The following is a 57,105-nucleotide window of genomic DNA, read 5'->3' as shown; positions in this document are numbered from 1 at the left end:
TCAATATGAGTCGCAAACGCTCACGAATGGCGGCGATCTGCTGTGGATTATAGGGGATTGCCGAATGCTTCCCCCAGACAGGCGCGGGCCAGGCAACATCGTCACGCTTACGCACGATGACGTGCATGTGCAACTGACTGACCACATTTCCCAACGCCGCCACATTCAACTTGTCCGCATCGAACGCGTCCTTGAGCACCTGCGACAGTGTCGTGGTTTCCTGCCAGAGCAACTGCTGGTCGGCGACATCCAACTGAAATATCTCGCTGATAGCCTCGCGACGAGGTACCAGGATGAACCAGGGATAGTTCGAATCATTGGACAGCAGCAACCGGCAGAGCGGGAAGTCCCCGATCGGTAACGTGTCTTGTTGAAGTCGTGTATCTAAAGCGAACACTGCGCGCACTCCCGCCGGATCATCATTTTCAGCTTAGCGCCATCCCTGAAGGGCAGTGCACCAAGCGACCGGACGGCAGCATACCTGCGAACGGCGCATGCTTCACGACGAACCTTGCGCAGAGGTCTCGAGCACCAGCGACTGGCCGACGACGCGCCCCCGGATGAGACACTTTTCGCCACGCCGCACCATTACAGAACCGAGAATTCGGAAAAATACGCCGAAATGACTGATTCACAACGAGGAGTTCGTTTCAGGCAGACGGCCAAACTGTATGAATTCAGTCCACTGCAAAAAAATTTTTGCACCAAAACCGCACAGTGCGTCTACGCTGAACGCTTCGACATCCGCCAATTACCCACTGGCGGGGTGAACCGGTAACAAATCTGGGTGTCATGCAGTCGGTCAGAAGGGTGCAACATGATGCCAAGCAAGGCGTCAAGCCCAAACTAAACGCGCTTGAAACCCCCGGTTTTATGAGGTTTTTACAGCGAACAGCTATCAATTGGAAAAATTCTGCAACAAAACCTGCATTTGTGCACGCTTGTTGCATTGGTACCCAACATCGCCTGAGTGACACCCGCCGGAAGCGGCGTCCCCCAGGCAGAAAAATACAGTGGCAAGGTAGCCCAATGGAGATTCAAACGTTTCACCAGGACTCTTTTAACCGGCGCCAAAGCTCAGAAAACAGCATTTAAGTTGTCAGCCCGGTTGCGTCGGAGCTGGAAATTTGCGACATCTACCACGCTGTTTGCGACAGGGTCGTAAAGAAGGCGAAAGGTTAGATACGCAAGTATCGCCAACATTGTCGGCGTGATATAAGTTTGCGCCGACACAAAAAGAAAGAGCCGCCCAGATAATAAATCAGGTGGGACGGCAGTACTCTTCTAAAACCAAAGGAGCAAATCACGATGCGCGTGATGAAGTGGAGCATGATCGCACTGGCAGTTGCAGCAGCAGCCAGTACTCAGTTGGCAGTAGCCGCACCTTTCGTAAGCGACCAGGCAGAAGCCAAAGGTTTTGTTGATGACAGCAAGCTGGACTTGTTGGTTCGCAACTACTACTACAACCGCAACAAGGAAAACGGCGGCGTCGACGACAAAGACTGGACCCAGGGCATTCAGGGCGTATTCAGCTCTGGCTACACCCAAGGCCTGATCGGTGTTGGCGTTGAAGCTTGGGGCCAACTGGCCATTAAGCTGGACGGTTCCGACAAGTATTCCGGTTCGGGCAACATGACTGTCGGCAATGATGGCGAAGTCAACAACAGCCAAGGCAAAGCCGGCGCTGCTGCCAAGTTCCGCATCTCGAAAACCGAGCTGAAAATCGGCGACATGCAGCCAAGCACTGCTCCAGTGTTCGCTGTTGGCGGTTCCCGCATCCTGCACCAGACGGCTACCGGCATTCAGCTGCAGAGCAGCGAAGTCACCAACCTTGACCTCGAAGGCGGCCACTTCACTTCGGCGACCAGCCAGGACAGCAACGCCCGTGACGGCGACCTGTGGGCAACCTACGCTGGCGTGAAAGCCAACTCCATCGACTACTTCGGTGGCAAGTATGGCGTTAGCGACGACCTGAGCTTCTCGCTGTACGGCGCTAAACTGGAAGACGTCTGGAACCAGTACTACGCCAACGCCAACTACACCCTGGCACTGGGTGGCGACAACTCGATTAACTTCGACGGTAACATCTACAACACTCAGGATACCGGTAGCGCTAAAGCTGGCGACATCAGCAACACCGCTTACTCCCTGGCGGCTGCTTACTCGTTCCTGAAAGCTCACACCTTCACCCTGGCCTTCCAGAAAGTGAACGGCGATACCCCATTCGACTACATCGGTGTGGGTAAAAACAACCGCGGTGGCGACTCGATCTTCCTGGCCAACTCCATCCAGTACTCTGACTTCAACGCCCCTGGCGAGAAGTCGGTACAAGCCCGCTACGACCTGAAAATGGCCGAGTACGGCGTACCTGGCCTGAGCTTCATGGTTCGTTACGTTGACGGTTGGAACATCGACGGCACCCACACTCCATCGAACAGCACCTACACCGGTCTGTACGGTAAAGATGGTAGCCACCACGAAACCAACGTTGAAGCCAAATACGTGGTCCAGTCCGGCCCAGCCAAGGATCTGTCGTTCCGCATCCGTCAAGCATGGCACTCTGCCAACGCTGACGAAGGCGAAGGCGATATCTCTGAGTTCCGCCTGATCACCGACTACCCACTCAACATTCTGTAATCACAGAACGTTAGTTTGCGGTAATCAAAAAAAGGCCCATCTTCGGATGGGCCTTTTTCGTTACTTCTCGAACAGCGATGACCAATGAATCTTTTGTTGTTCGTGCTTGACTTTAAAGTCAGGCACTAAACCCGATCACTGCGCAGCAGATTCCTGAACCACACGAATAACCCGCTGCGGAAATGGAATATCGATGCCCGCCTCTCGCAGACGATCACGGGATTGTTCATTGAACATGAACATCACATCCCAATAATCCGCGGTCTTCACCCACACACGCAGGGAAACAGTGATAGAACTGTCGCCCAATGTCGAAATGACGGCCTGTGGCGCCGGGTCAGCCAATACGCGCGGATCCTTGGCCAGTTCCAGTAACACTTCACGGGCCTTCTGCAAGTCCGCCTCGTAATCAACGCCTACATCGAACACGACTTTGCGAGTCGGTTGACGGTTAGTGTTGGTGATAATGCCGTTCGACAGATTACCGTTGGGCACGATGATGGTTTTGTTATCGCCGGTGCGCAGTACGGTATGGAAAATCTGGATGCTGTCGACCGTACCGGCAACGCCCTGGGCTTCGATCCAGTCGCCAATGCGAAACGGGCGAAAGAGCAAGATCAGCACGCCTCCGGCGAAGTTCGCCAGGCTGCCCTGCAAGGCCAGGCCAATGGCCAGACCTGCCGCACCGATTGCCGCCACGAACGAGGTGGTCTCCACACCAATCATCGAGGCCACGCTGACGATCAGCAAGATCTTGAGGATGATGTTCGCCAGGCTACTAATGAAGCCTTGCAGCGCCAGGTCAGCGTTACGCAGGGCGATCAGGCCACCGAGTTTTTTCGTGACCTTGTTAATCAGCCACCATCCGATGGCCAGGGTGATGACCGCCAGCAGGACACGACTGCCGTATTCCATGATCATCGGGATCCAGGTTTGGGAAACCTTGACCAGGCTGTCTACCTCAGCATTTAAGTCCATCTGCTTGCTCCTGTATTTCGGCTGTGCGGCACACTTGAAAAAAAGCGGCAGAAAGATCGAACCGCGCCGGGCTCAATCGTTTCTGCCGTTGCTTGGGCCTCCGACGCCGAAAACGCCGAGAGGTTCCCGCTTACAAGATCAGTCGCGGAAGTTGTTGAACTGCAGCGGCATGCCAAATTCCTTGGCCCGCAACGCAGCAATGGCTTCTTGCAAGTCATCACGCTTCTTGCCGGTGATGCGCACTTGCTCGCCCTGGATGGCGGCCTGGACCTTCAGTTTCGCGTCTTTGACGTGAGCAACGATTTTCTTCGCCATCTCCTTGTCGATGCCTTCCTTGAGAACAGCTTCCTGCTTCATCAGCTTGCCCGAGGCGAACGCGTCCTTGACTTCAAGGCACTGCACATCGATTTTGCGCTTGACCAGGGCCAGCTTGAGGATCTCAATCATCGCTTCGAGCTGGAAGTCCGCTTCAGCGGTCAGGTTGACGGTCAGGTCTTTTTCCTTGAACTCGAAGCTGCCTTTGCCTTTCAGGTCATAACGGCGATCGAGTTCCTTGACGGCGTTTTCGACCGCGTTGGTGACTTCGTGTTTGTCCAGTTCGGATACCACGTCGAACGACGGCATGTAATCTCTCCAAATATAAAGGCGCACCGATGGAGCACGCCTGGCTTGCGGTTAAAATCCGCGCTGATTATAACGGGTCTTTCCCATCATTCACTGTGAGCCGCCGATGCACGCCTCAAACAGAGCAAAAAACTGATGTCCACCACCTGGCACGTTCTGGGTGCCGGCAGCCTCGGCACATTATGGGCGACCCGCCTGGCACGTGCGGGTGTGTCGGTCAGGCTAATCCTGCGGGACAGCGCCAGGCTACAGGCCTATGAATCGGCCGGTGGCTTGACCCTGGTGGAACACGGCGAGGCGCAGTGCTATCCCGTGCTGGCAGAGACAGCCGACAGTGCATCACCGATCCACCGCCTGCTGGTGGCCTGCAAAGCCTACGATGCACAAACCGCGGTAGCCCGAGTGGCTCCACGCCTGGCTCCCGGCGCCGAAGTGATCCTGCTGCAAAATGGCCTGGGCAGCCAGGACGCCGTGGCGACGCAGGTTCCACAGGCACGCTGCATTTATGCGTCCAGCACCGAAGGCGCCTTCCGCGATGGCGATTGGCGCGTGGTGTTTGCCGGACATGGTTTCACCTGGCTGGGCGATGCCAGCCACCCGGTGGCACCGATCTGGCTCGACGACTTGAACGCGGCCGGCATCCCCCACGAATGGAGCACAGAGATTCTGACCAGGCTGTGGCGCAAACTGGCGCTCAACTGCGCCATCAATCCATTGACCGTGCTCCACGATTGCCGCAACGGCGGCTTGCAACAGCATCACTGCGAGGTCGCCACCCTGTGCGGCGAACTCGTGGAGTTACTGGAACGCTGCGGCCAACCGGCAGCGGCCGAGAACCTGCAACAGGAAGTCGAACGGGTGATTCACGCCACCGCGGCCAACTATTCGTCGATGCATCAGGACGTCACCAGCCAGCGGCGCACCGAAATCAGTTACCTGCTCGGCTACGCCTGCAAAGTCGCCACGCGCCATCAACTGAACCTACCGCATCTCAATCAGCTCGAGGCGCGGTTGATCGCTCGCCTGCAAAGCCTTGGATTGCCCAGCGACTGAGCAGCGGCTACGCTGCCCACTTGTTCCTTTTCAGCGATGAACCTGATGCCATTGCGCCAGCGTCTTGAAAACCTGCCGGTCGGCCAGAAACTGTTGGCCGCCCTGCTCGTCCTGTTGATCACCGTCATGCTGGTCGCCAACCTGACCTTCATCAGTGCCGCCTACTACATCTCCCAGGAAAGCATGGCGCCCCAGGCCTTGCAGACCATCGGACGTCTGGTGTCAAACCCGGCCCTGGCCTCCGAAGCGCTGGAGTCCCCGCAAAGCGCCGAGCGCCTGCTCAACGAACTCAACAGCTACTCGCCGCTGCGCGCAGCCGTGCTATACGACGGAAAAGGCGAGCAACTGGCCCAGTTGCAACGTGGCGACAAAATGGAGCTGCCCAAGCGCTTTCGGCATATCGAAGATTGGCAAGCCACCGAGTTTCGCAGCAATCAGGTCATTGCCCTGCCCCGCCCAGGCGCGGCCCCAGGGCACCTATTGCTGGTAGCAACCAGTGAGTTGCCGGTCGCGTTCTACACCGGCACCCTGACGGCCAGCCTGGGAATCCTGATTTTCAGCGTGCTGCTGTGGCTGGTCATTGCTCGCCAGATCAAGCGCCTGATTACCCGGCCAATCCATGAACTCGAAGAGCTGTCGCGGCAGGTAACCCGCGAAGAAAACTACGCCCTGCGCGCATCGCGCGGCAATCACGATGAAATCGGCAGCCTCGCCGAGGCCTTCAACACCATGCTCTCGCGGATCGAGGCCCGGGAGCAGCAGCTCAAACGCGCTCGCGACGACTCCCAGGCAGCCTACGATCAGGCCCAGGGTTTGGCCGAAGAAACCCGGCACACCAACCGCAAGTTGGAGCTCGAAGTCCAGGTGCGCAGCAAGATCGAGAAAAAACTCACCGGGTTCCAGAACTACCTCAACAGCATCATCGACTCGATGCCTTCGGCGCTGATCGCCCTCGACGAACAGCTCTACGTGACGCAATGGAATCAGGAGGCCAGCGCCTTGTCCGGCACGCGCCTCGATGAAGCGCTGAACCAGCCGATCTTCCTTGCTTTCGAGCCGCTCAAGCCGTTTTTGCCGCAACTCAAGCAAACGGTCGAGCAGCATACGGTGGCCAAGATCGAACGCGTCACCTGGTTCAAGGACGACGACCCGCGCCACTACGCCCTGACGTTCTATCCGTTGATGGGCGGTGCCGGGCGCGGCGTGGTGATCCGGATCGACGACATCACCCAACGCCTGTCCCTGGAAGAGATGATGGTGCAATCGGAGAAGATGCTCTCCGTCGGTGGCCTCGCCGCCGGCATGGCTCACGAGATCAACAACCCGCTGGGTGCGATCCTGCACAACGTGCAAAACATTCGCCGGCGCCTTTCGGCGGAGTTGCCAAAGAACCTGGAAGTGGCCGAACAAGCCGGTATCGAACTGGCGACGGTCAACCACTACCTGCAATCTCGCGAAGTGCCGCAGCTGCTCGACGGCATCCAGCAAGCCGGTGCACGAGCGGCGAAAATCGTCACCCACATGCTCAGTTTCAGTCGTCGCAGTACCCGCCAGATGGCTCCGTGCGATTTGCCCGCGCTGATCGATCAGGCCGTGGAAATCGCTAGCAACGATTTCGACCTCGCCATCGGCTTCGACTTCAAGGGCCAGGCTATCATTCGCCAGTTCGACCCGGCGCTCGGGCCCGTCCCCGGCACCGCTAACGAACTCGAACAGGTGTTGCTCAACCTGTTGAAAAACGCCGCGCAAGCCATCCACCAGCGCGAAGACGACAGCGAGCCGGGGCGAATCATCCTGCGCACCAAACTCAATTCGCCTTGGGCAGAAATCCAGGTCGAGGACAACGGCATCGGCATGAGCGAAAGCGTGCGCAAACGCACCTTCGAGCCGTTCTTCACCACCAAGGAAATCGGCCAGGGCACGGGCCTTGGGCTGTCTGTGTCGTACTTCATCATCACCAATAACCACAAAGGCCAGATGGAAGTGCAATCGACCTTGGGCCAAGGCACATGCTTCACCCTGCGCCTGCCGCTGGCGAGCACGCCACCGGTCGCGCAAGAACTCAATCTGCTATCGAGGTAATCATGGGTTTTCGTTTGTCGAAGATTTACACCCGCACTGGCGACAAAGGCGAAACCGGGCTGGGCGATGGCCGTCGCGTGCCCAAGGATCACCCGCGAATCGAAGCCATCGGCGAAGTCGATACGCTCAATAGCCAAGTAGGCGTATTGCTGGCCGGGCTGGCAGCAGAAACGACCACTTTTGCGAGCTTGCAGGAAGTGATCGCGGTCTTGGCGCCGTGCCAGCATCGATTGTTCGACCTCGGCGGTGAACTGGCGATGCCGGTGTATCAGGCGTTAAACGAAGCGGAAATCGAACGCCTGGAGGCGGCAATCGATCAATGGAATGAAGAGCTGGGACCGTTGGAAAACTTCATCTTGCCCGGCGGCTCAATGCTGATTGCCCAAGTCCACGTTTGCCGTAGTCTAGCGCGCAGCGCCGAGCGGCGGTGTCAGCAATTGAATGCGATTGAGCCGTTGGCCGGGGTTGGCCTGGCGTACATCAATCGGTTGTCGGACTTGTTGTTTGTGGCGGCGCGGTTGATTGCCAAGCGCCAGGGCGTGGCGGAAATTCTTTGGCAGCCAGCGGCGAAACCTGAGGTTTAGTCGGCGTCTGTCAGGCCGCCTTCGCTGGCAAGCCAGCTCCTACAGTTCTGTGAACACCGCACATCCTCTGTAGGAGCAGGCTTGCCAGCGAAGAGGCCATCCACCTCAACACACAATCAAGCCTCAGGCCAAAACGCCCGAATCCCCGCCACGCCCTGCGCCCCGGCGGCCCAGGCTTTCTCGACCTCAGCCGGGCCAACCCCACCGAGCAGGAACACCGGCTTGCTGAACCCGTCGATCAAACCCGACGCCTGCTCCCAACCCAACGGCTCGGCGCCCGGGTGGGTCAGGGTCGGTTGTACCGGCGACAGGGTCACGAAGTCCACGCCCATCTGTTCAGCCAGCGCCAGCTCTTCAGCGTTATGGCACGAGGCCGCCAGCCAGCGCGAGGCAGGCAACGGTCGCCCCGCCGCTGCGTATTTGCGCAGCTGGGCCGACGTGATGTGCCAGCCGGCGGACGGGAAGTCGCCCAGCCACTCGAACGGCCCCTTGATCATCAACTGGGCCTTGCCGGCGCACAGCCCCACCGCGTCCACGGCCAGGTCGCGATATTTCGGATCGTAACCATTCGGTGCACGCAGCTGGATCAACTTGATGCCGCCGGCAATGGCCTTCTGGATACCGCGCAGCAATGCCGGGGTTTCCAGGTCTTCCGGGGTGATCAGGTACTGAGAGGGCAATCGAGCCGCCGCGACAATCGGCTGGTTGGCCGCCGGGAACTCATAGCTCACCAGGTCTCGCGGTGTCACCCAAGCAAGCGGTTGCCCTTCGGCACCATGGGGCTCGCCGGTAAAGGCCGAGACTTCCCAGACATCCAGCAGCACTTCTTTATCCGGGTAATCGTGGCGAACCTTAATCAGCGGGCGCGCCGCGCCCACCCCGATGCCTAGCTCTTCATGGAGTTCACGGGCCAGTGCGGCTTCGACCGACTCGTCGTCCTCGACCTTGCCCCCGGGAAATTCCCACAGGCCGCCCTGGTGCTGGGAATCGGCACGGCGGGCGATCAGTATCTGGCCACTGTCATTGCGAATGACGGCGGCGGCGACATGCACGCGTTTCACTTTTCCATCTCCTGCAGTCCGGCCTTCTGCCAGGCCTTGAACGCCGGCCATTGGTAGAGAGTCTCGACGTAGGCTTCATCGGTGGCCGACAACTTCACCTGATAGGTGCGCAAGCGCACGGCAATCGGTGCAAAAAACACGTCAGCCAGGGTTAGCCGGCCAAACAGGTAAGGCCCGCTTTCAGTCGCGACGGCACGGCATTCGGCCCACAGCGCCGACATGCGCTCGATGTCGGCTTGCACGTCAGACGGAACAGGCGACAACGGCGCGTCATGGCTCAAGTTGAACGGCATGTTGCCGCGCATGGCGAAGAACCCGCTGTGCATCTGCGCACAGGCCGAGCGCGCCTGGGCGCGGGCACCGATGTCTTTCGGCCAGAGGCCGGCGTCCGGGAACTGTTCTGCCAGGTATTCGGCAATCGCCAGGGAATCGGCGATGGTGCCGTGTGCGGTTTTCAGCAGCGGAACCTTGCCAGTTGGCGAATGCTTGAGCAGACGCTCGCGGGTGTCCGGCTGGTTCAGTTTGATCAGTTCTTCGGTGTAGGCCGCGCCGGTAAGATCCAACGCCAGGGCGCCGCGCAGGGACCAGGAAGAAAGCAGTTTGTCGCCGATGATCAGGTGCAGGCTCATGTTCAAGCATCCTCAAGCAAGAAAGATCACAACCTGTAGGAGCTGGCTTGCCAGCGAAAGCGTCATCTGCCGCGATCAATCCATCACGGCTAATGACGCCTTCGCCCGCAAGCTGGCTCCTACAGGTCTTGCGCTGTTACGTGCGGTATTCGGCGTTGATCTTCACGTATTCGTGGGACAGGTCGGTGGTCCAGATGGTTTCGCTGCAATCACCGCGACCCAATTCGATACGAATGGTGATTTCTTCCTGCTGCATCACCGCCGCGCCCTGGGCTTCGGAGTAGGTTGCGGCGCGCGCGCCACGGCTGGCAATGCAGACGTCGCCGAGGAACACGTCGATCTTGCTTACATCCAGGTCCGGTACGCCAGCACGGCCGACAGCGGCCAGGATACGACCCCAGTTGGGGTCGGACGCAAACAACGCGGTCTTGATCAGTGGCGAGTGAGCCACGGTGTAGCCGACGTCCAGGCACTCCTGATGATTGCCGCCGCCGTTGACTTCAACGGTCACGAACTTGGTGGCGCCTTCGCCGTCACGCACGATGGCCTGGGCCACGTCCATGCACACTTCGAACACCGCTTGCTTCAACTTGGCGAACAGCTCGCCCTCGGCGCGGGTGATTTCCGGCAGTGCTGCCTGGCCGGTGGCGATCAGCATGCAACAGTCGTTGGTCGACGTATCGCCATCGATGGTGATGCGGTTGAACGACTTGTTGGCGCCATCGAGCATCAGGTTTTGCAACACATCACGGGAGACTTTGGCGTCCGTGGCGATGTAGCCGAGCATGGTCGCCATGTTCGGGCGAATCATGCCGGCGCCTTTGCTGATGCCGGTCACGGTGACGGTCACGCCGTCGTGCTGGAACTGACGGCTGGCGCCCTTTGGCAGGGTGTCGGTGGTCATGATGCCGGTGGCGGCCGCTTCCCAGTTGTGGATCGACAGGTCGTCAAGGGCTGCTTGCAGTGCGCCTTCGATTTTCTCAACAGGCAACGGCTCACCGATCACACCGGTGGAGTACGGCAGCACCTGGCTGGCGTGGACGCCGGTCAGCTCCGCCAGCTTGGCGCAGGTGCGCTCGGCAGCGGCCTGGCCAGGTTCGCCGGTGCCGGCGTTGGCATTGCCGGTGTTGGTCAGCAGGTAACGCACAGGGCCTTGCACGCGTTGCTTGGCCAGAATCACTGGCGCGGCACAAAAGGCGTTCAGGGTGAACACGCCAGCAACCGTGGAGCCTTCGACACAGCGCATGACCACGACGTCCTTGCGCCCAGGGCGCTTGATGCCGGCCGAGGCAATACCGAGCTCAAAACCGGCAACCGGGTGCAACGTTGGCAAAGGACCAAGACCAACAGCCATGAATGCGCTCCTTTAATAAGATGTCAGCACCGTTTCAGGACAACGGTGGTTCGAATGGTAAAACGCCGCGACGGCAGGAGCCGGTCGCGGCGCGGGTATTTCAGCGATTGAAACGGGTATTACTGGATCTGCCCGTGGCAATGCTTGAATTTCTTGCCCGAACCGCAGTAGCACAGTTCGTTGCGACCCAGCTTCTGCTCGTTGCGAACCGGCGCAGCGGCGAGGGCCACATCGACCTCTTCACCCAGCACTTCCGGCTGCTCAAGACCCGGAGCCTCTTCATGCAGGAACTGCATGCGGGCGGCCAGCGCCTCGGCTTCCTGACGCAGACGCTGCTCTTCCTCGATTGGATCTTCGCGGCGAACCTGAACGTGGGACAGCACACGGATCGAATCGCGCTTGATCGAATCCAGCAACTCGGAGAACAGCGTGAACGACTCGCGCTTGTACTCCTGCTTCGGGTTCTTCTGGGCATAACCACGCAAGTGGATACCGTGACGCAGGTGATCCATGGTCGACAGGTGGTCTTTCCACAGGTCGTCCAGTACACGCAGAACGATTTGCTTCTCGAAGGTGCGCAACGCTTCGGCGCCCGCCTGGTCTTCTTTCTCGTTGTACGCGGCGATGAGTTCCTGCATCAGCTTCTCGCGCAGGGTCTCTTCGTACAGGTGATCGTCTTCGTCGAGCCATTGCTGGATCGGCAGTGCTACGCCGAAATCGCTCTGCAGTGCGGCTTCCAGACCGGCCACGTCCCACTGCTCAGGCAGCGATTGTGGTGGAATGTGTGCGCTGACGGTGGCGTTGAGCACGTCCTGACGGAAGTCAGCGATGGTCTCACCGATGTTGTCGGCGGCCAGCAACGTGTTACGCATGTGATAGATCACTTTACGCTGTTCGTTGTTGACGTCGTCGAACTCAAGCAGTTGCTTACGAATGTCGAAGTTGCGGCCTTCAACCTTGCGCTGGGCCTTTTCGATGGCGTTGGTCACCATGCGATGCTCGATCGCTTCGCCAGGCTGCATGCCCAGGGCCTTCATGAAGTTCTTCACCCGGTCAGAGGCGAAGATGCGCATCAGGCTGTCTTCCAGCGACAGGTAGAAGCGACTGGAACCGGCGTCGCCCTGACGGCCGGCACGGCCACGCAGCTGGTTGTCGATACGGCGCGATTCGTGACGCTCGGAGGCAATCACCTGCAAACCGCCCGACTCGAGCACTTGCTGGTGACGCTTCTGCCAGTCGGCCTTGATCTGGGCAATCTGCTCAGGGGTCGGGTTTTCCAGCGAAGCCACTTCCACTTCCCAGTTACCGCCCAACAGGATGTCGGTACCACGACCGGCCATGTTGGTGGCGATGGTCAGTGCGCCTGGGCGACCGGCCTGGGCGATGATCTCGGCTTCCTTTTCGTGGAACTTGGCGTTCAGGACCTTGTGTTCGATGCCTTCCTTCACGAGCAGGCTGGACATGTGCTCGGAGGTTTCGATGGTGGCGGTACCGACCAGGACCGGACGGCCGGCGGCCATGCTTTCCTTGATATCGGCCACGATGGCCGCGTATTTCTCGTCGGCGGTCAGGAACACCAGGTCGTTGTAGTCTTTACGCGCCAAAGGCTTGTTCGGTGGAATCACCATGACCTGCAGGCCATAGATCTGGTGGAATTCGAACGCTTCGGTGTCGGCCGTACCGGTCATGCCGGACAGCTTGTTGTACAAACGGAAGTAGTTCTGGAACGTGGTCGATGCCAGGGTCTGGCTTTCGGCCTGGATGTTGAGGTTTTCCTTGGCTTCGATGGCCTGGTGCAGGCCTTCGGACAAACGGCGACCCGGCATGGTACGGCCGGTGTGTTCGTCGACCAGTACGACCTGACCGTCCTGCACGATGTATTCGACGTTGCGATGGAACAGCTTGTGCGCACGCAGGCCGGCGTAAACGTGAGTCAGCAGGCTCAGGTTGTGCGCCGAGTACAGGCTCTCGCCTTCAGCCAGCAGGCCGAGGGAGGTCAGCGACTCTTCAACGAACTGGTGACCGGCTTCGTTGAGCTCGACCTGGCGGGTCTTCTCGTCGACGGTGTAATGGCCGGCCTTGGTGACTTCGCCTTCAACCTCTTCGATATGCAATTCAAGCCGCGGGATCAGTTTGTTGATCTCGATGTACAGCTTGGAGCTGTCCTCGGCCTGACCGGAGATGATCAGCGGGGTACGGGCTTCGTCGATGAGGATCGAGTCGACTTCGTCGATCACGGCAAAATTGAGTTCGCGCTGGAATTTTTCTTCCATGCTGAACGCCATGTTGTCGCGCAGGTAATCGAAACCGAATTCGTTGTTGGTGCCGTAGGTGATGTCGGCGGCGTAGGCGGCGCGCTTTTCTTCCGGCGGCTGGAACGGCGTGACTACGCCGACCGTCAGGCCGAGGAATTCATACAGCGGGCGCATCCAGTTGGCGTCACGGCGGGCCAGGTAGTCGTTCACCGTCACAACGTGCACGCCATTGCCGGACAGCGCGTTGAGGTAAACGCCCAGTGTTGCCACCAGGGTCTTGCCTTCACCGGTACGCATTTCCGCGATCATGCCTTCATGCAAGGTCATGCCGCCGATCAGCTGGACATCGAAGTGACGCATGCCCATGACACGCTTGCCGGCTTCGCGGGCGACCGCAAAGGCTTCTGGCAGCAGTTTGTCGAGGGTTTCCCCTTTGGCGATGCGGGCCTTGAACTCGCTTGTCTTGGCACGCAATTGATCGTCCGAAAGGGCCACCATTTGCTCTTCGAAGGCATTGACGAGTTGCACCGTCTTGAGCATGCGTTTGACTTCACGCTCGTTCTTGCTTCCAAAAAGTTTCTTTAACAAAGGCGCAAACATATCGGCAGGATCTTCCACACTAAAGGGATGGAGGGCGGCCCCGTGAGTCGCCCGTGCAGCCCTCATGGCCGCATGCGAACGAGCATTCTACCCGGAAACGATGGTGAGGAAAGTGGCGATATTCCACGATGCTGGCACAGCGCTTTGACGGGGCTCACTTAAAATAGGGGCGTTTTGCTCAACTTCAAGTCATACACGGCAGAAGTTAGTTGTTGATTTAATGGGTAAAGCGTCCCCAAAAGCAATGGGCGGGTGCATTCAGTGCTTTCTGCTACCATGGCGCCTCTGTTACTTCAGGTGTCTGATCATGGCATTTCGCCCACTTACGGCCAAGGTTCCTGCCGTTCTACTACGCGAAGCCAAGCCGCTGAAGGCCATTCTTGGCCACGCTCAACGCCTGGGTCATCTGCAACGTCTGCTCGAAAGCCAATTGCAACCCGCCGCTCGCGAACATTGCCACGTGGCTTCATGGCGTGAAGGCAGTTTGTTGCTGATTGTCACTGACGGTCATTGGGCCACCCGCCTGCGCTACCAGCAAAAGCGCTTGCAGCGACAACTGCAAATGTTCGACGAGTTTACCAACCTCACGCGAATCCTGTTCAAGGTGCAGCCGCCGACCGTCCAGCGGGGAGCGACCGGGCATACCATGGATCTGTCGGAGGATGCGGCCGCGACCATCCAGGCCACGGCCGACGGGATCAGCGATCCGAATTTGCGGGCGGCGCTTGAACGACTGGCGGCGCACGCCAAGTCCAAAACCTGACACTGATCTCGTGTGGGAGCGAGCCTGCTCGCGAAGATGGCGGGACGTTCAACATTGATGTTGTCTGGCACACCGATTCGCGGGCAAGCCCGCTCCTACAGTTTGAATGTGTTATCGGCGTTTGTTGCCACCCAACAACGACCCCATCAAGCCGCGCACCAACTGTCGGCCAATCTGGTTTGCCGCCTGTTGCATCGCTGATTTCAGTGCTTTCCCCGCCGCTGTGCCGAGGAACTCTCCCGCTTGTTCGGTGAAAGTGGGTTCCTGCTTGCCCTGTTGCGCTTCGGGCTCCGGTGCCAGTCCCTTGCGCCCCATCAGCACTTCATAGGCTGATTCGCGATCGATTGGCTGGTCATATCGCCCTTTAAGCGGTGAGCCAGCAATCAACGCTGCGCGCTCAGCATCGGTCAACGGACCGATCCGCGATTGCGGCGGTGCCACCAGCACCCGCTGGACGATTTCCGGCGTGCCTTTTTCCTGCAAGGTGCCGACGAGGGCTTCGCCGATACCCAACTCGGTCAGCACCGACAAGGTATCGAACGCCGGATTCGGCCGAAAACCTTCGGCCACCGCGCGCAAGGACTTCTGTTCCTTCGACGTGAACGCACGCAACCCATGCTGGATGCGCAAACCCAGCTGTGCCAACACGTCGTCCGGCAAGTCACCCGGCGACTGGGTGACGAAATACACACCCACGCCTTTCGACCGAATCAGCCTCACCACTTGTTCCAAGCGATCGCGCAAGGCCTGGGGCGTGCCGTTGAACAACAAATGCGCCTCGTCGAAGAACAGCGCCAGCAACGGTTTGTCGGCATCGCCGCGCTCCGGCAGTTGCTCGAACAGTTCGGCCAGTAACCACAACAGGAACGTCGCATAGACCTTCGGCGCCTCATGCACCAGGCGACTGGCGTCGAGCAAATGGATGCGTCCGCGTCCATCCGCCGCGGGCTGGAGGATGTCTTCGAGTTGCAGCGCCGGCTCACCGAACAGGGCTTCGGCCCCCTGTTGTTCCAGGGTCGCCAGACGTCGCAGCAATGCCTGGCTGGACCCGGTGGTCATCAATGCCGCATCGTCGCCCAGCAACTGGGGGTTGTCCCGCAGGTGATTGAGCAACGCCTTCAGGTCCTTGAGATCGAGCAACAACAGGCCTTCGCGGTCCGCCACCTTGAACGCGGCGTACAACGCCGACTGCTGGCTGTCGGTCAGTTCCAGCAGGCTGCCCAACAGCAACGGCCCCATTTCACTCAAGGTTGTCCGTAAAGGATGACCCGACTGGCCATGTACGTCCCACAACGTTACCGGATAAGCCTGAGGCTTGTGGTTCAGCCAAGGCATCCCGGCAATTCGCTCGGCGATCTTGCCTTGAGGATTGCCCGCAGCGCCTAGGCCGCACAGGTCACCCTTGATGTCGGCGGCGAACACCCCCACGCCAGCATCGCTGAAGGCTTCTGCCAGGCGTTGCAACGTCACGGTCTTGCCGGTACCGGTCGCGCCCGCGATCAAACCGTGGCGGTTCGCCAGGCGCATGGCCTGGGCAATCGGCTGACCTTCGAGATCGGCACCGATAACGAGTTGCATTGAGTCAGGCATTTGATCACCCATGATTAATCTTTGGTCCTACACGGCCGATAGAGAAAGCGACAAAGCAACAGACACGATCTGGTCGGAATTTTCCCTAAGGAGAGTCGGAAACTTCATTTGCTTTCAACCTTGCCCGTTGTGCGTCCCTTTATAAAAGCACGCGCTGGACATTAAGACCTTAGCGGAACCCCAAGCCATGAACAAAAATCTGCGTTTCAGCCATAAGATCCTGCTTGCCGCCGCCCTCATTGTTATTGCCGCCTTCGCCTCATTCACGCTGTACAACGATTATTTGCAGCGCAATGCCCTCCGCGAAGACCTCGATAACTATCTCAACGAGATGGGTGACGTCACCGCCAACAACATCCAGACCTGGCTGGCCGGGCGCATTCTGCTGATCGAGAACCTCTCGCAGAACATCGCCATCAACCCGGAACAAGCCAACGTCGCCAACCTGCTTGAACAGAAAGCCCTGACATCGACCTTCATGGCTTCCTACCTGGGTGACGCCACCGGGCACTTCACCATTCGTCCGGACGCGAAGATGCCCGACGGCTTCGACCCTCGTGTTCGCCCTTGGTACAAGGGCGCCGAAAGCAGCAGCACCGCGACCCTGACTGAACCCTACATCGATGCGGCGACCGGTCAACTGATCATTTCCATGGCGATCGCCTCGAAGAAAGCCGGCCAGAGCGTTGGCGTAGTGGGCGGCGACTTGAGCCTGCAAACCCTGATCGAGACCCTCAGCGCCCGTGACTTCGATGGTATGGGCTACGCGTTCCTGGTCAGTGCCGACGGCAAGATCCTGGTGCATCCGGACAAGGCGCTGGTGATGAAATCCCTGAGCGAGGCGTATCCGAAAGATACCCCGCGCATTGGCAGCGGTTTCAGCGAAATCGATGTCGACGGCAAAACCCGCATCGTCAGCTTTACCCCAATCAAGGGCCTGCCTTCAGTCAACTGGTACATCGGTCTGTCGGTCGACAAGGAAAAAGCCTTCTCGATGCTCAGCGAATTCCGCACCTCGGCGGTGGTCGCGACCATCATTGCCGTGGTCATCATCATTGCCCTGCTGGGCATGTTGATCCGCATCCTGATTCAGCCGCTGCACGTCATGACCCGCGCCATGGCCGACATTGCCGACGGCGAAGGCGACCTGACTAAGCGCCTGAGCATCCAGAACAATGACGAATTCGGCACCCTTGGCACCGCCTTCAACCGCTTCGTTGAGCGCATCCACGGCTCGATCCGCGAAGTGTCGTCGGCCACCGGCCAGGTCAACGAAGTCGCGCTGCGTGTCGTCGCCGCGTCAAACTCGTCGATGTTCAACTCCGACCAGCAAGCCTCGCGCACCAGCAGCGTGGCCGCCGCGATCAATCAACTCGGCGCCGCCGCCCAGGAAATCGCCCGTAATGCCGCCCAGGCCTCAAGCCAGGCCAGCGATGCCCGCAGCCTGGCCGAAGATGGCCAGCAAGTGGTGGATCGCAGCATCGTGGCGATGAATCAACTGTCGAGCATGCTCAGCGCGTCGAGCAGCAACATCGAATCGCTGAACAGCAAAACGGTGAACATCGGGCAGATTCTCGAAGTGATCACCAGCATTTCCCAGCAAACCAACTTGCTGGCGCTCAACGCTGCGATTGAAGCGGCTCGCGCCGGTGAGGCCGGTCGCGGTTTTGCCGTGGTGGCGGACGAAGTACGCAACCTGGCTCACCGCACGCAGGAATCGGCGCAACAGGTGCAGAGCATGATCGAGGAGCTGCAGGTCGGCGCCCGCGAATCGGTCAGCACCATGAGCGACAGCCAGCGCCACAGCCAGGACAGCGTGGAAATCGCCAACCTGGCGGGTGAACGCCTGAACAGCGTGACGCTGCGGATCGGCGAAATCGACGGCATGAACCAGTCGGTGGCCACCGCGACCGAAGAGCAGACTGCCGTGGTGGAATCGATCAACGTCGACATCACCGAGATCAACACGCTGAACCAGGAAGGTGTGGAAAACCTGCAATCGACCTTGCGTGCGTGCTCGGACCTTGAGCAGCAGGCAGCGCGGTTGAAGCAGCTGGTAGGCAGTTTCCGTATCTAGCGTCTGAACGAGCCTTTTCGCGGGCAAGCCAGCTCCTACACATATGCATTCCTGTAGGAGCTGGCTTACCAGAAAAAGCCCCACCTTTCCCCTTCCAAAAAACCCGACCGAACATCTATTCGCCCTAACGGTCAACCAAGTGAGGACCGGGACCGGAGGATCGTTCATCGTGCATATCGCTGACATCACCATGTTCTACGCCCCCGCCAGCGGTGGCGTGCGCACTTACCTGGATGCGAAGCATCGTCGCCTGGGTATCAAGACCGGCATTCGCCACAGTTTGCTGATCCCCGGATCGTCCTTGAGTGAACGGGACGGCATCTTCACGGTGCCGGCACCGGCGCTGCCGTTCGGCAAGGGGTATCGCTTCCCCTTGCGTCTGGCGCCGTGGCGCAATGTCTTGCACGATTTGCAGCCCGACCTGATTGAAGTCGGTGATCCTTACCTCACCGCCTGGGCGGCGCTGGACGCGCGACGGCAACTCGATGTGCCGGTAATCGGTTTCTATCACTCGGACTTGCCGCTGCTGGTCAGCAACCGCATGGGTCCCTGGCTGACCAACAATGTCGAGGCCTATGTCAGCAAGCTCTACGGCAACTTCGACCGGGTCCTGGCGCCCAGCCAGGTGATGGCCGACAAACTGATCGGGCTGGGGGTCAGGAACGTCTTCGTGCAACCGCTGGGCGTCGACCTGAAAACCTTCAACCCTGACGCCCGCGACCCGGGGCTGCGGGCTGAAATGGGCCTGGATGAACACACCCATCTCTTGATCTTCGCCGGACGCGGCTCCAAGGAAAAAAACCTGCCGGTGCTGCTCGACTGCATGAAACGCCTGGGCCGGCGTTATCACTTGCTGCTGGTGGGTTCGTCGATGCCGACGGCCGTGCCGTCCAACGTCACCGTGATCGACGAGTTCTGCCCGCCCCCCCAGGTGGCACGCCTGATGGCCAGCGCCGATGCCCTGCTACATGCCGGTGACCAGGAAACCTTCGGCCTGGTGATACTCGAAGCAATGGCCAGTGGTATTCCGGTGGTGGCCGTTGCGGCCGGAGCCTTCGAGGAAATCGTCACCGCAGAAGGCGGCCTGCTCTGTGCGCCGGACAATCCTGCCGCGATGGCCACAGCGGTACGTGAACTGTTTTCCTCGGGCAGTACAACACTGGGCCGACAAGCACGATTGCATGTCGAACGCCATTACGCTTGGGACACCGTTGTCGACAGCCTGTTGGGCCACTACCACGCGGTGCTCGGCAGCCAATGGCCGCTGACATCCAATGGTTGAAGCCATGGACAAGCCCGCTCTAATACTCGCCCTGCACGATGTGGCCCCATGCACCTGGGCCGATTACCAGCCGTTCGTGCGCGCCGTCGACGCCATGGGCGACGTGCCGATCACTTGGCTGGTAGTACCGAACTTCCATAAACACAACGATCTGGACAAGCATCCGCAACTGCGCCATCAACTCGATGCGCGACTCGCCCATGGCGATGAACTGACGCTGCATGGGTATTTCCATTGCGATGACAGCCCGATACCAACCACGCCACGGGAATGGTTCATGCGTCGGATCTACACCCACGAAGGAGAGTTTTATGATTTGTCACAAGAGGCCGCCCTCGTCCGCCTGCGTCAGGGCATCGAGCTGTTCCAGCGCCATGACTGGCCATTGGCGGGGTTCGTCGCCCCGGCCTGGCTGATGAGCGAAGGCACACGCCAGGCATTGCGCCAATTGCCGTTGAGTTACACCAGCGACTCGCAACATCTATATCGTTTGCCGGATTTCACCGCGATAGAGGCGCCGGGACTGGTCTGGAGTGCGCGCAGCGCCTGGCGCCGGGGCCTGTCGAAACTTGTCAGCGACCGCCGCGAACACCGCTGGCAGCATGCCCCGGTCATTCGCCTGGGCCTGCACCCGGTGGACATGCGTCATGAATTCTCGCGCCGATACTGGCTGCAAACCCTCGAACGTTTGCTCGACAGTGGGCGCGAGCCAATGACCAAGTCGCGATGGCTGGTGCTGCAAAGCGAACGTCTGGAGCACGCCGCATGAATCGCGCGCTGCTGTTGTTCGTCGTCCTGCTCGCGGCGGTTTCGATCCCGCTGGTGTTGGGCGGCAACGAGATCTGGTCGCGACTGGACGGTTTTTCGCTGCCGTGGCTGCTGATCATGTTCGGCATGATCCTGATCTGCTGGGTCGTGAACACCGTGCGTTTGCGCCTGTTGTTGGGGGATCAGTGCGACAGGGTCGGCCGGCTCAAGAGCCTGGGCGTGGTGATGGCCGCCGAATTTGCCTATTGCGCCACGCCTGGGGGTAGCGGTGGACCGCTGACGGTCATGGCGTTGCTGGCGCGTCACGGTGTGCGCCCGGCCAGGGGCAGCGCCGTGTTTGCGATGGACCAACTGAGCGACTTGCTGTTTTTCCTCTGCGCCCTGAGCGGGATCCTGATTTACGCCCTGTTCCAGCACCTCAGCCAACGCATCGAATGGATGCTGATGGTCAGCGCCACCTCATTGTTCGGCGGGCTGCTCACCTGCGTCATGGTCGCCCGCTATCACCGCTCATTGATTCGCCTGAGCGGCCGCTGGCTCGCCCGACTCAACGTCAAACCCGCCACGCGAATGCGCTGGACGCGCAAGCTCCTGCATTTTCTGGCGGCGTTTACCGACACATTGAAATTGCCCCTGCAGACCCTGATCAAGGTGTTCGCCCTGACTTGTGTGCATTGGTTGCTGCGTTACAGCGTGTTGTACCTGGCATTGCGCGGGCTCGGCGCAGAGTTGCAGTGGGCCTGGAGTTTTCTGATTCAGATGCTGGCATTGAGCGCCGGGCAATTGAGCCTGTTGCCGGGCGGCGCGGGGGCGGCTGAGCTGACGTCCGCAGCGCTGCTGGCGCCCATGGTCGGCAAGTCCACGGCCGCTGCGGCAATTTTGATCTGGCGGGCGGTGACCTATTACTTCTACTTACTGGTGGGTGGGCTGGTGTTTCTGCTGATGCTGGGCCGGCCGCTGTTGATGAAGTTGTTCAGCCTCAAGCACGCCTGAACCAAACCCTCGTAGGAACCGGCTTGCCAGCGAGGGCGTCTGCGCGGGCGATATCGCCGCTGAATGTTTTGCCCTCGTCGCGAGCAGGCTCGCTCCTACAAGAGAACTACCGTTTGGTGAAACAAGGTATTAAGGGCGCGTCATCGGCAAGTCGGGCTCTGCAGGGGCTTGAGCTTCGGCGGTAATTTCTTCCCATAGTTCGGCCGCACCGGGAAACTCAGTGCCATCTTCAGGCCCCATGTCCTCGGGGTCGTAGCGGCTCAGGCAGCCCTCGCCCAGCGTGGCGGGCGCCCTGGAGGTGGCTTTGTCGAGTGAATCGGCCATGGTCTTGTCCTCGGTGCAGAAACGGCGAAGGGCCTGAAGCGATTGAACGCCCAGGCCCTTCGAATTTCAACTGCAACGATCGTCGATCAGAAAACGACCGTCTTGTTGCCGTGCACCAGCACGCGATCTTCCAGGTGATAGCGCAGGCCACGAGCCAGCACCATCTTCTCGACGTCACGGCCAAAACGCACCATGTCCTCGATGCTGTCGCTGTGGCTGACGCGGACCACGTCCTGCTCGATGATCGGGCCGGCGTCCAGCTCTTCGGTCACGTAGTGGCAGGTCGCGCCAATCAACTTCACGCCACGCAGGGACGCCTGGTGATACGGCTTGGCGCCGACGAACGACGGCAGGAAGCTGTGGTGAATGTTGATGACCTTGTGCGCGTACGCGGTGCACAGTTCCGGCGGCAGGATTTGCATGTAGCGGGCCAGCACCACCACTTCGGCATCGTGATGCTTGACCAGGCGCGACACTTCGGCGAAGGCCGGTTGTTTATCCTGCGGATTGACCGGGACGTGGTAGTACGGGATACCGTGCCATTCCACCATGCTGCGCAAGTCGTCATGGTTGGAAATCACGCAGGAAATTTCGCAGTCCAGTTCATCGCTGTGCCAGCGGTGCAGCAAGTCGGCCAGGCAATGCGATTCGCGGCTGGCCATCAACACCACGCGTTTCTTCTGTGCGGTATCGGTGATGCGCCAGTCCATCGAGAACTCTTCGGCGATCGGGGCAAAGGCTTCGCGAAACGCTTCGATACCAAAGGGCAGCGAATCGGCACGAATTTCGTGCCGCATGAAGAACCAGCCACTGAGATTGTCCGAGTGATGGCTCGCTTCAGTGATCCAGCCGTTGTGGGATGCCAGAAAGTTACTGACTTTGGCAACGATGCCAACACGGTCCGGGCAAGAAATCACCAGACGAAAAGTGCGCATGAGGGGGAAACTCCAGAACTTCGCAAAGGCCGCCATTCTAGCGATTGCGCAGCAAAACTGCAGTATTGTTGACGCGGGCCCCTGCCGGAAGGTCGCCGGGCCATGCCGGGCAGCGCCGATACCCGTTCGCACGGTGGCGTTAGCCCGGCGCCATTCATTTGTTAATTTATGTATATCTGTCAGACCGGGACGACACTAATAACTGCATAACCAATGTGCGCCAATTTATCGAAGCTAAATAAAATAAAACCCGGCTTAAATGTTTACTTGATGAAACACCGTGACTATTATTGCGGCACTGTCACCTGCCATCCAGCGCACAACATAAGGTAGTCCCCATGTCACTGATCAACGAATATCGCGCCACCGAAGAAGCTATCAAAGAGCTGCAAGCCCGTTTGAAGAACCTGTCCCAAGACGACAAACTGCAAACCGAGCTGGAATTCGAAGGCAAACTGCGCACCCTGATGGGCGAATACTCCAAGTCCCTGCGTGACATCATCGCGCTGTTGGACCCTGAGTCCAAGACCAAAGCACCTCGCGGCGCGGCAGTAAAAACTACCGGCACCAAGCGTGCTCGCAAAGTTAAACAATACAAAAACCCGCACAACGGCGAAGTCATCGAAACCAAAGGTGGCAACCACAAGACTCTGAAAGAGTGGAAAGCCAAGTGGGGCGGCGACGTGGTGGAAGGCTGGGCTACCCTGTTGGGCTAAGCCTCAGCGCTTGTCGCAGACGGATCCGTGACAAAAAAATAACGCCAGCAAATGCTGGCGTTTTTTTATGCCCGCAGATTAAGCACGGGCATGTTCGATTTCAAAGACTCAATCGCTGGCGCAATCCCTGGACATAAACCTGCCATTCGTTGAGCACCCCTTGCTGAAACGCAGTAGCACTAACGCTCAACTGGGCCGCGGCCTCTAGAAAACTTTCCAGGGTATTGGGCGCACCCCATTCGGGATCTGACAAACGTTTCTGACAGAATATTCGCCAGCGTTCTTGCTCTTGCACATTCAACGTTTCGGGAAAGTTGCGTGCGCGATATCGAAACAACAGTTCGGGCAAACGTTCGTCATCGAACGGCCATTGCTCTTGGGCCAATTGCATCGGATCAACGCTTCTGACTTGTTCACACAATCGCCGATCACGGTCACCGATAAACCCGTCGTATAACTGTTGCTCCGGATCCTCGCTCGGAGAAAAATCTTCGCGGGCATACATCGCCAGGATTTTATCCTGCCAAACTTGCTGCGCGTCATTTAGTCGCGAAACCCGCTGCTGATACAGCGCCATATCCAGCCCCAGGCGTTGCTGGTCCTCTTTGCGAAGTACCGACAACGGCGCCACCACCGGGCACTTGTTGATGTGAATCAGCTTCAACGGCACCGGCAATTCACCCTCGGCCAGTTCTTCACGACGGGTGTACAAGCGTTGGCGCAAGGTCTCGGCGTCCAGGTCGAGCAGCCCCTGAGGGTCGAGGTGCAGGTCACAGACAATCAACGCGTTCTTGTTGCGCGGGTGCCAGGCCAGCGGCAATACCACCCCGACAAAGTTTCGCGCCGCAGAAAAGCGCCCGGAGACATGCACCAGGGGTTGCATCAGGCGTATCTGGTCCATGACTTTTTGCTTGCTGCGCAGTTGAAACAACCAGTCATAGAGCTTTGGCTGTTTCTCCCGGATGAGGCGCGCCAGGGCAATCGTCGCGCGAACGTCCGAGAGTGCTTCGTGGGCATTGCCATGATCGATGCCATTGGCCGCGGTCAGGCGTTCCAGCTTGAGCGTGACCCGCCCCTCGTCATCGGTCGGCCAGGACAGGCCATCGGGACGCAGGGCATAGGCGGCGCGCACCACATCGATCAGGTCCCAGCGGCTATTGCCGCCCTGCCACTCTCGCGCATAAGGGTCGAAAAAGTTTCGGTAAAGGCTGTAACGGGTCATCTCGTCGTCGAAGCGCAAGGTGTTGTACCCCGCGCCGCAAGTGCCCGGTGCGGCGAGTTGCGCATGCACCCGGGTCATGAAATCGGCTTCGCTCAAGCCGTGCGTTTGCAATTGTCCAGGGGTGATGCCGGTGATCGCGCAGGCGACCGGATGCGGCAGGATGTCCTCACTGGGCTGGCAAAACAGATTGACCGGCTCGTCGATTTCATTGAGATCGAAGTCGGTGCGCAGGCCGGCCATTTGCAACGGACGGTCGCAACGGGGATTGATGCCAGTGGTTTCGTAGTCGTACCAGAAGATGGAGGTCACGGGCGATTCCTGAACTGAAGATCGGCGAAGTCTAGGCGTTCAACGTACGCGGCGGCCAGTGGTCTTGTCATTCAAGCACCTTGCGCGACTCAACCTGCAATACATAGTTATGTCGTTTCCTTGGGCATTGGCTGCTAGCATCGGATGGACACAGAATCCCGACTCCGGCCACATCATCAGGTTGCCCATGCTCGAGACCACAGCACTGCCAGGGAATGCACCGCTGTCACCGCCACTGGATACGCGGTATCACGTCGAAACGCCGGAAGGCGTCGACCTGCCACTGCGCCCGGCCGGGTTGATGATCCGTGCGCTGGCGTTCACCGTCGACCTGGGTGTGCGCGGCCTGATCCTGGGCGTGCTGTTCATAGGCCTGGCGATGTTCGGCAAACTGGGTGCCGGGCTTGGCTCGCTCCTGCTGTTCGTTATCAGCTGGTGGTACATGGTGCTGTTCGAGGTGCTGAACCAGGGTCGTTCGCCGGGCAAGCAATGGCTGGGACTGCGCGTGGTGCACGACGATGGCACTCCGGTCGGCTGGTCTGCTTCGTTGCTGCGCAACCTGTTGCGCGTTGTCGATATCCTGCCATTCGGTTATTTCCTCGGGGCCGTCAGTTGCCTGCAACATCCTCATTTCAAGCGTCTTGGTGACCTCGCCGCCGGGACGCTGGTGATCTACCGCGAACACCCGCGCAGCCGCCCCGAACTTCCCGAAGCCCTGCCCCGCCGCCCGGCCTTTGTCCTCGCACTCGCGGAACAGCGCGCCATCCTCGGCTTTGCCGAACGCCAGTGCGAACTCTCGCCGGCACGGGTTGATGAACTGGCTGCAATTCTCGCCCAACCGTTGCAAGTCCCAGCCTCGCAGGCCGTGACCGAGCTCAACGGCATCGCCCGCGGCTTGCTGGGGCCGACATGAAGCAACGTCTTTTTGAAAGTCGGCACCAGGCCGAATGGGAGCGTTTCTCCCAACAGCTCGATCAGTTGGAACGAAACAGCAAAGCCCTCGACGCCGGCAGTTTCCCGAAAGACTACCGACGCCTCTGCCAGCACCTGGCACTGGCACGGGAGCGTGGCTACAGCAGTTTCCTGATCGACGCCTTGCAGCAACAAGTGCTGCGCGGACACCAACAGCTTTACCGCCACCGCAGCCGTTTAGGCGCCAGTGTGCTGGCCTTTATCCTGGCCGATTTCCCGCGACTGGTGCGTGAACAATGGCGCTTCGTGCTCGCCGCCAGCCTGATGTTCTTTGGCAGCCTGGCCGGTTTCGCGCTGCTGGTCTACCTGTTCCCGGACCTGGTCTACAACCTGCTCCCCGCCGAACAGGTCAGCGAGATGCAAAGTATGTACGATCCCGTCGCCGGTCACCTGGGGCGCACGGCGCAACGGGCGGCCAGCGAAAACTGGGTGATGTTCGGCTACTACATCATGCACAACATCGGCATTGCGTTTCAGACCTTCGCCAGCGGTTTGCTGTTTGGCCTGGGCAGTGTGTTTTTCCTGATTTTCAACGGCCTGATGATTGGCGCGGTGGCCGGGCACCTGACCTACGTCGGCTACGGGCAAACCTTCTGGTCGTTCGTGATCGGACATGGCGCTTTCGAACTCAGCGCCATCGCCCTGGCCGGTGCCGCCGGCCTGAAGCTGGGCTGGGCGTTGATCGCGCCGGGGCGCCTGCCGCGTGCCGAAGCCTTGCGCCTGGCGGCGCGCAAGAGCGTGTTGCTGATTTGCGGGGTCATGCTGTTTTTGTTGATCGCTGCGTTTATCGAAGCCTACTGGTCGTCCATGACTGGCCCTACGCACCAGACCAAATACCTGGTCGGCGCGACGCTCTGGGTGCTGGTGGCGGTTTACCTGTTTTTTGCCGGACGACAGCGCCATGCGCCTGAGTGACGCCACGGTGGTGATTCGGCCACGCTCGACCTGGGAAGCCATGGACCTCGGCGTGCTGCTGAGCCAGCGGCACCGACGGCTGCTGATGACCAGTTGGGCGCTGGTGACCCTGCCGGTGTTCGTACTGCTCAGTTGGATATTCTGGGATTCACCGTCCCTCGCGGTGTTCATTTTCTGGTGGCTGAAACCGGCGTTCGAACGCCTGCCGCTGTACATCCTGTCCAAAGCCATGTTCGGCGAAACGCCCACGCTCAAGCAGGCCCTGCAGCAATGGCCGCGCCTGCTCAAACCGCAACTGTTGGCCAGCCTGACCTGGCGACGCCTGAGCCTGCACCGCAGTTTCGTGATGCCGGTGATGCAGCTCGAAGGGCTCGACGGCGCACCACGCCAGCAACGTTTGCAAGTGCTGTTGCAGCGAGACGCCGGTGCCGCCAGTTGGCTGACGATCATTGGCGCGCACCTGGAAGGCGCGTTGTGGATCGGTTTGATGGTGCTGTTCTATCTGCTGCTGCCCCAGCAGGTCGCAATCGACTGGAGCTGGCAAACGCTGATTTCTGCGGCGTCCCAGGACTGGCGTTGGCTGGAACACCTGACCAATGCCTTTTACGCGTTGGTGCTGGTGATCTGGGAACCGATCTATGTCGCCTGCGGTTTCAGCCTTTACCTGAACCGGCGCACCGTACTGGAGGCCTGGGATATCGAACTGGTGTTCCGCCGCCTGCGCCAGCGAATCGTCAGTGCAAGTGCTGTCCTGTTGCTGGCGGTGATCGTGCTGCTGCCGCCCCCGAACAGCGCGTGGGCCGCGCAACCGGCAATGTCACCCGACAGCCCGCGTCTGCTCGACCAACCCCTGACCAGCCAGGCGGCAAGGGACAGCATCAAGGCGATTGTCGAACAAGCGCCGTTCAAGAACCGGGAGACAGTGACGCGCTACCGCTTTGGCGACGACACGCCGAACACGGAAACCGCAGGCGATGGCCAGACACCGTCGTGGTTGAAGGCCCTGCTTAAACTGTTTGAAGGGCATCACTTCGGGGCCTTGGCGACGCTGATTGAAATTCTGTTGTGGGGTACCGTGATTGGCGCTGTCGGCCTGTTGATCTGGCGCTATCGCGACTGGTTGCAGGCGTTCGTCAGCCGCCGACCGTCGCTCAAGCCCAAAGCGATACGACCGTTGCCGCAGCAGGCATTCGGCCTGGACCTCAAGCCCGAATCCCTGCCCGCCGACATCGCCAGCCACGCCGAACGCCTCTGGCAAACCCAACCACGCGAAGCCCTTGGCTTGCTCTATCGCGCCCTGCTCAGCCGCCTGCTGCACGATTTCAACATCGCACTCAAGGCCGCCGACACCGAAGGGCAAGTGCTGCATCGTGTCGAGTTGCTGCAACAGCCAGCCCTGCTGGCGTACAGCCAAAACCTGACCGGGCACTGGCAAGACATGGCCTATGGTCATCGCCTGCCGCCGGCTCAAGTGCAGCAGCAACTGTGTAACGGCTGGCGTGCTCTGTTCGGCCCGGAGACCATCCTTTGAGTCGGCGCTGGGGTTCGGTGGTCGGTGCATTGCTCGCCGCGTTGGTGATTGCGCTGAGTGTTTATCTGTATCTGAAGGCATCGCCTTACCAGACCGACATCGACCACGGCCCGTCCCCCGAAGCCAATGCCAACCCGTATCTGGCGGCGGAGCTCTTTTTGCGCAAGCAGGGCCTGAACGTCGGTCATGCCAATGGCCTGGACATCCTGCCCAGCCTCGACCCGCATCAACACAGCCTGTTGTTGCTCGGCGACCGCTACAACATGACCCCTCGGCAGATCGACCAGGTGATGAACTGGACCCGGGCCGGTGGCCGGCTGCTGTTCGTCGCCGAGTCGCTCTGGAATGAAAAACTCGGCCATAGCAATGACCTGCTGCTCGATCGGGTGCAACTGCACCAGTCCCTAAGCAAAGACCTCAAGGATCCGCCGCCGGATGCTGGCGACGATCCCTATCCGCAACTGACCAAGCTCTACCTGGAAGACGAAGACGCCCCGGCCTATGCCGGTTTCGATACCGTGTTCCATCTCGAAGACCCGAAGAACCTCGCCCAGGCCTGGGCCAACAGCGCCCGGGCCACGCACATGATGCAGCTCGACTACGGGCTCGGTTCGATCATCGTGGTCACCGATGCCGACCTGTGGAAAACCCCGGCCATCGACCAATACGACAACGCCTGGCTGCTCTGGTACCTGACTGCCGACACCGGTGTAACGCTGATCTTCAACACCGTTCATGACAGCCTGGTGACCCTGCTCCTGCGCTATTTCCCCCAGGCGCTGGTGGCGTTGTTCGCGTTGATCGCCCTGGGTTGCTGGCACGCAAGCGTACGTCAGGGGCCGTTGCTGGAACCCGCCCCCAAGGCACGCCGGCAATTGCAGGAACACCTGCGCGCCAGTGCCGATTTCCTGTTGCGCCGCAACGGTCAGGCCGGTCTGCTGCAAGCCTTGCAGCAAGACATTCTGCGTCGCGTGCGACGGCGCCATCCTGGTTTTGAACAGCTCGCCGTCGCCGAGCAATGGCGGGTGCTGGCGCGCCTGACCGGCCAACCCACGCGTGCGATCAGCCAGGCCATGAGCCCGCGTGCGAAGCAACGACTGTCCAGCGCTGAATTCAGCCGTCAGGTCGCCCACCTGCAATCTTTGAGGAATGCCCTATGAGTGAATCCGTCGAGCCCGACGCAGCGCCGAACCATGCCGCTCAACAACGTCAGCGTGCCGGTCAGTTGGCCCAAGCCGTGCGCAAGGAACTGCAAAAAGCCGTGATCGGTCAGGACAGCGTGATCGACGACGTGTTGACCGCGCTGATCGCCGGCGGCCACGTGTTGCTCGAAGGCGTACCGGGGCTTGGCAAAACCCTGTTGGTGCGTGCCCTCGCCCGCTGCTTCGGCGGCGAATTCGCACGTATCCAGTTCACCCCGGACCTGATGCCCAGCGACGTCACCGGGCATGCGGTGTACGACTTGCAGACCGAGCAATTCAAACTGCGCAAAGGACCATTGTTCACCAACCTGCTGCTGGCCGACGAGATCAACCGTGCCCCGGCGAAAACCCAGGCGGCACTGCTCGAAGCCATGCAGGAACGGCAAGTCACCCTTGAGGGCCAACCGTTGCCGATTGCGCAACCGTTCATGGTGCTTGCCACGCAAAACCCGATCGAGCAGGAAGGCACCTACCCCCTGCCGGAGGCTGAACTGGACCGCTTCATGCTCAAGGTGCGCATGGATTACCCCGATGCCGAGCAAGAGCTGGACATGGTGCGCCAGGTCAGCCGTTCGACCCGGGCCGACATGCTCGATGTGCAACCGATGCGCACGTTATTGCAGGCCAAGGATGTGCTGGCCCTGCAACGCATCGCCAGTGACCTGGCACTGGACGACCAGGTGCTCGATTACGCCGTGCGCCTGGCGCGCTCCACCCGCAGCTGGCCAGGGCTGAGCCTCGGCGCCGGCCCACGGGCGTCCATCGCACTGGTGCGCTGTGCCCGTGCCCGGGCGTTGTTGCGCGGGGGTGAGTTCGTGACTCCGGATGACATCAAGGGCTGCGCCCTCGCCGTGCTGCGCCATCGCGTGCGTATGGCGCCGGAACTGGACATCGAAGGGCTGGAAGTGGATCAGGTGTTGCAACAGTTGCTCGATCAAGTGCCGGCGCCGCGCCTGTGAGACCTTCACGCCTGATGCTCGCCTGGCTGCTGATTCTGCTGGCCTGCGGCATCGTGTCTGGCACATTGCAAGTGCTGGGGGTCGCAGTCCCGGCGAACCTGATGGCGGTCAATTGGGGAATGCTCCTGGCATTGCTGGCCCTGGCACTGCTGGATGCAGTGCGGGTGAAACGCCTGTCTTCGCCGCGATTGATACGCCAGATGCCCGGTAGCCTGGCGCTGGGTCGATGGAGCGAAGTGCAACTGAGGGTCGAGCACGATTATTCACAACCACTAAAGGTACAAATCTTTGACCACGTACCACTGGGCCTGAGCTTCGAAAACCTGCCCCTGACGGTCGAATTGCAACCCGGCCAGTACAGTCAGACCGGATATCGCCTGCGCCCGCTCAAGCGCGGCCACTTCAGTTACCTGCGCTGCGAAATCATCCTGCCAAGCTCCTTGGGACTATGGTCCGACAGACGCCTGCTCGACCTGCCCGACACCACCCGCGTCTACCCCGACTTCGCCCGTCTCTATGAAGGGCAGTTACTCGCGGTGGACAACTGGCTCAGCCAGCTCGGTGTACGCCAGAAACAACGCCGTGGCCTGGGCCTGGAATTCCATCAATTGCGCGAATTTCGTGAGGGTGACAGCCTGCGCCAGATCGACTGGAAAGCCACCGCCCGCCAACGCACACCGATTGCCCGGGAGTATCAGGACGAACGCGACCAGCAGATCATCTTCATGCTCGACTGCGGCCGGCACATGCGCAGCCAGGACGATGAGCTGTCGCACTTCGATCACGCCCTCAACGCCTGTCTATTGCTCAGCTACGTCGCCCTGCGCCAGGGTGACGCAGTGGGCCTGTGTACTTTTGCCAACGAACAGCCGCGCTACCTTGCGCCGGTAAAAGGCACCAGCCATCTCAATACCCTGCTCAACACCGTCTATGACTTGAACAGCACTCAGCGCAGCGCCGACTATCAAGCCGCCGCCATGCAACTGCTGGCGCGGCAAAAACGCCGGGCACTGGTAGTACTGGTGACCAACCTGCGCGAAGAGGTCGACGATGAACTGCTCCCGGCCGTCCATCGCCTGAGCCAGCAGCACCAGGTGCTGGTCGCAAGCCTGCGCGAAGACGTGCTCGACACACTACGCCAGTCACCGGTGCAGACCTTGCCCGAGGCGCTGGCCTACTGCGGGACCGTGGATTACCTCAATTCACGCGCCGCACTCCATGAACGTTTGAACGCTCACGCAGTGTTGGTGATGGATACGCGGCCCGGTGAGTTGGGGGCCGAGTTGGTAACCCGTTACCTGGGCTGGAAACGGGCTGGCGTTTGAGCCTGTGCAATCACGAGTGGCTGGTTTTCCACTGGGTTCAAACCGAAGTCGGCAACGACTGAAAACTGAAGTACTGCCGCAATGCCTCCACCAGTTGTCCATACTCCGACGGCGCCTGTTGCAGGCTGAAACCGGCGTCGTAATGTTGGGGGGTCGCGTCTTCGTGGCACCAGAGGCAGCAGGCGTGCAAATCGATAAGGTGCTGGCCACCTTCGATGGCGGGAATCTTCAGGCGCAACTCAAAGTCCGCGCCGATCATCATCGGCAGCTGGCTGATCAGCATCAGCCCGTCGTCCGAGACATTGCCCAGATAGCCGATGGGTTTGCCGGTTATGCCATTGAATACCTTGAGGAAGTACGGCAGTTGATGCCGCTCGATTCGGCGGTCGGTGAACATGTGAAAATCGCTATGCCAGGCTCTTAAGCAGAGCCGCACTACTGCTTCGGAACGGGTCTGCCTTTAATCAGTGCCCGCTCTCCCCGCTCCCGGTGCGCCAGTCCTGTCAGCGCAACGTATTTGTAATGCCGGTCACGGGTATTGCCCCGACTCAGAGGCGAGGCTCTGCAACCGGTTTCCTCGACTATAGCTCACCACCGCCGGTGAGCCAGCGATGGAATGATGCCTGCCATCAGAACTGCGTCGGTTTTGCCGCCGCGGCACTGCGCGTCGGGTAATGACCCAGGCTCTCCAGGGTCTCGATGCGGGCTCGGGCGCGGTAGGCGTATTCGCTCTGTGGATAAGAGGCCATGATGAATTGATAAGTCTGGACCGCATCGATGTACATCTTCTGCCGTTCAAGGCACTGGCCGCGCATCATCGACACTTCCGGCCACACATAAGGCCGCGCCCGGCTGTCGCGCTCGACCTTGGACAATTCGAGCATCACCTGCTCGCAGTTGCCCCGGTCATAGGCGCTGTAGGCATTGTTCAGGTGATGGTTCATTGCCCAACGGGTGCATCCGGTAACGCTGAGGGCGCTGACGGCAAGGGCAGCAATGAGTACGAAACGCATGGGAAAATCTCCTGTCTTGAACGCTGTATCGACCCATGGTCGGAAATCTTCAGGCGGCCGGGATGCAAAGTTGCGGTGTTCAATAAAGAAAGCAATAAGTAGTGCAGACGAACAATGACTACAACTTCGCAGCATAGTAGCCTCACTCAGCGCTTGAACTCAGGAGTCTTTGCATGTCCGTCCGTCGTACCAAAATCGTTGCCACCCTTGGCCCGGCCAGTAACTCGCCGGAAGTTCTCGAACAGCTGATTCTGGCTGGCCTGGACGTCGCCCGCCTGAACTTCTCCCACGGCACCCCCGACGAGCACAAGGCTCGCGCGAAGCTGGTGCGTGAACTCGCTGCCAAGCACGGCCGCTTCGTCGCCCTGCTGGGTGACCTGCAAGGCCCGAAGATCCGTATCGCCAAATTCGCCAACAAGAAGATCGAGCTGAAGATCGGTGATCAATTCACCTTCTCCACCAGCCATCCGCTGACCGAAGGCAACCAGCAAGTGGTCGGCATCGACTACCCGGACCTGGTCAAGGACTGCGGCGTGGGCGACGAGCTGCTGCTCGACGACGGTCGCGTGGTAATGCGCGTCGATACCGCGACGGCCACCGAACTGAATTGCACCGTGACCATCGGCGGCCCGCTGTCGGACCACAAAGGCATCAACCGTCGCGGTGGCGGCCTGACCGCCCCGGCCCTGACTGAAAAAGACAAGGCCGACATCAAGCTCGCGGCGGAAATGGAAGTCGACTACCTGGCCGTCTCCTTCCCGCGTGACGCCGCCGACATGGAATACGCCCGTAAACTGCGCGACGAGGCCGGCGGCACTGCCTGGCTGGTGGCGAAGATCGAGCGCGCCGAAGCCGTGGCCGACGACGAAACCCTCGACGGCCTGATCAAGGCCTCCGACGCCGTGATGGTGGCCCGTGGTGACCTGGGCGTGGAAATCGGCGACGCCGAGCTGGTGGGCATCCAGAAGAAGATCATCCTGCACGCACGCCGCCACAACAAGGCAGTGATCGTTGCGACCCAGATGATGGAGTCGATGATCCAGAACCCGATGCCGACCCGCGCCGAAGTGTCCGACGTAGCCAACGCCGTGCTCGACTACACCGACGCCGTGATGCTCTCGGCTGAAAGTGCCGCTGGCCTGTACCCGCTGGAAGCCGTGCAAGCGATGGCGCGCATCTGCGTCGGCGCCGAAAAGCACCCGACCAGCAAGACCTCCAGCCACCGCATCGGCAAGGAATTCAGCCGCTGCGACGAAAGCATCGCGCTGGCGACCATGTACACCGCCAACCACTTCCCGGGCGTGAAGGCGATCATCGCCCTGACCGAAAGTGGCTACACCCCGCTGATCATGTCGCGTATCCGTTCCTCGGTGCCAATCTACGCGTTCACCCCACACCGTGAAGCCCAGGCTCGCGCGGCGATGTTCCGTGGCGTGTACACCATTCCGTTCGACCCGGCTTCGCTGGCACCGAACGAAGTGAGCCAGAAGGCGATCGACGAGCTGGTCAAGCGTGGCGTCGTGCAGAAAGGCGACTGGGTCATCCTGACCAAGGGCGACAGCTACCACACCACCGGTGGCACCAACGGCATGAAGATCCTGCACGTTGGCGACCCGATGGTCTGAGTGACCGCGCGCTGAAAAACAAAAGCCCCGCCATGTGAATGGCGGGGCTTTTTGCTTTCTGATCCGAGAGGTGTGTTGTCTGTTCCGGCTCTTCGCGGGCAAGCCCGCTCCTACAGGATTTTGCATTGGGCACACGTTTTGCGAACAACACCGACCACTGTGGGAGCGGGCTTGCCCACGATGGGGCCGACCCTGCCAACGCAAATTCAATGGCGCTTGATAAACCCGGTCAACGCTGCCAACGCCTCCGGCGAACGCAGCCGCTGGGTAAACAACGCCCCCTCCTCCTCAATCACCTTGCGCAATAGTTCCCGATCCGGTGCCTTCATCAATTGCTTGCTAATGCGCACCGCTTCCGGTGGCAGCGACTCAAAACGCAACGCCATTTCCCGCGCCTCGGCCAAATGGCTGTACATGGCGCGGGTCAGGGCGTTTTTCTTGTCCGGGCGATTCAGGCGCAGGGTAAGCAGGCCGCGCTCGCGTTCAATCTGGATGGCATCGGTCATGGCAGGTCTCGGCATTGCGAGGTCGGAAGATTTCATTGCGGTTTCAGCGCTCAACCACGCGGCAGGAACACATCGGCCAGCAGTTGATTGCGCGGCAATCCCGCCAGGTACAGGCGTCGGGCGAAGGCGTCGACACTGTCGGGGGCCCCGCAGAGTAGGGCCAGGGTTTGCCGAGAAACAAGCCGCAGTTGCGCCAAAGCCGCTGGCAACTCGGCCGGCGTCCACAGCTCGACACTCAGGTTTGGACGGTTGGCCGCCATGGCTTGCAGGGGTTTGGCCAGGTAGTGCTCATCGGCATCATGGGCCAGGTGAATGACGCGGATAGCGCCCTGATGATCCTGGCGCAGCGCTTCGCGCAAGACGCCAAACAAGGGGGCCAGCCCGGTGCCGGCGGCCATCAGCCACAACGGCCGGACATGCCAGTCCGGATCGTAATGCAGGGCGCCACCGCGCAGTTCACCGAGACGGATCGGATCGCCGATGCGCAGTTGCCTGGCCACATCGCTGAATTCACCCGGCTGGCGGCAATCGAGGTGGAACTCCAGGAAACGGTCTTCCTGCGGCAGGCTGGCGAAGGAGTAAGGCCGCGCCACATTACCCGCCCACAACACCAGATGCTGGCCGGCGCTGTAGCGCAACGGCCGCTGAGCAATGACGCGCAGGCGCAGGACTGTAGCGCTCAGCCAATCGACGGCCGCCACTTCGGCCGGTCGGCCATCGGTTTGCGGATCGAAGGTATGCACCTGCAAGTCGTCGATCACTTGGCACTGGCACGCCAGGCGCCAACCCTGATCGCGCTGCTCTGCACTCAGGGCATCGGGGCGACTGTCGTTTGGCAGCCCCTGCACACACTGGACCAGGCATGCGTGGCAACTGCCGGCGCGGCAACTGTAGGGCACCGGCACACCGTTCTGATTCAAGGCGTCGAGCAGGTTGCTGCCTGCCGCCACCGACCAGTGGCGCTCGCCGACCCGCAGTTCAGGCATCGACGTTCTCCCACGCCGCCGCGCAGCGGTTGCGGCCATCGCGCTTGGCGCGATACAGCGCCTGATCGGCCCGTTGCAGGGCGTCATCGAGATCGTCGCCCAATTCCAGCAAGGTCATGCCGGCGGACAGGCTAAGGTTGCGCACATTGAGGCCGATCAATTCGACATCGGTAAACGCAATGCGCAGCCGTTCGCAGCACGCGGTCAATCGGTCGGCGTCGCAATCGGGCAGCAGCACCACGAACTCTTCGCCGCCGTAGCGCGCCAGCACGTCACCGTCGCGCAGGCATGCGGTGGCCACGCCGGCAAAGGCTTGCAGCACCTGATCGCCAGCGGCGTGGCCGTGAAGGTCGTTGATACGTTTGAAATGGTCGAGGTCGATCAGCGCCAGGCCGTGCACAACGCCGGCGTCCATGGCATGCAATTCGCGCGAAGCCAGGCGCAGGAAGTGCCGGCGATTGAACAGCCCGGTGAGTTCGTCGGTGGCGACGAGGTCTTCGAGCTGGCGCATCATCCCGCGCAAGGTGTCCTGGTGTGCCTGCAAGGCAAAACGCCGCTGGCGCATCCGTTGCCGCGAGGCCTGGACGTAACGCGCATACAGCACCAGCCACACCAGCACGATAAACAGCACACAGGCCTGCAACACCGCCATGGCCGGGTCAGGCAGCTGGAAGTGGTAGCCCTCCCACAACGTGATCGCGCTGAAACTGAAGAACACCAGCAGCGCGCAGCGCACAAAGGCGCGGCGCGACAGGTGGAACAGGCCGAACAGCAGGATCAACACGTAGAACACCAGGAACGCGCCCCGGGCTTCATCCAGGTTGGCGATCAGCCAGGTTTGCCAACACAGGCCCAGCAACACTTGCGTCTCGGTCAGGCTGGGGTCGCGAAAACGCAGGTTGCAGCCGCTATAGAACACCGCGAACAGGACAGCCTGGCTGATCACCACCAGCGCGCTGCCGGCGGCGACGCTGGAGACCGGCGCATCGAAGTGGCCAGTGAAAAATGCCAGCCACAGCAACACCAATGCCAGGGCATAGGTGCCGGCCGCGAGGGCAAAGCGTTTGAGCAACAGGCGCTGGATGGCGTTATGGGTCAATCGTTGACTCACCATATGAAAAGAGACTGACAGAGCGTCCTACTCCACAGACCGTATGTCACTTTAGTGGCACGGCCGATAAATGACCATTCAATTTTAGTCGGGCCAAAGGCAACTACCACGCCATGCCCCCTGTAGGAGATGGCTTGCCAGCGAAGGCGTCCTCAAAAACAACGCAATATCCAAAGTCCCTTCGCCGGCAAGCCGGCTCCTACAAGGGCGTGGCCAACCTGATACACCGCAATCAGTAGGAGCTGGCTTGCCAGCGAAGGCGTCCTTGATGATGACGCAAACTTCAATGGCCCCTTCGCTGGCAAGCCGGCTCCTACAGGTATTTTGTGTGTTTATGCGACCAACGATTGACTGCCGGCGGGTGTGTACCGAACCGAGGCGCGGTATACTGCCGCGCCTTTTTAGCGTCGCGCCAGCAGCCCCGGCGTGCCTTGAAAGGTGCTTGCAACCGACCGATGCACCCAAGCTGCAAGCACCTTATTGAATGTTCCCGTCTTTTAGAGGAGCGCGACTCATGACCGTGATCAAGCAAGACGACCTGATTCAGAGCGTTGCCGACGCCCTGCAGTTCATTTCCTATTACCACCCCGTGGATTTCATCCAGGCGATGCACGAAGCCTACCTGCGCGAAGAATCGCCAGCGGCCCGTGACTCCATGGCGCAGATCCTGATCAACTCGCGCATGTGCGCCACCGGCCACCGCCCGATCTGCCAGGACACCGGCATCGTCACCGTGTTTGTCCGCGTGGGCATGGACGTGCGCTGGGATGGCGCCACCATGAGCCTGGACGACATGATCAACGAAGGCGTGCGTCGCGCCTACAACCTGCCGGAAAACGTCCTGCGTGCCTCGATCCTCGCCGACCCGGCGGGCGCTCGCAAGAACACCAAGGACAACACGCCTGCCGTTATCCACTACTCCATCGTTCCAGGTAACACCGTGGAAGTGGACGTGGCGGCCAAGGGCGGCGGTTCCGAGAACAAGTCGAAAATGGCCATGCTCAACCCGTCCGACTCGATCGTCGACTGGGTGCTCAAGACCGTTCCGACCATGGGCGCCGGCTGGTGCCCTCCGGGCATGCTCGGCATCGGCATCGGCGGCACCGCCGAGAAAGCCGCAGTAATGGCCAAGGAAGTGTTGATGGAATCCATCGACATCCACGAGCTCAAGGCACGTGGCCCACAGAACCGCATTGAAGAAATGCGCCTGGAGCTGTTCGAGAAGGTCAACCAGCTCGGCATCGGCGCCCAGGGCCTCGGTGGCCTGACCACCGTGCTCGACGTGAAGATCATGGACTACCCGACCCACGCCGCCTCCCTGCCGGTGTGCATGATCCCGAACTGCGCCGCCACCCGTCACACGCACTTTGTGCTCGACGGTTCCGGCCCGGTTGCCCAGGAAGCGCCGCCCTTGGATGCCTACCCGGAAATCGTCTGGGAAGCCGGCCCGTCGGCCCGTCGCGTCAACCTCGATACCCTGACCCCGGAAGAAGTGCAAAGCTGGAAGCCGGGCGAGACCGTCCTGCTCAACGGCAAGATGCTCACCGGTCGCGACGCTGCGCACAAGCGCATGGTCGAGATGCTGAACAAGGGTGAAACCTTGCCGGTGGACCTCAAAGGTCGCTTCATCTACTACGTCGGCCCGGTTGATCCGGTGCGCGAAGAAGTGGTTGGCCCGGCTGGCCCGACCACCGCCACGCGGATGGACAAGTTCACCCGTCAGATCCTCGAGCAAACCGGCCTGCTGGGCATGATCGGCAAATCCGAGCGCGGCCCGACCGCAATCGACGCGATCAAGGACCACAAAGCCGTTTACCTGATGGCAGTGGGTGGCGCGGCTTACCTGGTGGCGCAAGCGATCAAGAAGTCCCGCGTGGTCGCTTTTGCCGAACTGGGCATGGAAGCGATCTACGAGTTCGACGTCAAAGACATGCCAGTGACCGTTGCGGTCGACAGCAATGGCGAGTCGGTGCACATCACCGGTCCTGCCATCTGGCAGAAAAAAATCAGTGAAAGCCTGGCGGTAGAAGTGCAGTAAACAGCACGTCTGCCTGCTGAAAAAAACCGGTATGTCGGCAACGGCAGACCGGTTTTTTTTCGGCCGGACAACGGTGCTCCAGCGAGGTAAACACCGTTCGCATGCTATGGTGCCCTCCCCCATTTTGTCCTGTTGTTCACCGCATGTTGCCGACTTCCCGAACCCTGCGCCTGGCGCTCTATACCCTGTTGATCATCGCCGGTGCCGCCCTCGCCGCCACGCTGGCCATGCGTCACGCCCTGCGCCAGTCAATGGTCGAGGACGCGGCACGCGCCAATCAGCAACTGGCGCTGTATGCCACCTCGTTGCATACCCTGATCGAACGCTACCGCGCCCTGCCGGCCGTGCTGGCGCTGGACCCGGAACTTCGCTCGGCGCTCAAAGGGCCGGTGAGCCCCGGGCAACAGGATGCGCTGAACCGCAAACTGGAAAAGATCAACGGTGTCGCCGACTCCTCGACCCTGGAGTTGCTCGACCGCAATGGCCTGGCCATCGCGGCGAGCAACTGGCGATTGCCCAGCAGTTATGTGGGCCACAATTACGCCTTTCGCCCCTACTTCAGCCAGACCCGGACCCAGGGCACCGGGCGCTTCTACGCGGTGGGCGTGACCAGCGGGATTCCCGGTTACTTCCTTTCCAGTGCGGTCAGCGATGACGACGGCCAGTTCCTCGGCGCCATGGTGGTGAAGCTGGAGTTTCCCGAACTGGAGCGCGAATGGCGCCAGGGCAGTGACACGCTGCTGGTCAGCGACGTACGCGCGATTGTCTTCATCGCCAACCAGCCGGGCTGGCGCTATCGCCTGCTCAAGCCGTTGAGCGACAGCGATCACGCCGAGCTCAAAAGCACCCGCCAGTACGACAAGCAGCCGCTGACGCCACTTGAGTTTCAATCGTTGCGCCGCTTCGACGAAAACAGCGTCCTGGCCCGGGTCGATGGCCCGGACGGCAAGGCGGACTATCTGTGGGAATCCCTGCCGCTGACGGCCGAGGGCTGGACCCTGCACCTGCTGCGTCGTCCGCAAATCGCCTTCGAAGACAGCCGCAACGCCGCCATCGCCGCGGCCGGTCTGTGGCTGACCGTGGTGTTCCTGCTGCTGTTTCTCAACCAGCGCTGGCGCCTGGCAAAAATGCGCCAACGCAGCCGCGAAGAACTCGAACAGCTTGTAGAGGAACGTACCCGCGATCTGCGCACCGCCCAGGAAGGCCTGGTGCAGTCGGCCAAACTCGCGGCGTTGGGGCAGATGTCCGCCGCCCTCGCCCATGAGATCAACCAGCCGCTCACCGCCCAGCGCATGCAGCTTGCAACCTTGCGCCTGCTGCTCGACCACGGCCGGGTCGACGACGCGTACAAGGCGCTCAAGCCTGTGGATGAAATGCTCACGCGCATGGCCGCCCTCACCGGGCACCTGAAAACCTTCGCCCGCAAGAGCCCCGGCGGTTTGCGTGAACGCCTGGACCTGGCGGCCGTGGTCGACCAGTCGCTGCAACTGCTCGACACACGGCTGCGGGACGAACAAGTCAGTACCGTGCTGCACCTGGCCCGTCCGGCCTGGGTGCGTGGCGATGCGATTCGCCTGGAACAGGTGCTGATCAACCTGCTGCGCAACGCCCTCGACGCGATGCAGGACAAACCCTGCAAACGCCTGGAAATACGCCTCGAGGCCGACGAACAATTGTGGCGCCTGAGCGTGATCGACAACGGCGGCGGCATCGCCGAAGAGAACCTGCCCAAGGTCTTCGATCCGTTCTTCACCACTAAACCGGTGGGCGACGGCCTGGGGATTGGCCTGGCCGTTTCGTTCGCCATCGTCCACGAGTCCGGCGGCCGCCTGAGCGCCGAAAACCATGGCAAAGGCGGTGCGGTGTTTTCCCTGACCTTGCCCATCGACGTGGAGGTGCCTGAACCATGCTGAATTCGGTAATGGTGGTCGACGACGAAAGCAGCATCCGCAGTGCCGTCGAGCAATGGTTGAGCCTGTCGGGTTTCGAGGTGCAGTTGTTCAGCCGCGCCGATGAATGCCTGGCGCAATTGCCCAGGCATTTTGCCGGGGTGATTCTCAGCGATGTGCGCATGCCCGGCATGACTGGCCTGGAACTGCTGGCCGAAGTGCAACGCCGGGACGCCGATTTGCCGGTGATCCTGCTGACCGGTCACGGTGATGTGCCGATGGCCGTCGAGGCCATGCGTGACGGTGCCTACGATTTCCTCGAAAAACCCTTCAGCCCGCAAACCCTGCTCGCCAGCCTGCACCGCGCTCTCGACAAGCGCCGGCTGGTGCTGGAAAACCGCGCGCTGCACGAGCAGGCGGACAACCGCGCCAAGCTCGATGCCACGTTGCTCGGCGTGTCCCGGGGGTTGCAGACCCTGCGCCGGCAAGTTCTGGACCTGGCAGCACTGCCGGTCAACGTGCTGATTCGCGGTGAAACCGGTAGCGGCAAGGAGCTAGTCGCGCGCTGCTTGCACGATTTCGGACCGAGGGCCGACAAGCCCTTCGTCGCCCTCAACTGCGCGGCCATCCCCGAGCAACTGTTCGAGGCCGAGCTGTTCGGCCATGAGAGCGGCGCGTTCACCGGGGCATCCGGCAAGCGCATCGGCAAGCTGGAGTACGCCGACGGCGGCACGCTGTTTCTCGATGAAATCGAAAGCATGCCGTTGGCCCAGCAAGTGAAATTGCTGCGCGTGTTGCAGGAGCAAAAACTGGAGCGACTGGGCTCGAACCAGAGCATCCGCGTGGATCTGCGCATCATTGCCGCGACCAAACCGGACCTGCTCGACGAAGCGCGGGCCGGGCGTTTCCGCGAAGACCTGGCCTATCGTCTGAACGTGGCCGAATTGCGCCTGCCGCCCTTGCGCGAACGCCGCGAAGACATACCCTTGCTGTTCGAATCGTTCGCGCAAAATGCCGCCGAACGCCTGGGACGTAAATTCCCCCCGTTGAGCGGAGCGCAATTGAGCCACCTGCTCAGCCACGACTGGCCGGGCAACGTGCGCGAGCTGGCGAATGTCGCCGAGCGTCAGGTCTTGGGCTTGGCTGAGCCAGAGCCGATGGGCATCGAGCCCGGCCAGTCGCTGGCAGCGCAGCAGGAAGCATTCGAGGCGCAATGCCTGCGCGCTGCGCTGAGCCGGCACAAGGGCGATGTGAAAGCGGTGCTCGAAGAACTGCAACTGCCGCGCCGGACCTTCAATGAAAAGATGCAGCGGCATGGGTTGAGCCGGGAGATGTTTTTGTAGTGTCTGGAAGGGCCCCTTCGCTGGCAAGCCAGCTCCTACAGGGGATCTGTGTACACCGCACATTGTAGGAGCTGGCTTGCCAGCGAAGAGGCCAGAACAGCCAACATCCCCCCAAAGCAGATAAGCAATTTTTCGCCCACCACAGACATCCAATAAGCGGATTTCCGCTCACCCAAACGCCCTACCCCCTCTAAACCGGCCCTCTCCCCCTTGGCACAGCTCCTGCTATAGCCCCCGCAGGCTGCGTTTCATCGCGCTCCACAAAAACAATTAAATGAAGGATCCTTCAATGGATAACTCCAACTCCCTGCCACTGGGGTCGGCTGCCGTGCCGGCCAAAGAAAGAACCACGTCCAGCCGCATCAAATCGATCTTCAGCGGTTCCGTCGGCAACATGGTCGAGTGGTACGACTGGTACGTCTACGCCGCCTTCTCCCTGTACTTCGCCAAGACCTTCTTCCCCAAGGGCGACACCACTGCCCAACTGCTCAACACCGCCGCGATCTTTGCCGTGGGCTTCCTGATGCGTCCGATCGGTGGCTGGCTGATGGGGCTATACGCCGACAAGGTTGGGCGTAAAAAGGCCCTGATGGCCTCGGTGTACCTGATGTGCTTCGGTTCGCTGCTGATCGCCCTGAGCCCGGGCTATGAAGTCATCGGCATCGGTGCGCCGATCCTGTTGGTGTTTGCGCGCTTGCTGCAGGGCCTGTCGGTGGGTGGCGAATACGGCACCTCCGCCACGTACCTCAGCGAAATGGCCACCAAGGAGCGTCGCGGCTTCTACTCCAGCTTCCAGTATGTGACGCTGATTTCCGGTCAGCTCATCGCGTTGGCGGTGCTGATCGTGCTGCAACAGCTGCTGACCACCGAAGAGCTGTACGCCTGGGGCTGGCGCATCCCGTTTGCCATCGGCGCGCTGTGTGCCGTGGTTGCGTTGTACCTGCGTCGTGGCATGGAAGAAACCGAGTCCTTCACCCAGAAAGAAAAAGCCAAGGAAAGCGCGATGCGCACCTTGATGCGTCACCCCAAGGAACTGCTGACCGTGGTCGGCCTGACCATGGGCGGCACCCTGGCGTTCTACACCTACACCACCTACATGCAGAAATACCTGGTGAACACCGTCGGCATGAGCATTTCCGACTCGACCACCATTTCCGCCGCCACGCTGTTCCTGTTCATGTGCCTGCAACCGATCATCGGCGGGCTGTCGGATAAAATCGGTCGTCGGCCGATCCTGATTGCCTTCGGCGTCCTGGGCACACTGTTCACCGTGCCGATCCTCACCACCCTGCACACCATCACCACCTGGTGGGGCGCGTTCTTCCTGATCATGGCGGCGCTGGTCATCGTCAGCGGCTACACCTCGATCAACGCGGTGGTCAAAGCAGAACTGTTCCCGACCGAAATCCGCGCACTGGGCGTGGGCCTGCCGTACGCACTGACCGTGTCGATCTTCGGTGGTACCGCCGAATACATCGCGCTTTGGTTCAAGAGCATCGGCATGGAAACCGGTTACTACTGGTACGTGACCGCGTGCATTGCCGTGTCGTTGCTGGTGTACGTCACGATGAAAGACACCCGCAAGCATTCGCGGATCGTCACTGACTGACAGATCAATAGAGCCTGACTGTACTGGCCTCTTCGCGAGCAAGCCCGCTCCCACATTGACCGCATCGCTTCAGTGTGGGAGCGGGCTTGCTCGCGAAGACGGCGGCACATCCAATATCAATGTGACGGGTACACCGCTATCGCGAGCAAGCTCGCTCCTACAGTGGTTTTCATCTGGCTGGAAATATGGGGCGCATGCCTGCACCATGAGCGTCTCTTGCACGCTCTGGAAATTGCGCCATGCCCGACGACATCCACTTCTACGAACCCGCCAACGGCCACGGCCTGCCCCACGATCCGTTCAATGCCATTGTCGGCCCGCGCCCCATCGGCTGGATCTCTTCACAGGATGCCGAGGGCCGCTTGAACCTGGCGCCGTACAGCTTCTTCAACGCCTTCAACTACATTCCGCCGATCATTGGTTTTTCCAGCGTCGGGCGCAAAGACAGCCTGAACAACATCGAGCAAACCGGCGAATTCGCCTGGAACCTCGCCACCCGGCCGCTGGCGGAGCAGATGAACCAGAGCTGCGCCAATGTCGGGCCGGACATCAATGAGTTTGAATTGAGCGGTTTGACCACTGTGGCGTCGAAGGTTATCCAGGTGCCACGGGTGGCCGAGAGCCCGGTGTCATTCGAGTGCAAGGTCACGCAGATCATTCAGTTGCAACGGGCGGACGGCAACGTGGTGCCGAGCTGGCTGATCCTCGGCGAAGTGGTCGCCGTGCATATCGCCAAGTGGCTGTTGAAGGACGGGGTCTACGACACCGCCGCGGCAGAACCGATTCTGCGCGGCGGCGGGCCGGCGGATTATTTCCAGCTGGGGCCTGAGGCGTTATTCAAGATGTACCGCCCGGGGGCGGTGAAGTGATCACCAGAGCAGGTCGGTGTTTTCCTTGACGTCCTTGAGGCGGGTCAGCTCCCTGGCGGCGGCTTCGTCGGCCTCGTGGGCGGTCTTGAAGGTCTGGCCTTCGAGCACTTTGTGAAAACGCGGGGCGCCGGCCCCCCCCAGCGCTTTGACGGCGATGGCGGCGTGGTAACCGCCCTCGCCTGGTACTACAGCGGAAACAGCTTCGAAGTGGTCAAAGGCTTTTCTTGCCATGTCGCGAATCCTGGCGGGTTGGGAATGCCGTCATTAAACCCTCAACCGGCCAGTTTGTGTACCGCTGCGCCGGACTGACCGAGGGCCTGTGCTGCCGAGACCTCCTTGAAGGTATGGAAATCCAGGCTGTTGACCACCAGTTCCTGCACCAGCTCGGCGAAAACTTCCATCGCCGGCGTGCTGAAGTACGCGGTCATGGCCTGTTGATTGCTCCAGAAACCGGACACCAGCCACAGCTGCGGATCGCACTGCGAATGCTGCAAGGCAAAGCTCAGGCAGCCTGGTGCTGCGCGGGAAGGCTCGATCAGGGCGCTCAGGCGTACACCGAGTTCCGCCGAATGCCCGGCGCGCGCACGAACGAAGGCCATATGACTGACGGGGATTTGCTTGGACATGTTCAACCCTCCCGGGGAGTCGCGTGGCAGCCAGGGGCGGGCTGCGACAGGATCAAAGGTTAAGGGCCGCGACGCCTGCCTCGTTAGTCGATTCCTGCCGGGGCGTTGCACAATCCTGCGAAACTGCATGCCAAGCCTGTCACCGGCACTCAAACCCTGTCACGGTTCTGCAATACGCGTTTCAAGCAAGTTTTTACGGTGCAAGGCTCTAGTGGCTGCACCGCCGGTCGACCCAGAGCAGAATCAGGCAAGCATCCGGCAGGATGTGTCTACCGCTGTCGCTTGCACAAACTTATGCTCTGGACCACTCCTTCCCTGCCTTGCCGAGGATGCCGCGCATGTCGTCGTTCGATCACTTTCAAGCCCCGCTGGACACCGACATGGAAAAGCAGCGTGCGGAATTGGCGGCGATCATCCGCCGCAACACCACCGATGATGGCAGTTATGCCACGGCCATCGGCTCGCTGTTCATGTCCCGCCACAGCCAGTCCCATGAGTTCGCCCCGGTGCTCGCGCAACCGGCGCTGTGCATCATGGCCCAGGGCCGCAAGGAAGTTCAGCTGGCCAACGAGTCCTTCAACTACGACCCGTTGAACTACCTGGTGGTCTCGGTCTCGATGCCACTCAGTGGCCGGGTGGTGAATGTCTCGGCCGAGGAGCCGATCCTGGCCTTGCGCCTGGACATCGACCCGACGGAAATCACCGCGCTGATCGCCGACGCCGGCCCCCTCGGTGTGCCTACCCGGCCGACCGGGCGCGGGTTGTATGTCGAACGGCTCGACACGGCGATGCTCGATGCGGTGCTGCGCCTGGCACGGTTGCTGGACACGCCGAAAGACATCGCCATGATCGCGCCGCTGATTCGCCGGGAGATCCTCTATCGCCTGTTGCGCAGCAAGCAGGGACATCGGCTGTACGAAATCGCCATCGCCAACAGTCAGAGCCATCGCATCAGCCAGGCGATCAAGTGGCTCAACGGCAATTTCGAACAGCCGTTGCGTATTGATGATCTGGCCAAGGAGGTGAACTTGAGCGTGTCGACCCTGCATCACCGCTTCAAGGCGATGACAGCGATGAGTCCGTTGCAGTATCAGAAGCAGCTGCGCCTGCAAGAGGCGCGACGGTTGATGCTCGCCGAGGGGCTGGAGGCTTCGGCGGCGGGGTATCGGGTCGGCTATGAAAGCCCTTCGCAGTTCAGCCGTGAGTACAGCCGATTGTTCGGGGCGCCGCCGTTGCGGGATCTGGCGCGGTTGCGGTTGTCAGTCTGATCCAGAGTTTGAGGAGTGGCGGATAACGCCTTCGCTGGCAAGCCAGCTCCTACAGGTTTTGTTAACGCCACACACCGTGTCGGAGCTGGCTTGCCAGCGAAGAGGCCGGCAAAGCCAACATCAATTCCGGATCAAGCCCCGAGAACGCGACACGCCTCGGCAGGAAGGGTCACCGACACTGGGTGCCCAACGCTCAAACCAAAGCCCTGGCACGGCGTGCTCAACGCGGTAAAAGACACCCCTGAGCATTCCACCGTGGTTTCGATGGTCGCACCGATATCCCGCACAAACGTTACCTTGCCCAGCAAGCGATTGCCCGCCGTCGCTTGCGGGGCCGACAGTTGCAAATCTTCCGGACGAATCAGCATCTTCACTTTTTCACCCACCACAATGCTGCTGCAGATCGGCACTTGCAGCGCATCGCCGCCTGGCAGGCTGACCTTGCCATTGCCCAGCGCGGTGGCCGGGAAAATGTTACCCGAACCGATGAAATCGGCGACGAATTCGTTGGCCGGATGGCGGTAGATTTCAATCGGCGTGCCCACCTGTTGCACTTTATGTTCACCCAATACAACGACAATATCGGCCATGGTCATGGCCTCGCGCTGGTCGTGGGTGACCATGATGGTGGTGATGTTCAGGCGTTGTTGCAACTGACGGATTTCCACCTGCATCGATTCACGCAGCTTGGCGTCCAGTGCCGACAGCGGTTCATCGAGCAGGAGGATTTTCGGGTGATTGGCAATCGCCCGGGCAATCGCTACTCGCTGGCGTTGGCCGCCGGAGAGCTTGGCCACCGGACGGTCGATCATCGGTTGCAGTTGAATCAGCTCCAGCAACTCCACCACGCGCTTGTGCTGGTCAGCCTTGCTGACCCCGCGCAGTTTCAGCGGATAGGCGATGTTTTCGCCCACGGTCATGTGCGGGAACAGCGCCAGGGACTGGAACACCATGCCGAAATTGCGCAGGTGCGCCGGGGTGTTGCCGATGTCCTCGCCGTCCAGGCGGATCTCGCCGCCGGTCAGGGTTTCAAGGCCGGCAATCATGCGCAGCAGCGTGGTTTTGCCACAGCCCGAAGGGCCGAGGAAACACACCAGTTTGCCTTCGGGCAAATGCAGGTTTACATCGGTTACCGCGCAGGCCGAGCCGTAATGTTTCTCGACGTTTTCCAGAATCAGACCAGACATAAATCACCTCAAGAAATCAGAACGAAACGCCACCTTCACCAACCAGCTTCTCCAGCGCCCAGATCAGGACGAAGTCGATCAGCACGATCAGCACGGCAAACGAAAATACGGTGGGGTCGAGCGACGACACGGTGCGGCTGTACATCCAGATCGGCACCGTCATCACGTCGATGGTGTAGAGGAAATAGGTCACGGTGAACTCGTTGAACGAGACGATGAACGCCAGCAGCATGCCCGCCAGGATCCCCGACTTCATCAACGGCACCACCACATCGACAATCGCTCGCATCGGTGAGGCGCCAAGCATTTGCGCGGCCTCCTCCACTTCGGTGCCGATAGAGAGCATCGCCGCCGTACAGTTTTTCACCACGAACGGCAACGCGAGGATCACGTGCGCGATTACCAGGCGCGAGGTGGTCATGTGGAACGGCAGGCTGTCGAACACCAGCAACAAGGCCAGGCCCAATACCACCATTGGGAACACCAGCGGCAACGACATCAGTTGCAGCGCCACGGCTTTACCGCGGAATTCGCAACGGGTCAGCGCGTAGGCCGCCGGCACCGCGATCAACGTGGCGAATATCATGGTCAGGCACGACACCAGCAGGCTGGTGGTCATGGCCTGGCCCAGACTCAGCACGTCGCTGGCATCCGGCGAGACGAAGGTGTGCCAGGCAGCCTTGTACCATTGCAGGCTGTAGCTGCTCGGTGGGAAGTCGAGGTTCGACGCGCCGCTGAAGGACATCACGATCATGGTCAGGATCGGCAACACCGCCAGCAGCAGGATGAAGCCCGAGAGGATGCCGGCGAACTTGCCGGTTTCACCCGGCAGCAGTGACAGGCGCTTCTTGGTCAGGGTACTCATTGCGAAGCCTCCAGCATGCGACGACGACGGCCAGTGATGTATTCGGACAGGGTCATGATCGCCAGCGTCGTGATAATCAGCACCACGCCAGCGGCCGACGCGGCAGGCCAGTTCATCAGCGGGGCAATCTGGTCATGCACCATCACCGCCAGCATCGGCACGCGCCGGCCACCGAGCAGCAAGGGCACCACGAAACTGCTGGCGTTGTAGGCGAACACCAGCGTCGCGCCGGTAATGATCCCGGGCATGCTCATCGGCAATACCACTTGGCGGAACACCTGGAAGCGACTCGCACCGAGGGTGGCGGCAGCTTCTTCGTAGCTGCGGGCGACGCCGCGCATGGCGCTGGCAATCGGCAACACGGCCAGCGGGAAGGCGGTTTGCACCAGGCCCATCAGCACGCCGTTCTGGTTGTAGAGCAACATGATCGGGCGCTTGATCAGGCCCAGGCCCATCAATGCCTGGTTGAGCATCCCGGCCGGGCCGAGAATCACCAGCCAGCCGTAGCTTTGCAGCAGCAGGTTGACCAGCAGGGGCAGCAACACTGCCGCGAGAAAGATCCGTCGCACGAACGGTGAGGTCAGGCGCGACATGGTGTAGGCCACCGGGATCGCCAGCACCACCGCGATCACGGCGCTGATCAGCGCCAGGCGCAAGGTCAGCATCAGCGACTTGAGGTAATAGGGTTCCAGCAGTTGGGCGTAGCTGGCCAGGCTGAACCCGGACCATTCCGCGCCTTTGGTGCCCACGCTCATGCGCAGCACCAGCAGGCTGGCGGCAATCAGCACACCCAGAAACAGCATCGACGGCGACAGGAAAAGCCAGGCGCGTGCCGTCGGCGAAACACCCCGGTTGGCGCGCACGGGGGCGACACTCACCGGATGAGTCAGAGGTTGGTGTTCCATAGCAAAGGTCTCGTCAATGGAAGATCAGGCGCATGGCGAGTGCTGCGCACTCGATCGCTGGCAAGCCAGCTCCTACAAGTCATGCGTTACCCTTGTAGGAACCGGCGTGCCGGCGATGAGGCTCGAAGAGCCTCCCTGCCATTCAGATCAGGAGGAAAAGATTTCCGTGTAACGACGAATCCATTGGTCATGCACAGTCGCCAGGAAGGCGTTGTCGTGCATGATCGCCTTCTCGGCAATCTGCTCCGGCGTGAGGATGTACGGGCTCTTGCGGGCTTCGGCGGAGATGATCGCCTTGGCGTTGACGGGGCCGTTGTAGATGTCTTCAGCCATCTTGCCCTGCACCAGTGGGTCCAGGGAGTGGTTGATGAAGGCGTAGGCCATGTCGGTGTCGCCCGGACGGTTCTTCGGCATCACCGATTGCATCAGGTCGGTGTAGAAACCTTCCTTCATGCCAAAGGTTGCACTCAGGCCGTAGTTCGGATCGCGGATCTGTTTCGGGAAGAACGCGGGTGCGTACAGGCCGCCCATGTCCAGGGAACCGGTGCGGAACAGCTCGGCTATCTGGTTCGGGTTCTCGCCCAGGGTCACCACGCGGTCTTTAAGTTCGGCGAGTTTCTTGAAGCCAGGCTCAATGTTGTGCTCGTCACCACCGGCCAGTTTGGCGGCGATGATGATCAGGTCCATGGCCTCGGTCCAGTTCGGCGGCGGCAGGAAGATGTTCGGTGCCAGCTCCGGGTCCCACAGGGCCGCGTAGCTGGTTGGCGCCTCTTTCTGGGTGCGGGTGCTGTAGACCAGGCTGTTGCACCACAGCAGGTAGCCGATGCCGTGGCCGTTGGCGCCGGTGCGGTACTTCTCGGGCACGTCGACCAGGTTCGGAATGCGGTTGAGGTCGGGTTTTTCCAGCAGGTTGGCGGCGGCCAGACCTTCGGCGCCGACGCCGGCCAGGGTGATGATGTCGTATTGCGGACGATCACCGCCGGCCTTGAGTTTGGCGACCATTTCCGAGGTACTGCCGGTGCGGTCGGCGATGACCTTGCAGCCGTACTTGTCCTCGAAGGTGGCGGCGATGTTGCGCAGTGCAGCCAGGCCGGTGTCATCGGACCAGGTCAGCAAACGCAGGGTCTTGCCCGCAAAGCGTGTGTCGCTGGCATTGGCCTTGATGAACGGCATGCTCATCGCTGCTGCGGCCACCGAGGCTACGCCCACGGTCTTGATGAATTGACGTCTGTTCAGATCATGCTCGCCCATTACGGACTCCCTTTGTTTTTGTAGGTATAAGGCAGGTCGAAACTGTTGCATCCGCGCGACTGGATCAGCGCTTTCCCCTCTGTTTTCGGGGGGTTGGTTGAACCAGTAAGTTCATCCTGAGGTCGTGCAAAACCGCTGACTATCGATAAAAACTCATTGAAGCCATGACGCCAGCGCATGCCTCTTATAGGAGCGAGCCTGCTCGCGATGGGTGCACATGCGCCGCGTATTTTCAGGCGGCCTGCGTCATCGTTTACGCCCATCGCGAGCAGGCTCGCTCCTACACATAAGCGGTGTTAGATGGCCCGGATTACGTGTTTGATTTCCTGGAAAGCCTGCAAGCCCCACGGCCCCAATTCGCGGCCGATGCTGCTCTGCTTGTAGCCGCCCCAGGCGGTCTGCGGGAAGATCACCTGCGGTGCGTTGATCCACACCAGCCCCGCCTGCAAGGCGTTGGCGACACGATCAGCGGTCTCGGCATGGGTCGTGACCACGCTGGCCACCAGACCGAACTGACTGTCGTTGGCCAGGGCAATCGCCTCGCCTTCAGTCGCGAAACGGCGTACACAGATCACCGGACCGAAAATCTCTTCATTCCACAACGCACTGTCCTGAGGCACGTCGGTAAACACCGTCGGCTGCAAGAAATATCCGCGTGGCAGGTCGGCCGGGCGATTACCGCCGCATACCAGCCTGGCGCCCGCACTCAAACCACGGTCGATGTGACCGAGCACACGCTGGTATTGCGCCTGATTGACCAGCGCACCCATTTCCACGTCCGGGTCGAACGGGTCGGCCACGCGAATCGCTTCGGCACGCGCCTTCACACGGGTGAGGAATTCATCGGCCAGCTCATCGGCGACCAGCACGCGGCTGGTGGCGGAACACATCTGCCCGGCGTTGAAGAAACCACCGCCGCAGGCCACTTCCACCGCCAGGTCGAGGTCGGCATCGGCCAGCACCAGCAGCGAGGATTTGCCGCCCAGTTCCAGGCTCACGCCCTTGACGGTTTCCGCCGCCCGTTGCATGACCTGCACACCGACCGCATTGCTGCCGGTGAAGGAAATTTTCGCGATGCGCGGGTCTGCCGACAACGGCGCACCCACGGCCAGACCGGTGCCGCACACCAGGTTGAACACACCCGCGGGGACGCCGGATGCAGCGATGATCGTCGCCAGTTCCAGCTCCGGCAGCGGCGTCACTTCCGAAGGCTTGAGCACCACGCAGCAACCGGCGGCCAGGGCCGGGGCGAGTTTCCACGCGGTGGTGACCATCGGGAAGTTCCACGGCACGATCAGGCCGACCACACCACACGGCTCACGGCGCAAACGCGCGCTGAAGTCTTCGCTTGGCAACTCGACGACGCTGTCCTGCTTCGCGTCGAGGCTTTCGGCCAGACCGGCGTAATACTCGAAGGTGGCAATCACGTCATCGACGTCGATCGCCGCTTCGAACTGCGGCTTGCCGTTGTTGCTCGACTGCAGGTGCATCAATTTTTCACGGTTGGCCTGCACGCCGGCGGCGATGTTGCGCAGGATCGCGCCGCGCTCGGCACCGGTGGTTTTCGACCAATCGGCAAACGCCTGGGCCGCTGCGCTCACCGCTTGATCGACAGCGTGTGCATCGCCGCCATTGACGGTAGTCAGCAGCGCTTCGGTGGCCGGGTTGATCACGCGCAGGTGTTCGTTGCCGGCCGACCATTGGCCGTTGATGTACAGGCCGTCCAACGTGGTAGGAAAAGTCATTTCGACACCGCCTGCATCCACTGGGTCTGGTCGATTTCAATCAGGGTCGGGCCCTGGCGATCACTGGCCACGCGCAAGGCGCCGCGCAGTTGCTCGACCGTGCTGACCGCTTCGGCCGCGCAGCCCAGGGCCTTGGCCACACCGATGAAGTCCGGGGTGTAGATGTCCACGCCCACCGGCTCGATAGCGCGGTTGACCATGTATTTCTTGATTTCTTCGTAGCCCTGGTTATTCCACAGCAGCACGATCACCGGGGTGCGCGCTTCAACGGCGCTGGCCAGTTCCGGCAGGGTGAATTGCAGGCCACCGTCGCCAATCAGGCACACCACCGGCGCACGAGCGCCGTTTTCGGTGCTGCCGCCCAGCCAGGCGCCAATCGCAGCCGGCAAGGCGTAACCGAGGGTGCCGTAGCCGGTGGACGAATTGAACCAGCGACGCGGACGCTCCGGGTTGAAGGTCAGGTTGCCGGTGTACACCGGTTGGGTCGAATCGCCGACGAACACCGCATCCGGCAGTTCGTGCAACACGGTTTCGAGGAAACGGGTCTGGGCCAGGGTCGGCGCATCCCAGGTCGCGGCCAGGTCGTCACGCAGACGGGCGGCACGAACCTGGCCCCAATCGTTGCGGCGCTCGGCCAGGGATTTGTGCGACAAGGCGCTGAGCAAGGCCTGGGCGGCGTTGCGCGAGTCGGCCACCAGCGCCACGTGCGGCGGATAGTTGCGCACAGTCTGGTCCGGGTCGATGTCAACACGCAGCAATTGGCCCGGGATCTCGAAGCCGCCGGCGAAGGTCACGTCGTAGTCGGTCTCGGCCAGTTCGGTGCCGATGGCCAGCACCACGTCAGCCTCGGCAACCAGTGCACGGGTGGCGACCAGGCTCTGGGTCGAACCGATCAGCAACGGGTGTCCCGAGGCGAGCATGCCCTTGGCATTGATGGTCAGGGCCACCGGCGCGTCCAGCAACTCGGCCAGTTCAGTCAGCTCGGCTGCCGCGTCGATGGCACCGCCACCGGCGAGAATCAGTGGACGCTTGGCGCCAGCCAGCAGAGCGGTCATGCGCGACACGGCGCTCGGCGAAGCGCCGGCGCGGTCGATGTTGACCGGCAGGCTGGCGAGCAGGTCGTCGGCTTCTTCAACCAGTACGTCCAGCGGAATTTCAATGTGCACCGGACGCGGTCGACCGGCCTGGAACAGCGCAAAGGCGCGAGCCAGCACGCCCGGCAATTCCGCCGCCGACATCAAGGTGTGGGAGAACGCGGCCACGCCGGCGCACAGTGCGCTCTGGTTTGGCAGTTCATGCAACTTGCCGCGACCGCCGCCCAACTGGCTGCGCGATTGTACGCTGGAGATCACCAGCATCGGGATCGAATCGGCGTAGGCCTGGCCCATCGCGGTGGTGATGTTGGTCATGCCAGGGCCGGTGATGATGAAGCACACACCCGGTTTGCCACTGGTGCGAGCATAGCCGTCGGCCATGAAGCCGGCGCCTTGTTCATGGCGCGGCGTGACGTGGTTGATGCTCGAACGGGCCAGCCCGCGATACAGCTCCACGGTGTGAACCCCCGGAATGCCGAACACCTGCTCGACTCCGTAGTTTTCGAGTAACTTGACCAATACTTCGCCGCACGTCGCCATGTGAATTGCCCTTTTTATTCGTTTGAGACGCCGGGCCGGCGCTGTGTTTATGATGGATTGGCAGGCCCGGGAATGGCCTCATTGGAACGGGCGACACATAGCCTCAACAATGGATAAAAAGTCATACTAGCCATGTCCTCACGTCATACCTTGGATCCCCATGAAACGACTGCCTCCCCTGCCGGCGCTGCACACCTTTCTGATTACCGCGCAGTGCTGCAACTTCACCCGGGCCGCCGAACAGCTGCACATCACCCAAGGCGCGGTGAGTCGGCAGATTGCCGGGCTGGAAGATCATCTGGGTTATGAACTGTTTGTGCGCCTGGCCCGCGGCCTGGACCTGACGGCCGAAGGACGCGATTGGCTGCCACGGGTGCAGCAGATTTTCGGCCTGATCGACGAGGCGGTTGAGCAAATCGGCGAAAAGCGCGAAACCCTGCAACTCAAGGCGCCGACCTGCGTCATGCGCTGGTTGCTGCCGCGCTTGTTGCAATGGCAAAGAGAGCGCCCGGACGTGCCGGTGGAACTGACCACGACGGTCAAGCACGGCGTGGATTTTCATCGCGAACAGTTCGATGCCGCGGTGATGTACGGCCCAGCGCCAGACGATTCATTGATGTCGCAAAAACTTTTCGACGAAAAACTCACCCCGGTGTGTTCGCGGCCGATGCTCGAAGGCCCATTGCCTTTACAGGCTCCGGGCGATCTGCAACAACACTTGTTGCTGCATCCGACCCGCGACGAGCGCGACTGGAAAGCCTGGTTGAAAGCGGCGGATGTTCGATTGACCAACGTCGGCAAGGGCCAGCACTTCGAGACTCTGGACCTGGCGATGTCGATGGCGTCCCAAGGGACCGGTGTGGCGATTGGCGATTGGTCGCTGATCGGCGATGACCTCGACGCCGGGCGGCTGGTCATGCCCTTCGAGCTGAAGGTGACGACGGGGTTGGCGTATTACCTGGTGTTCCCCGAAAAGCCCGGGCCTTCGCCGAAGTTACGCGAATTGATGGGGTGGTTGGTGGAGCAGGCACAAAGTCGCTGAACGTGTAGGAGCTGGCTTGCCGGCGAATGACGCGGCGCGGTGTGTCTGGTAGGCCGCCTTCGCTGGCAAGCCAGCTCCTACAGGGGTATCAGTAACCGACGGTGAAGCGTTGCTGTGAATGCTTGGGGGTTTCCACTTCGTCGAGCATCGCAATCGCGTAGTCGGCGAAGGTGATCCAGCTGCGCCCTTCGCTGTTCACCAGCAAATCGTCCTGGCCGATGCGGAATTTTGCGCTGCGTTCGCCTTCGACAAACTCGGCCGATGGCGACAGGAAGGTCCAGTCCAGTTGCTGCTCCTGACGCAGGTTGGCGAGGAACTCGGCACCGGCGCTGGCTTCGGCCTTATACGCGTCCGGAAACCCCTTGCTGTCGATCACCCGTGTTCCATCAGGCAACAATAACGAACCGGCACCACCGACCACCAGCAGCCGCTTGACGCCGGCCTTCTTCACCGGCCCGACGACAGCATTGGAAGGCAGTGAGGCGAAATGCGCGGCGCTGATGACCACGTCATGGTCCTGGACGGCTGCTTGCAGCGCCGCAGCATCGAGGGCGTCGACGTTCTTGCTGACCACACCGGCACGCTGGCCGATTTTTGCCGTGTCGCGGGCGATGGCGGTAACGCTGTGACCACGACGCAGGGCTTCTTCCAGCAGCTGGCTGCCGGCACGACCGGTGGCACCGATGATTGCGATTTTGCTCATGATGTACTCCAGTTGGCTTGAAAATACCGATATCAATTCACACAGGTCTTTGTGGCGAGGGGGCTTGCCCCCGTTCGGCGGCGAAGCCGTCGTAAACCGGGTGCATGCGGTGTCGCTGAAAAAAGCTGGGGAGCGCTTCGCACTCCAACGGGGGCAAGCCCCCTCGCCACAAGAATCTCCATTAGCCCTTGAATCTATTCACCCCACTTCATCTCGCCCTTGGCGACTTTGGCGCTCAGTTCTAGCGAGCTTTCATCGCCCAGTGTCGGGAAGCGTTTTTTCATCGCGGCAATCAGCGCAGTAGAGTCCTTGGCCTTGGCGGTTTCTTCGTCGAAAGCCTTGATGTAATCGGCGGTGAACTGCACCGCCGCCAGGGAATGGCTGCCGCCACCGAGGTAATGACCCGGCACCACGGTTTTCGGTTTCAGGGTTTCGATGGAAAGCAGCGTAGCCAGCCAATCGGCATGCGACTGAGGCGTTTGCGTGTCAGCCATCCACACATGAATGTTCTGCGCTACCACCACCCCCCCGACGACCGCCTTGAGCGAAGGAATCCACACAAAGCTGCGATCCGGCTGCGGACCATCAAGCCCAAGCACCTGCAACTTCTGCCCCTCGAGAATCAGGCTGTCGCCCTTGAGCACTTCCGGCACGATGGTTTTGGCCGGCACGTCGGCGCCCATTTTCGGGCCCCAGAACGCCAGTTTGCCGTCGACGGTTTGCTTGATGTGGTCAACGGTCGGCTGCGAAGCAAGGATCCTGGCCTTGGGGAACGCGGTCGTCAGGGTGTCGAGGCCAAAGTAATAGTCCGGGTCGCCATGGCTGATGTAGATGGTGGTCAATTGCTTGCCACTGGCGCGGATCTTTTCCACCACCTGCTCGGCCTGGGATTTGCCAAATTGCGCATCGACCAGGATCGCTTCCTTTTCGCCGCTGACCAGTACCGAAGTCACCGGGAAGATGGCTTTTTCGCCGGGGTTGTACACGTCCAGGTTCAAGGTCGACGCCGTGGCGTGAGCCGCAAAGCCGAGGGCAGCGCTGGCCAATAAAACGCGCTTGAAGGTGGTGAAACCGATCATCTATTGCTCCGTAGACCATTAATGGCGCGATACACATCGCCCTTCGCAGGAGCTGGCTTGCCAGCTCCTAC

49 protein-coding genes and 2 pseudogenes (1 of these 51 running past the window's edge) are annotated in these 57,105 nt (G+C 60.8%); 24 read left to right on the top strand and 27 right to left on the bottom strand.

Features of this window, described 5'->3' with window-relative positions:
- Positions 1–397 carry the 5' portion of an HIT domain-containing protein gene (locus J1D76_RS17305; protein ID WP_421139463.1) on the bottom strand. The gene continues 29 nt to the left of window position 1, outside the view, so the window shows 397 of its 426 coding nt (coding positions 1–397); its start codon is at positions 395–397; its stop codon lies beyond the left edge, outside the window.
- 911 nt (positions 398–1,308) lie between these two features.
- On the opposite strand from J1D76_RS17305, the gene J1D76_RS17300 reads away from it, so the two are divergent.
- Positions 1,309–2,637, top strand: coding sequence for an OprD family porin (locus J1D76_RS17300; protein WP_421139462.1), 1,329 nt, complete (start codon positions 1,309–1,311; stop codon positions 2,635–2,637).
- Between the two features lie 135 nt (positions 2,638–2,772).
- Here the strand turns inward: J1D76_RS17300 and J1D76_RS17295 are convergent, their stop codons facing one another.
- Both J1D76_RS17295 and J1D76_RS17290 read right to left on the bottom strand, forming a co-directional pair.
- Complete coding sequence (locus tag J1D76_RS17295; RefSeq protein ID WP_421139461.1) at positions 2,773–3,615, bottom strand: mechanosensitive ion channel family protein; 843 nt, start codon at positions 3,613–3,615, stop codon at positions 2,773–2,775.
- Between the two features lie 138 nt (positions 3,616–3,753).
- The gene (locus tag J1D76_RS17290) at positions 3,754–4,239 is read right to left on the bottom strand and encodes a YajQ family cyclic di-GMP-binding protein (RefSeq protein ID WP_060539637.1); all 486 of its coding nucleotides are present in this window, start codon (positions 4,237–4,239) and stop codon (positions 3,754–3,756) included.
- Positions 4,240–4,374: 135 nt separating this feature from the next.
- Between J1D76_RS17290 and J1D76_RS17285 the strand changes: the two genes are divergently transcribed.
- Genes J1D76_RS17285 through J1D76_RS17275 form a run of 3 tightly spaced genes read left to right on the top strand, consistent with a single transcriptional unit; the run spans position 4,375 to position 7,958 of the window.
- Positions 4,375–5,292 carry a putative 2-dehydropantoate 2-reductase gene (locus J1D76_RS17285; protein WP_421139459.1) on the top strand — a complete coding sequence of 306 codons (918 nt, stop codon included), beginning with the start codon at positions 4,375–4,377 and terminating at the stop codon, positions 5,290–5,292.
- 45 nt (positions 5,293–5,337) lie between these two features.
- Positions 5,338–7,374 carry an ATP-binding protein gene (locus J1D76_RS17280; protein WP_421139458.1) on the top strand — a complete coding sequence of 679 codons (2,037 nt, stop codon included), beginning with the start codon at positions 5,338–5,340 and terminating at the stop codon, positions 7,372–7,374.
- Between the two features lie 2 nt (positions 7,375–7,376).
- Positions 7,377–7,958, top strand: coding sequence for a cob(I)yrinic acid a,c-diamide adenosyltransferase (locus J1D76_RS17275; RefSeq protein ID WP_421139457.1), 582 nt, complete (start codon positions 7,377–7,379; stop codon positions 7,956–7,958).
- Positions 7,959–8,074: 116 nt separating this feature from the next.
- Here J1D76_RS17275 and J1D76_RS17270 read toward each other — a convergent pair whose 3' ends face one another.
- From J1D76_RS17270 to secA, 4 genes are all read right to left on the bottom strand, one after another.
- Entirely contained in the window at positions 8,075–9,019 is a 945-nt protein-coding gene (locus J1D76_RS17270) for a Nudix family hydrolase (protein ID WP_421139456.1), read from the bottom strand.
- Positions 9,016–9,648: a glutathione S-transferase family protein gene (locus J1D76_RS17265; protein ID WP_421139455.1), complete on the bottom strand. Its 633-nt coding sequence runs from the start codon at positions 9,646–9,648 to the stop codon at positions 9,016–9,018. Before J1D76_RS17265 ends, J1D76_RS17270 begins: the two co-directional genes overlap by 4 nt.
- A 136-nt stretch (positions 9,649–9,784) precedes the next feature.
- Positions 9,785–11,002 (bottom strand): bifunctional glutamate N-acetyltransferase/amino-acid acetyltransferase ArgJ, encoded by a 1,218-nt coding sequence (argJ, locus tag J1D76_RS17260; protein WP_421139454.1) that lies wholly within the window; start codon positions 11,000–11,002, stop codon positions 9,785–9,787.
- 119 nt (positions 11,003–11,121) lie between these two features.
- Entirely contained in the window at positions 11,122–13,857 is a 2,736-nt protein-coding gene (gene secA / locus J1D76_RS17255; RefSeq protein WP_421139452.1) for a preprotein translocase subunit SecA, read from the bottom strand.
- Between the two features lie 307 nt (positions 13,858–14,164).
- Here secA and J1D76_RS17250 point away from each other — a divergent pair, with 307 nt between their 5' ends.
- Positions 14,165–14,620, top strand: a complete 456-nt coding sequence (locus J1D76_RS17250) for a DUF721 domain-containing protein (protein WP_421139451.1) — start codon at positions 14,165–14,167, stop codon at positions 14,618–14,620.
- A gap of 111 nt (positions 14,621–14,731) precedes the next feature.
- Here the strand turns inward: J1D76_RS17250 and J1D76_RS17245 are convergent, their stop codons facing one another.
- A complete protein-coding gene (locus tag J1D76_RS17245; protein WP_421139450.1) occupies positions 14,732–16,210 on the bottom strand; it encodes a helicase HerA-like domain-containing protein in 1,479 nt (492 codons plus the stop codon).
- 187 nt (positions 16,211–16,397) lie between these two features.
- On the opposite strand from J1D76_RS17245, the gene J1D76_RS17240 reads away from it, so the two are divergent.
- The 4 genes from J1D76_RS17240 (at position 16,398) to J1D76_RS17225 (ending at position 21,330) form a co-directional block, all read left to right on the top strand.
- Complete coding sequence (locus tag J1D76_RS17240) at positions 16,398–18,287, top strand: methyl-accepting chemotaxis protein (protein ID WP_421139449.1); 1,890 nt, start codon at positions 16,398–16,400, stop codon at positions 18,285–18,287.
- Between the two features lie 169 nt (positions 18,288–18,456).
- Positions 18,457–19,569: a glycosyltransferase family 4 protein gene (locus J1D76_RS17235; RefSeq protein WP_421139448.1), complete on the top strand. Its 1,113-nt coding sequence runs from the start codon at positions 18,457–18,459 to the stop codon at positions 19,567–19,569.
- On the top strand, positions 19,562–20,338 hold the full coding sequence (locus J1D76_RS17230) for a DUF2334 domain-containing protein (RefSeq protein WP_421139447.1): 777 nt from the start codon (positions 19,562–19,564) through the stop codon (positions 20,336–20,338). Before J1D76_RS17235 ends, J1D76_RS17230 begins: the two co-directional genes overlap by 8 nt.
- Complete coding sequence (locus tag J1D76_RS17225; RefSeq protein WP_421139446.1) at positions 20,335–21,330, top strand: lysylphosphatidylglycerol synthase transmembrane domain-containing protein; 996 nt, start codon at positions 20,335–20,337, stop codon at positions 21,328–21,330. The genes J1D76_RS17230 and J1D76_RS17225 overlap by 4 nt, the downstream gene beginning before the upstream one ends.
- A gap of 129 nt (positions 21,331–21,459) precedes the next feature.
- On the opposite strand, the gene J1D76_RS17220 is transcribed toward J1D76_RS17225, so the two are convergent.
- Both J1D76_RS17220 and purU read right to left on the bottom strand, forming a co-directional pair.
- Positions 21,460–21,654 (bottom strand): hypothetical protein, encoded by a 195-nt coding sequence (locus J1D76_RS17220; RefSeq protein WP_421139445.1) that lies wholly within the window; start codon positions 21,652–21,654, stop codon positions 21,460–21,462.
- A gap of 86 nt (positions 21,655–21,740) precedes the next feature.
- Positions 21,741–22,589, bottom strand: a complete 849-nt coding sequence (gene purU / locus J1D76_RS17215) for a formyltetrahydrofolate deformylase (protein ID WP_421139444.1) — start codon at positions 22,587–22,589, stop codon at positions 21,741–21,743.
- A gap of 338 nt (positions 22,590–22,927) precedes the next feature.
- Between purU and mvaT the strand changes: the two genes are divergently transcribed.
- On the top strand, positions 22,928–23,305 hold the full coding sequence (gene mvaT / locus J1D76_RS17210; RefSeq protein ID WP_007986150.1) for a histone-like nucleoid-structuring protein MvaT: 378 nt from the start codon (positions 22,928–22,930) through the stop codon (positions 23,303–23,305).
- A gap of 100 nt (positions 23,306–23,405) precedes the next feature.
- On the opposite strand, the gene sbcB is transcribed toward mvaT, so the two are convergent.
- Positions 23,406–24,836, bottom strand: a complete 1,431-nt coding sequence (gene sbcB, locus J1D76_RS17205) for an exodeoxyribonuclease I (protein WP_421139443.1) — start codon at positions 24,834–24,836, stop codon at positions 23,406–23,408.
- 187 nt (positions 24,837–25,023) lie between these two features.
- Between sbcB and J1D76_RS17200 the strand changes: the two genes are divergently transcribed.
- Genes J1D76_RS17200 through J1D76_RS17175 form a run of 6 tightly spaced genes read left to right on the top strand, consistent with a single transcriptional unit; the run spans position 25,024 to position 31,740 of the window.
- The gene (locus J1D76_RS17200; RefSeq protein WP_421139442.1) at positions 25,024–25,749 is read left to right on the top strand and encodes an RDD family protein; all 726 of its coding nucleotides are present in this window, start codon (positions 25,024–25,026) and stop codon (positions 25,747–25,749) included.
- On the top strand, positions 25,746–26,723 hold the full coding sequence (locus J1D76_RS17195) for a stage II sporulation protein M (protein ID WP_421139441.1): 978 nt from the start codon (positions 25,746–25,748) through the stop codon (positions 26,721–26,723). The genes J1D76_RS17200 and J1D76_RS17195 overlap by 4 nt, the downstream gene beginning before the upstream one ends.
- Complete coding sequence (locus J1D76_RS17190; protein WP_421139440.1) at positions 26,710–28,254, top strand: DUF4129 domain-containing protein; 1,545 nt, start codon at positions 26,710–26,712, stop codon at positions 28,252–28,254. The genes J1D76_RS17195 and J1D76_RS17190 overlap by 14 nt, the downstream gene beginning before the upstream one ends.
- Positions 28,251–29,414, top strand: a complete 1,164-nt coding sequence (locus J1D76_RS17185; protein WP_421139439.1) for a DUF4350 domain-containing protein — start codon at positions 28,251–28,253, stop codon at positions 29,412–29,414. The genes J1D76_RS17190 and J1D76_RS17185 overlap by 4 nt, the downstream gene beginning before the upstream one ends.
- The gene (locus J1D76_RS17180) at positions 29,411–30,415 is read left to right on the top strand and encodes an AAA family ATPase (protein WP_421139438.1); all 1,005 of its coding nucleotides are present in this window, start codon (positions 29,411–29,413) and stop codon (positions 30,413–30,415) included. Before J1D76_RS17185 ends, J1D76_RS17180 begins: the two co-directional genes overlap by 4 nt.
- The gene (locus J1D76_RS17175) at positions 30,412–31,740 is read left to right on the top strand and encodes a DUF58 domain-containing protein (protein WP_421139437.1); all 1,329 of its coding nucleotides are present in this window, start codon (positions 30,412–30,414) and stop codon (positions 31,738–31,740) included. Before J1D76_RS17180 ends, J1D76_RS17175 begins: the two co-directional genes overlap by 4 nt.
- Before the next feature lie 37 nt (positions 31,741–31,777).
- Here the strand turns inward: J1D76_RS17175 and J1D76_RS17170 are convergent, their stop codons facing one another.
- Positions 31,778–32,137: a PilZ domain-containing protein gene (locus J1D76_RS17170; protein WP_421139436.1), complete on the bottom strand. Its 360-nt coding sequence runs from the start codon at positions 32,135–32,137 to the stop codon at positions 31,778–31,780.
- A 232-nt stretch (positions 32,138–32,369) separates the two neighbouring features.
- Positions 32,370–32,753, bottom strand: coding sequence for a tetratricopeptide repeat protein (locus J1D76_RS17165; RefSeq protein WP_421139435.1), 384 nt, complete (start codon positions 32,751–32,753; stop codon positions 32,370–32,372).
- 173 nt (positions 32,754–32,926) lie between these two features.
- Here J1D76_RS17165 and pyk point away from each other — a divergent pair, with 173 nt between their 5' ends.
- Positions 32,927–34,378 (top strand): pyruvate kinase, encoded by a 1,452-nt coding sequence (gene pyk / locus J1D76_RS17160; RefSeq protein WP_421139434.1) that lies wholly within the window; start codon positions 32,927–32,929, stop codon positions 34,376–34,378.
- Positions 34,379–34,584: 206 nt separating this feature from the next.
- On the opposite strand, the pseudogene J1D76_RS17155 reads toward pyk, so the two are convergent.
- The 4 genes and pseudogenes from J1D76_RS17155 to J1D76_RS17140 form a co-directional block, all read right to left on the bottom strand.
- A pseudogene (locus tag J1D76_RS17155) lies at positions 34,585–34,782 on the bottom strand (enoyl-CoA hydratase); the annotation flags it as partial.
- Positions 34,771–34,884: pseudogene (locus tag J1D76_RS17150) on the bottom strand (enoyl-CoA hydratase); the annotation flags it as partial. The pseudogenes J1D76_RS17150 and J1D76_RS17155, both read right to left, overlap by 12 nt.
- A 50-nt stretch (positions 34,885–34,934) precedes the next feature.
- Positions 34,935–35,870, bottom strand: a complete 936-nt coding sequence (locus J1D76_RS17145) for an iron-sulfur-binding ferredoxin reductase (RefSeq protein WP_421139433.1) — start codon at positions 35,868–35,870, stop codon at positions 34,935–34,937.
- Complete coding sequence (locus tag J1D76_RS17140) at positions 35,863–36,969, bottom strand: diguanylate cyclase domain-containing protein (protein ID WP_421139432.1); 1,107 nt, start codon at positions 36,967–36,969, stop codon at positions 35,863–35,865. The genes J1D76_RS17145 and J1D76_RS17140 overlap by 8 nt, the downstream gene beginning before the upstream one ends.
- Positions 36,970–37,495: 526 nt before the next feature.
- Here J1D76_RS17140 and J1D76_RS17135 point away from each other — a divergent pair.
- From J1D76_RS17135 to J1D76_RS17115, 5 genes are all read left to right on the top strand, one after another.
- On the top strand, positions 37,496–39,019 hold the full coding sequence (locus J1D76_RS17135; protein WP_421139431.1) for a fumarate hydratase: 1,524 nt from the start codon (positions 37,496–37,498) through the stop codon (positions 39,017–39,019).
- 143 nt (positions 39,020–39,162) lie between these two features.
- Entirely contained in the window at positions 39,163–40,932 is a 1,770-nt protein-coding gene (locus J1D76_RS17130) for an ATP-binding protein (protein WP_421139430.1), read from the top strand.
- Positions 40,926–42,251, top strand: coding sequence for a sigma-54-dependent transcriptional regulator (locus tag J1D76_RS17125; protein ID WP_421139428.1), 1,326 nt, complete (start codon positions 40,926–40,928; stop codon positions 42,249–42,251). The genes J1D76_RS17130 and J1D76_RS17125 overlap by 7 nt, the downstream gene beginning before the upstream one ends.
- Positions 42,252–42,540: 289 nt before the next feature.
- Positions 42,541–43,860 carry an MFS transporter gene (locus J1D76_RS17120; RefSeq protein WP_421139427.1) on the top strand — a complete coding sequence of 440 codons (1,320 nt, stop codon included), beginning with the start codon at positions 42,541–42,543 and terminating at the stop codon, positions 43,858–43,860.
- 239 nt (positions 43,861–44,099) lie between these two features.
- Positions 44,100–44,729: a flavin reductase family protein gene (locus J1D76_RS17115; protein ID WP_421139426.1), complete on the top strand. Its 630-nt coding sequence runs from the start codon at positions 44,100–44,102 to the stop codon at positions 44,727–44,729.
- On the opposite strand, the gene J1D76_RS17110 is transcribed toward J1D76_RS17115, so the two are convergent.
- Entirely contained in the window at positions 44,730–44,960 is a 231-nt protein-coding gene (locus J1D76_RS17110) for a hypothetical protein (RefSeq protein WP_007978486.1), read from the bottom strand.
- 41 nt (positions 44,961–45,001) lie between these two features.
- Positions 45,002–45,355 (bottom strand): putative quinol monooxygenase, encoded by a 354-nt coding sequence (locus J1D76_RS17105; protein WP_421139425.1) that lies wholly within the window; start codon positions 45,353–45,355, stop codon positions 45,002–45,004.
- 338 nt (positions 45,356–45,693) lie between these two features.
- Between J1D76_RS17105 and J1D76_RS17100 the strand changes: the two genes are divergently transcribed.
- Positions 45,694–46,623, top strand: coding sequence for an AraC family transcriptional regulator N-terminal domain-containing protein (locus tag J1D76_RS17100; RefSeq protein WP_421139424.1), 930 nt, complete (start codon positions 45,694–45,696; stop codon positions 46,621–46,623).
- A gap of 131 nt (positions 46,624–46,754) precedes the next feature.
- Here the strand turns inward: J1D76_RS17100 and J1D76_RS17095 are convergent, their stop codons facing one another.
- The 6 genes from J1D76_RS17095 to J1D76_RS17070 form a co-directional block, all read right to left on the bottom strand.
- A complete protein-coding gene (locus tag J1D76_RS17095) occupies positions 46,755–47,810 on the bottom strand; it encodes an ABC transporter ATP-binding protein (RefSeq protein ID WP_421139423.1) in 1,056 nt (351 codons plus the stop codon).
- A gap of 16 nt (positions 47,811–47,826) precedes the next feature.
- Positions 47,827–48,675: an ABC transporter permease gene (locus J1D76_RS17090; protein ID WP_421139422.1), complete on the bottom strand. Its 849-nt coding sequence runs from the start codon at positions 48,673–48,675 to the stop codon at positions 47,827–47,829.
- Positions 48,672–49,580, bottom strand: coding sequence for an ABC transporter permease (locus J1D76_RS17085; protein ID WP_421139420.1), 909 nt, complete (start codon positions 49,578–49,580; stop codon positions 48,672–48,674). Before J1D76_RS17085 ends, J1D76_RS17090 begins: the two co-directional genes overlap by 4 nt.
- Before the next feature lie 147 nt (positions 49,581–49,727).
- Positions 49,728–50,831, bottom strand: a complete 1,104-nt coding sequence (locus J1D76_RS17080; protein WP_421139419.1) for an ABC transporter substrate-binding protein — start codon at positions 50,829–50,831, stop codon at positions 49,728–49,730.
- Between the two features lie 296 nt (positions 50,832–51,127).
- On the bottom strand, positions 51,128–52,576 hold the full coding sequence (locus J1D76_RS17075) for an aldehyde dehydrogenase family protein (protein ID WP_421139418.1): 1,449 nt from the start codon (positions 52,574–52,576) through the stop codon (positions 51,128–51,130).
- Positions 52,573–54,210: a 5-guanidino-2-oxopentanoate decarboxylase gene (locus J1D76_RS17070; protein WP_421139417.1), complete on the bottom strand. Its 1,638-nt coding sequence runs from the start codon at positions 54,208–54,210 to the stop codon at positions 52,573–52,575. Before J1D76_RS17070 ends, J1D76_RS17075 begins: the two co-directional genes overlap by 4 nt.
- Positions 54,211–54,370: 160 nt before the next feature.
- Between J1D76_RS17070 and J1D76_RS17065 the strand changes: the two genes are divergently transcribed.
- Entirely contained in the window at positions 54,371–55,252 is an 882-nt protein-coding gene (locus J1D76_RS17065) for a LysR substrate-binding domain-containing protein (protein ID WP_421139416.1), read from the top strand.
- Positions 55,253–55,340: 88 nt separating this feature from the next.
- Here the strand turns inward: J1D76_RS17065 and J1D76_RS17060 are convergent, their stop codons facing one another.
- Together J1D76_RS17060 and J1D76_RS17055 are read right to left on the bottom strand one after the other, a co-directional pair.
- A complete protein-coding gene (locus tag J1D76_RS17060; RefSeq protein ID WP_421139415.1) occupies positions 55,341–55,955 on the bottom strand; it encodes an NAD(P)-dependent oxidoreductase in 615 nt (204 codons plus the stop codon).
- Positions 55,956–56,149: 194 nt separating this feature from the next.
- A complete protein-coding gene (locus tag J1D76_RS17055) occupies positions 56,150–57,034 on the bottom strand; it encodes an MBL fold metallo-hydrolase (RefSeq protein ID WP_421139413.1) in 885 nt (294 codons plus the stop codon).
- Positions 57,035–57,105: the final 71 nt, after the last annotated feature.

This window comes from Pseudomonas sp. NFX15 (assembly GCF_049132105.1).
Classification (GTDB): Bacteria; Pseudomonadota; Gammaproteobacteria; order Pseudomonadales; family Pseudomonadaceae; genus Aquipseudomonas.
This window is presented reverse-complemented; position numbering and strand designations above follow the sequence as displayed.

Excerpts from the sequence above, each read along its gene's own strand:
- J1D76_RS17130 (WP_421139430.1), top strand. The coding sequence starts at position 39,163 with ATGTTGCCGACTTCCCGAACCCTGCGCCTGGCGCTCTATACCCTGTTG.
- pyk (WP_421139434.1), top strand. The coding sequence starts at position 32,927 with ATGTCCGTCCGTCGTACCAAAATCGTTGCCACCCTTGGCCCGGCCAGT.
- J1D76_RS17060 (WP_421139415.1), bottom strand. The coding sequence starts at position 55,955 with ATGAGCAAAATCGCAATCATCGGTGCCACCGGTCGTGCCGGCAGCCAG.
- purU (WP_421139444.1), bottom strand. The coding sequence starts at position 22,589 with ATGCGCACTTTTCGTCTGGTGATTTCTTGCCCGGACCGTGTTGGCATC.
- J1D76_RS17135 (WP_421139431.1), top strand. The coding sequence starts at position 37,496 with ATGACCGTGATCAAGCAAGACGACCTGATTCAGAGCGTTGCCGACGCC.
- J1D76_RS17100 (WP_421139424.1), top strand. The coding sequence starts at position 45,694 with ATGTCGTCGTTCGATCACTTTCAAGCCCCGCTGGACACCGACATGGAA.
- J1D76_RS17225 (WP_421139446.1), top strand. The coding sequence starts at position 20,335 with ATGAATCGCGCGCTGCTGTTGTTCGTCGTCCTGCTCGCGGCGGTTTCG.
- argJ (WP_421139454.1), bottom strand. The coding sequence starts at position 11,002 with ATGGCTGTTGGTCTTGGTCCTTTGCCAACGTTGCACCCGGTTGCCGGT.
- J1D76_RS17280 (WP_421139458.1), top strand. The coding sequence starts at position 5,338 with ATGCCATTGCGCCAGCGTCTTGAAAACCTGCCGGTCGGCCAGAAACTG.
- J1D76_RS17180 (WP_421139438.1), top strand. The coding sequence starts at position 29,411 with ATGAGTGAATCCGTCGAGCCCGACGCAGCGCCGAACCATGCCGCTCAA.
- J1D76_RS17145 (WP_421139433.1), bottom strand. The coding sequence starts at position 35,870 with ATGCCTGAACTGCGGGTCGGCGAGCGCCACTGGTCGGTGGCGGCAGGC.
- secA (WP_421139452.1), bottom strand. The coding sequence starts at position 13,857 with ATGTTTGCGCCTTTGTTAAAGAAACTTTTTGGAAGCAAGAACGAGCGT.
- J1D76_RS17170 (WP_421139436.1), bottom strand. The coding sequence starts at position 32,137 with ATGTTCACCGACCGCCGAATCGAGCGGCATCAACTGCCGTACTTCCTC.
- J1D76_RS17075 (WP_421139418.1), bottom strand. The coding sequence starts at position 52,576 with ATGACTTTTCCTACCACGTTGGACGGCCTGTACATCAACGGCCAATGG.
- J1D76_RS17110 (WP_007978486.1), bottom strand. The coding sequence starts at position 44,960 with ATGGCAAGAAAAGCCTTTGACCACTTCGAAGCTGTTTCCGCTGTAGTA.
- J1D76_RS17230 (WP_421139447.1), top strand. The coding sequence starts at position 19,562 with ATGGTTGAAGCCATGGACAAGCCCGCTCTAATACTCGCCCTGCACGAT.
- J1D76_RS17085 (WP_421139420.1), bottom strand. The coding sequence starts at position 49,580 with ATGGAACACCAACCTCTGACTCATCCGGTGAGTGTCGCCCCCGTGCGC.
- J1D76_RS17300 (WP_421139462.1), top strand. The coding sequence starts at position 1,309 with ATGCGCGTGATGAAGTGGAGCATGATCGCACTGGCAGTTGCAGCAGCA.
- J1D76_RS17070 (WP_421139417.1), bottom strand. The coding sequence starts at position 54,210 with ATGGCGACGTGCGGCGAAGTATTGGTCAAGTTACTCGAAAACTACGGA.
- J1D76_RS17240 (WP_421139449.1), top strand. The coding sequence starts at position 16,398 with ATGAACAAAAATCTGCGTTTCAGCCATAAGATCCTGCTTGCCGCCGCC.
- J1D76_RS17065 (WP_421139416.1), top strand. The coding sequence starts at position 54,371 with ATGAAACGACTGCCTCCCCTGCCGGCGCTGCACACCTTTCTGATTACC.
- J1D76_RS17095 (WP_421139423.1), bottom strand. The coding sequence starts at position 47,810 with ATGTCTGGTCTGATTCTGGAAAACGTCGAGAAACATTACGGCTCGGCC.
- J1D76_RS17265 (WP_421139455.1), bottom strand. The coding sequence starts at position 9,648 with ATGAGCCTGCACCTGATCATCGGCGACAAACTGCTTTCTTCCTGGTCC.
- J1D76_RS17190 (WP_421139440.1), top strand. The coding sequence starts at position 26,710 with ATGCGCCTGAGTGACGCCACGGTGGTGATTCGGCCACGCTCGACCTGG.
- J1D76_RS17090 (WP_421139422.1), bottom strand. The coding sequence starts at position 48,675 with ATGAGTACCCTGACCAAGAAGCGCCTGTCACTGCTGCCGGGTGAAACC.
- J1D76_RS17220 (WP_421139445.1), bottom strand. The coding sequence starts at position 21,654 with ATGGCCGATTCACTCGACAAAGCCACCTCCAGGGCGCCCGCCACGCTG.
- J1D76_RS17275 (WP_421139457.1), top strand. The coding sequence starts at position 7,377 with ATGGGTTTTCGTTTGTCGAAGATTTACACCCGCACTGGCGACAAAGGC.
- J1D76_RS17115 (WP_421139426.1), top strand. The coding sequence starts at position 44,100 with ATGCCCGACGACATCCACTTCTACGAACCCGCCAACGGCCACGGCCTG.
- J1D76_RS17125 (WP_421139428.1), top strand. The coding sequence starts at position 40,926 with ATGCTGAATTCGGTAATGGTGGTCGACGACGAAAGCAGCATCCGCAGT.
- J1D76_RS17245 (WP_421139450.1), bottom strand. The coding sequence starts at position 16,210 with ATGCCTGACTCAATGCAACTCGTTATCGGTGCCGATCTCGAAGGTCAG.
- J1D76_RS17200 (WP_421139442.1), top strand. The coding sequence starts at position 25,024 with ATGCTCGAGACCACAGCACTGCCAGGGAATGCACCGCTGTCACCGCCA.
- J1D76_RS17080 (WP_421139419.1), bottom strand. The coding sequence starts at position 50,831 with ATGGGCGAGCATGATCTGAACAGACGTCAATTCATCAAGACCGTGGGC.
- J1D76_RS17285 (WP_421139459.1), top strand. The coding sequence starts at position 4,375 with ATGTCCACCACCTGGCACGTTCTGGGTGCCGGCAGCCTCGGCACATTA.
- J1D76_RS17055 (WP_421139413.1), bottom strand. The coding sequence starts at position 57,034 with ATGATCGGTTTCACCACCTTCAAGCGCGTTTTATTGGCCAGCGCTGCC.
- J1D76_RS17165 (WP_421139435.1), bottom strand. The coding sequence starts at position 32,753 with ATGCGTTTCGTACTCATTGCTGCCCTTGCCGTCAGCGCCCTCAGCGTT.
- J1D76_RS17295 (WP_421139461.1), bottom strand. The coding sequence starts at position 3,615 with ATGGACTTAAATGCTGAGGTAGACAGCCTGGTCAAGGTTTCCCAAACC.
- J1D76_RS17290 (WP_060539637.1), bottom strand. The coding sequence starts at position 4,239 with ATGCCGTCGTTCGACGTGGTATCCGAACTGGACAAACACGAAGTCACC.
- J1D76_RS17105 (WP_421139425.1), bottom strand. The coding sequence starts at position 45,355 with ATGTCCAAGCAAATCCCCGTCAGTCATATGGCCTTCGTTCGTGCGCGC.
- mvaT (WP_007986150.1), top strand. The coding sequence starts at position 22,928 with ATGTCACTGATCAACGAATATCGCGCCACCGAAGAAGCTATCAAAGAG.
- J1D76_RS17120 (WP_421139427.1), top strand. The coding sequence starts at position 42,541 with ATGGATAACTCCAACTCCCTGCCACTGGGGTCGGCTGCCGTGCCGGCC.
- J1D76_RS17250 (WP_421139451.1), top strand. The coding sequence starts at position 14,165 with ATGGCATTTCGCCCACTTACGGCCAAGGTTCCTGCCGTTCTACTACGC.
- J1D76_RS17195 (WP_421139441.1), top strand. The coding sequence starts at position 25,746 with ATGAAGCAACGTCTTTTTGAAAGTCGGCACCAGGCCGAATGGGAGCGT.